We start from the raw sequence: 56,218 nt of genomic DNA, 5'->3' as shown, positions 1-56,218 counted from the left end.
CCGTGCCGTCGACGTCCTTCGTGCCGGCCCACAGGTCGACCACCTTGCGGCCGTCCCGGTACACGGCGACCGCCGCGCCCCGCTCGCCCAGCGTCTCGAAGTTCCGGACGAACGCCGCCCTGACCGGCTCGAAGCCCTCGGCCACCATGCCGTTCACGTCCACGTCCGTCTCCTCGTCCTGCCTTGTGCGGGTGCCCTTCTACCCAAGCAGGATGGTGACGTCGATGTTCCCCCGGGTCGCGTTGGAGTACGGGCAGATCTCGTGCGCGGCGTCCACCAGCTTGGCCGCGATGTCCGGGTCCAGCACCGGCAGCGAGACGCTGAGGGCGACCGCGAGGCCGTAGCCGCGGTGCTTGTTGGGGCCGATGCCGACCTTCGTGGCGACCGTGGATCCGGTGAGGTCGTAGCCCTCGCGGTTGCCGACGAGGATCAGCGCGTTGTGGAAGCAGGAGCTGTACCCGGCGGCGAAGAGCTGCTCGGGGTTGGTGCCGTTGCCGTCCCCGCCCAGTTCCGGAGGCATCGCGACCTTGAGGTCGATCTGGCCGTCCTGGCTGCTGACGAACCCGTCCCGGCCGCCGTGCGCGGTGGCCTCGGCGACGTACATGATCTTCGTCGGACGGGTGTCGACGGCGGTGTCCTCGGCGGTCATGATTGGCCCTCCCCCAGAAGCTGTATCCCTGCGCGGCTCAGCCGCGTGGGCGCACAATTACATCGTGCACAAGGTACCGGCCGGTAGGTGAGCATCGGTTACCAGGGGGTAGCGACCGCGAGTAACCCGACTTCAGCGGCTGGTACGGTCCGCCGCGGCCGCCGCCTTCCCCGCCAGCAGCCACAACTCCTCGCGCAACCGGGCCACCTCCGGCTCGCCGAGCCCCGTCGCCGCGAGCAGCGTGCCCGGCACGCACTCCGCCCGCTCCCGCAGCCGTTCGCCCTCCCCGGTGACCGCGACGAGCACCGACCGCTCGTCCCGCGCCGAGCGCTCACGGCGTACCAGCCCCGCCGCCTCCAGGCGCTTCAGCAGCGGAGAGACCGTGCCGTAGTCGAGCCGCAGGGCGGCCGCCAGCTCCTTCACCGTCGTCTCGCCGCGCTCCCAGAGGACCAGCAGGACCAGATACTGCGGGTAGGTGAGGCCGAGCTCGTCGAGAAGCGGACGGTACGCGGCCGTCACCGCGCGCTGGGCGGCGTACAGCGCGAAGCACAGCTGCTCGTCGAGCAACAGCGAGCCCTCGCTCGCCTTCCCGCCGTCCGCCGGTTCCTCGTTCGTCACGCGCCCTCCCCCACGCTCGAACCGGCTTCGCTCGGCTCGCGCGGGGGCACCCCCGTCACGGAGCGCGGGTCGAAGCCGAACGGCAGCTCCAGGCGGTGGGCGCGCATCAGCTCGTCGTCGGAGAGGAGTTCGCCGGTCTTGCCGTCCGCCGCGATCACGCCCTCGCTGAGGACGAGGGAGCGCGGGCACAGCTCCAGGGCGTACGGCAGGTCGTGCGTGACCATCAGGACCGTGACGTCCAACGAGCGCAGGATGTCGGCCAGTTCGCGGCGGGAGGCGGGGTCGAGGTTGGAGGACGGCTCGTCCAGGACGAGGATCTCCGGTTCCATCGCGAGGACGGTCGCCACCGCCACCCGGCGCCGCTGGCCGAAGGAGAGGTGGTGCGGGGGACGGTCCTTGAACTCGGCCATGCCGACCTGGGCCAGGGCCCGGTCGACGCGCTCCTCCAGGTCCGGGCCCTTCAGTCCGGCCGCCGCCGGTCCGAAGGCCACGTCCTCGCGGACCGTCGGCATGAACAACTGGTCGTCCGGGTCCTGGAACACGATCCCGACCCGGCGCCGGATCTCGGCCATGTGCTGCCGGCCGACGGGCAGCCCGGCGACCTTCACCGTGCCCGTGCCGCCGGTCAGGATGCCGTTGAGGTGCAGCACGAGGGTCGTCTTGCCGGCGCCGTTCGGCCCGAGCAGCGCGACCCGCTCGCCGCGCGCGATCGAGAAGTCCACGCCGAACAGGGCCTGGTGGCCGTCGGGGTACGCGAAGGCCAGGCCGGCCACTTCCAGCGAGGGCGAAGGCGTCACATCAGTCACAGCGACCATCCCAGCAGACAGACGACGAGGGCGGCGAAGGGGAGCGCGAGGGCGTACGACCACTGCGCCCGGGACGCGGTCACCTCGTCGATCACCGGCATCGAACCGGCGTACCCGCGGCTGACCATGGCCAGATGCACCCGCTCGCCGCGCTCGTAGGACCGGATGAACAGCGCCCCCGCGGACTTCCCGAGCACGCCCCAGTGCCGCAGGCCCCTCGCCTCGAAGCCGCGCGACTCGCGGGCGATGCGCATGCGCCGCATCTCGTCCGTGATGACATCGCCGTACCGGATCATGAAGGACGCGATCTGCACCAGGAGGGGCGGGAGCTTCAGCCGCTGCAGGCCCAGGAGCAGGGCGCGCAGCTCGGTCGTGGAGGCCAGGAGGACGGAGGCGGCGACACCCAGGGTGCCTTTCGCCAGTACGTTCCAGGCGCCCCACAGCCCGCTGACGCTCAGCGACATCCCCAGCACCTCGACCCGCTCGCCCTCCGCCACGAACGGCATCAGCACGGCGAACGCGACGAACGGCACCTCGATCAGCAGCCGCTTGAGCAGGAAGCCGGCGGGCACGCGCGCGACGCAGGCGACGACCGCGAGCAGTACGGCGTACAGGCCGAACGCCCACATCGCCTCCCGCGGTGTCGACACGACCACGATCACGAAGGCGAAGACCGCCGCGAGCTTGGTGTGCGGGGGCAGGGCGTGCACGGGCGAGTGCCCGTGCCGGTAGAGCTTGTGCGCGTGCCCTGCGCCCATCTCAGACGCTCGTGCTCGCGGGCGACGCGTCGGACACGTCCGTCCCCTCGGACGTACGGCGCTTGCGCACCGCCCAGAAGACGCCGGTGCCCGCGACCACGGTCACGCCGACGCCGATGACGCCCGCCAGCCCCCCGGACAGGCGGGCGTCATCGATGTCCTTGACGCCATAGTCGGCGAGCGGCGAGTCGGCGGCCGCGTGCTCCTCGACCTTCGCGTCGATGCCCTTGTCTGCGGCCACCTTCTCCAGGCCGTCCGGGTCGGCGGAGGCGTAGAAGCTGACGAACCCGGCGAGGACCAGGGAGGCGACCAGGCCGACCGCCCAGATCTTGCGCGGGGAACGGGCGGCGACCGGGACCGCCGGCTCGGCGGCGGGGGCGTCGACCAGCTCGCCGTTCACCCGCAGCTGCAGGCGTTGGCGCAGGTCGCGGGCGCCGTACACGAGGTCGGGGCGTACGGCGATGACGGCGCCGACGGTCAGCGCGGTGATCGCGGCCTCGCCGATGCCGATCAGGATGTGCACGCCGACCATGGCGGTGGCGACCTTGCCGATGGAGACGTCGGTGGTGCCGCCGACGGCGTACAGCGCCGTGAAGACGAGGGCCGAGGCCGGGACCGAGGCGATCGCGGCGACGAAGGAGGCGGCGGTCACGGAGCGGCGCGTGCGCGGCAGGATCTTGACCAGGCCGCGGAAGAGGCCGTACGCCACGACCACCGTGACGATGCCCATGCACGTGATGTTCACGCCGAGCGCGGTCAGGCCGCCGTCCGCGAAGAGGATGCCCTGCATGAGCAGGACGACGGAGATGACGAGCACGCCGGTGTAGGGGCCGACGAGTATCGCGGCCAGGGCGCCGCCGAGTAGATGTCCGCTGGTCCCGGCCGCCACCGGGAAGTTCAGCATCTGCACCGCGAAGATGAACGCGGCCACCAGGCCGGCCAGCGGCGCGGTGCGCTCGTCGAGCTCACGGCGGGCGCCGCGCAGGCTCACGGCGACGGCGGCAGCGGCGACCACGCCGGTCGCGACCGAGGTGGGGGCGTCTATGAATCCGTCAGGTACATGCACCGTTCGATGATAGTGGCTTAATGCGAACCACTTGCAAGAGCGAGGAGCTTGTGTATCGCGCATGTGATATACGCCCGCCTCAAGGGGCGCATTCGTGAAGATATGCGACATTGGAGGGGGAGTGAAGGCACAGCTTCCGCAAAGGTCACGCAGGGTAAGGGGCCGTCCGATGTCTGTAGTCGAGCAGTACGCGCGAGCCCATATCGTCACGGACGCGGACATCGTGGCGGAAGAACAGGACGCGGTGCCGGTCGTCCTGAAGTACGACCCCGAGACCGATCCGCGCTCGGTGCGCGTGCGGTTGCCCGGGCGTGAGGCCCATGAGTGGACGTTCTCGCGCTCCCTGCTGGAACAGGGGCTGCGCGCGCCGGCCGAGAGCGGCGAGATACGTGTGTGGCCGTGCGGGCGGGTGCAGGCCGTGGTGGAGTTCCACTCGGCTCACGGCGTTTCCGTGGTGCAGTTCGAGTCGAAGGCGTTGATGCGGTTCCTGCGGCGGACGTATCTGGCCGCCGCCGCACCCGCGCGACAACCCGAGTCCCAGCTGCGAGGCTGAGGCCCGGGTGCGGGGCTGAGGCTCAGCCGCCCGCCTTCAGCAGCGCCGCCACGATGGGCCCCGCCGTCTCGCCGCCGTGGCCGCCCGCCTGCACGACGCCCGCCGCCGCGAGGTCGTTCCGGTACGCGGTGAACCAGCCGTTGGGCTTCTTCTGGCCGTCGACCTCCGCCGAGCCCGTCTTCGCGCCGACGTCACCGGTGACCCCGGACATCGCCTCGGCCGCCGTGCCGTAGGCCGCCGTGTAGGCCATCAGCTCGCGCAGCTGCGAGAGCGTGGACGCCGACATGGTGCGGGAGGCGGTGGCGAGGGTGCGGTTGTCGACCGTCGGGGCCACCAGGTAGGGCTGCTTGAAGGTGCCCGTTTTGACCGTCGCCGAGACCGACGCCATGTTCAGCGGGTTCATCCGCACCCCGCCCTGGCCGATGAGCGAGGCCGCCATCTGCGCCTGGGACTGGACCGGGACGGCGCCGTCGAAGGTCGGGACGCCGACCGACCAGTTGTTCATCGACAGCCCGAAGACCTGCTGGGCCTGCTTGGTCAGGCTGTCGTCGTCCAGCTCGGGGGCCTGGCTGATGAAGGCCGTGTTGCAGGAGCGGGCGAAGCTCGCCTTGAAGGTGCCGCCCTTGATCTCGAACTTGTCGTCGTTCTGGAACTTCCAGTGGCCGTACGTGAAGTACTTCGGGCAGGGGTGCTGCTCGTCCGCCGACGCGAGGCCCTTCTCGATCAGCAGGGACGAGGTGATGACCTTCATCGTGGAGCCGGGGGCGAGGGAGCCCTGGAAGGCGGTGTTGAAACCCTTCGAGGAGTTCGCGACCGCCAGGATCTCACCGGTCGACGGGCGCAGGACGACCGCCGAGGCCTTCGGCTTCGCGGCGACCTGCTTCTCCGCGGCGGCCTGCAGCGCCGGGCTCAGCGTCGTCTTCACCGTGCCCGGCGTGCCCTTGCTCAGCTCCAGCAGGGTCTTGTCGGACAGTTCGGCCTTCTTGGACTCCTTGCCCCGGATCACCTGGAGCTCGACGCCCGCCTTGCCGCCGGCCTTCTCGCCGTACTTCTCGCGCAGCCCGTCGAGGACCGAGCCCAGCGACGGGTACTCCTTCTCCGTCAGCTCCCCGCCGTCCCGGTCGAGTGCCTTGACCGGCGGGGTGCCGGACTCGCCGGTGACGAGGGTGTCGCCGTCCTTGAGGTCGGGGTGGACGACCGCCGAGTGCCACTCGACCTGCGGCTCGCCGTCCTCGGCGCGGCGGACGACGGTGAGCGAAGTGTCGTACGTCAGCGGCTTGGTGGTGCCTTTGTACGACACCGTGGCCTTCACGGAGAAGGGGACCTTGGCGCCGGTGCGGGTGCCCTCGGTGAGGGTGACGTCCGTGATGTGGGCGTCCTTGGTGTAGCCGGTCAGCAAGGCCTTCGCGGCCGCCGTGTCGTCCGTGGCGGCGGCCGCCTCGGTCACCTTGCCCTGCTGCCAGGCGGTGAGGAAGGCCTCGGCCGCTGTGGTGACCTCCTTGGCCGACAGCGGGCCGGTCTTGACCTTCTTCGCGTTCTGGTCGCCGGCGGAGGACGCCGTCGGCGTACGGCTGTCGGCCGCCGCTCCGCCGCCGTACAGGGCGTAGACGCCGAACCCGGCGCCGCCGACGACCACGGCGATCATCCCGCCGAGTACCGCGGGGTTGGTCTTCCGTCGCTCGGCGACGCGCCTTCTGTTACCCACTGCCTTCAGTTCCCTCGCGTATTCCAGGGGCCCCCGCCGCCCCGCCGACCTCACGCATACCAACGACGCCGCCCACACTAGAGTCCCGTGCCGCGGGGGATAAGTTCAGCCGGACGCTCGTAGCACGGCTGCGACAATCGGCCCCGCCGCGTCGCCGCCGTGACCGCCCTGCTGGGACATGGCCGCGGCAGCCACATCATCACGGAAACCCGTGAACCAGCTGTCGGAGGTGGCCTTTCCGTCGACCTCGGCGGAACCGGTCTTGGCGCCGATGTCGCCGGGGATCCCGGACATGGCCCGCACGGCGGTGCCCGGGGCCCGGGTCGCGGTCATCCGCATCATCTGCTTCAGCTGGGCGGCGGTGCTCGCCCGCAGCCCCTCGGCGGTGGCCAGTTGCCGGCCGTCGAGCTCGGGCGAGACGAGATACGGCTGGCGGAACTCGCCGGTGATCGCGGTGGCCGTCACCGACGCCATGTTCAGCGGGTTCATCTGGACCTGGCCCTGGCCGATGGCGTTGGCCGCGCGATCCGGGCCGGTGGCGGCGGGGACGCTGCCGTCGAAGGACGTGATGCCGGTCTTCCAGTCGCCCCGGCCGAGCCCGAACCGCTCCTCGGCCTCCGCCGTCAGCGAGGCGTCCGTGAGCGGGTCCTCGTCGACGAGCTTGATGAAGGCGGTGTTGCAGGAGCGCATGAACCCGTTGGCCAGCGTGGCGTTCGCGCTCTCGTCGGGCTCCAGGCCCGTGAGGTTCTTGAAGGTCTGGCTCTGCCACATGGCCGTGGGCGGGCAGGGGGCCGGGCCGTTCATCGAGGTCACGCCGTTGTCGATGAGCATCGCCGCGGTGATGATCTTCATGGTGGAGCCCGGGGCGACCTTGCCCTCGAAGGCCGCGTTCCAGGCGTCGTCGCGGTGGTTCGCCACCGCCAGCACCTCACCGGTGCTCGGCTTGAGGGCCACCACCGAGGACTGGGCGTACTGCTTCACGGCCTTCTCGGCGGCCGCCTGCACGCTCGCGCTGAGCGTCGTCTCCAGCTTGCCGGCCCTGCCCTTGGCGAGGGTCAGCAGCGAGGTGTCCGGCGACTCGTCGGCGTGCCGGATCGACAGCTCGATGCCGGGCTCGCCGCCGGCCTCGTCCCCGTACTTCTCGCGCAGGGTGTCCAGGACCAGGCCGAGGGAGGGGTACTTCTCCTTCGTCAGCACGGTGCCGTTCCGGTCGACGGCCTCGATGGGCGGGCTCGCCGCCTCGCCGGTGACGAGGGTGTCGTCCCGCTTCAACTCCGGGTGGATCACGGTGGGTTGCCAGTCGACGAGGGCCTTGCCGGTGGTGAGCCCGCGGACGACGGTGAGTTCGGTCCGGTAGTCGAGCGCCTTGGACTTCCCGCCGTAGGACACCTTCGCCTTCACGCTGAAGGGCACGGTGGCGCCGCTCGTCCTGCCCGGCGTGATCTTCACGCCGGTGATGTGGGCTTCCTTGCCGTAGGACGTCAGCACCCGCTCGGCGGCCGCGTCGTTGTTCGTGTACGCCGCGGCCTGTGCCGCCTGCCCCTTCTCCCAGGCCGCGAAGAACTTCGCCGTGGTCTCCTCGACCTCCTCCGCACTGGGCGGCCCGGAGCGCGCCGGCGCCGGCCCCGCGGCCCCCGTCGCCCCGCCCCCGTTCAACGCGGACATGATGTTGTAGGCGCCGTACCCGGCCCCGCCCACCATCACCGCGAACACGCCGCCTATTGCGGCGACTTTGACCCCCTTGGACATGGTCCCCTCCCCGTTGGTCACCCGAACTGTAAGTGGTGTGGGGGAAACCTGTGGGAGGTGTTTTCTTTTGTTGGCCGTTTTGTGGCGGACATGGCTGAGCGCTGTGGTCGACCGGCCGGCCGACCACAGCGCTCTCAGTGGGAGGTGAACCTCAGGATCCTCAGAGGGCGCCGAAGGGATTGACGCCGAGGAGGGCGACCGCGGGAGCGGCGGCCGCCAGGGGGAGCACGCCCGGTGGGTAGGTGGCTGAGTACGGGTACACCAGGTTCACGCTCCGGGGCTGTGAGTCGGGGGTGTCCGCGTTGGCGAGGGTGGAGGCCGACATGACTGCCGCAGCAGCGAGGGCGATGACGGCAATTGTCCGTTTAGTCACGTTCATACCTAAGTGAACGATCATCGACTCCTCCTGTTACGCAGGCTAGACCCAGGTGTCCAGCCACATCCGCGACCGCCAGTCGTCCACCGGGATCGCCGTCCCCGTGTAGATCGGCCAGAAATAGATGAAGTTCCACGCGATCAGCAGCACCAGCACACCCGCCCCCGTCGCTCCCACCACCCGGCGGGTGTCGCCGGCACGCGGTGGGCCGATGATCGCGCCGAGCAGCATGGCCACGGCGAGGCAGAGGAAGGGAAGGAAGACGACGGCGTAGAAGAAGAAGATCGTGCGTTCCTGGTAGAGGAACCAGGGGAGGTAGCCCGCCACCACGCCGCAGGCGATCGCGCCGGCGCGCCAGTCGCGGCGGAAGGCCCAGCGCCACAGGACGTACAGGATCGCGAAGGCGGCCACCCACCACAGCAGCGGGGTGCCGATGGCCAGGACCTCGCGGGCGCACTTCTCGCCCGCGTCGACGGGGCAGCCGTCCTTGCCGGGCAGGGGGGACTCGTAGAAGTACGACACGGGGCGGCCGTCGACGATCCAGCTCCACGGGTTGGACTGGTAGGTGTGCGGCGACGACAGGCCGACGTGGAACTCGTACACCTGGTGCTCGTAGTGCCACAGGCTGAGCCACCAGTCGGGGAACAGCCACGACCAGCTGCTGCTGCGGCCGTTGGCGGACGCCCAGTCGCGGTAGTAGCCGCCGGTGCCGTCCGTCGGGGAGAGGATCCAGCCCGTCCACGACAGGATGTACGTGACGATCGCCACCGGGACCGTCGCCACGAAGGCGAGGCCCAGATCATGCTTGAGGACCGCCGTGTACGGGGCGTACGCACCGGCGACCTTGCGGGCACCGACGTCCCACAGCACGGTCATCAGACCGAACGCGACCAGGAAGTACAGGCCGTTCCACTTGGTGCCGATGGCCAGGCCCAGCATCAGGCCGGCCAGCCAGCGATAGGGGCGCAGGCCCAGGCTCAGGGTATGGGCGATGTACGCGTCGGGGCGGACCCGGCCGTCTGGGTCGGCCGGCAGCGCGGCGGCGAGTCTCGCGCGCGCCCGGTCCCGGTCGATGACGAGGCAGCCGAACGCCGCCAGCACGAAGAACATCAGCACCCCGTCGAGCAGCGAGGTGCGCGCCATCACGAAGGCCAGCCCGTCCACCGCCATCAGCGCGCCCGCGAGGCAGCCGAGGAAGGTCGAGCGGAAGATACGGCGGCCGATGCGGCACAGCATCAGGACGGCCAGGGTGCCCAGCACCGCCGTCATGAAGCGCCAACCGAAGGGGTTGAAGCCGAACATCAGCTCGCCGAGGCCGATGACGTACTTGCCGACCGGCGGATGCACGACGTACGCCGCGTCCGTGGGGAGGGGCACGTCGCCGTTGGTCGACAGGATCAGGTCGTTGGCCTTCTTGTCCCAGCTGAGCTCGAAGCCGCGGTTGACGATCGCCCACGCGTCCTTGGCGTAGTACGTCTCGTCGAATATCACCTTCTTCGGGCTGCCCAGGTTCCAGAACCGCAGCACCCCGGCGAGCAGGGTGACCAGCAGCGGACCGCCCCAGGCCGACCAGCGCACCATCCGCTCCGCGAGCGGCCGCGAGACGCCGAGGAACTGCCACAGCCGCGGGCTGGGCTGGACGTACGGGGGCACGAGCCGCTCGCGTACGTCGCTTCCGGGCGCCCCCGTGTAGCCGAATCGGCGCAGCCGCTGCTGCCACGACGGCCGCTGTTCGTGCGGTGCCTGGTCCTGCCGGGTGGCCGTGGAGTCCATGGACGACGCTGTACTGGTCACCGCGCCATCGTAGGGAACACGTCTGTGGGAGTCCCGTGGATGCGCCCTGCGAGGATGGAAACGTGACAGGAACCCTTGTTTTGGCAGGCACCCCCATCGGCGACGTCAAGGACGCCCCGCCCCGGCTCGCGGAGGAGCTGGCCGGCGCGGACGTGGTCGCCGCCGAGGACACCCGGCGGCTGCGGCGCCTCACCCAGGCGCTGGGCGTGCAGCCGGCCGGACGGGTCGTGTCGTACTTCGAGGGCAACGAGTCGGCGCGGACGCCCGAGCTGGTCGAGGCGCTGCTGGAGGGCTCGCGGGTGCTGCTGGTGACGGACGCGGGGATGCCGTCCGTGTCCGACCCGGGGTACCGGCTGGTCGCGGCGGCCGTGGAGAAGGACATCCGGGTCACCGCCGTACCGGGGCCGTCCGCCGTGCTCACCGCGCTCGCCCTGTCCGGGCTGCCCGTCGACCGGTTCTGCTTCGAGGGCTTCCTGCCGCGCAAGGCGGGGGAGCGGCTGGGGCGGCTGCGGGAGGTGGCCGAGGAGCGGCGCACGCTCGTCTACTTCGAGGCGCCGCACCGGCTCGACGACACGCTCGCCGCGATGGCCGAGGTGTTCGGCGCCGAGCGGCGGGCCGCCGTGTGCCGGGAGCTGACCAAGACGTACGAGGAGGTCAGGCGGGGCGGGCTGGGGGAGCTCGCGGAGTGGGCCGCCGAGGGCGTGCGCGGGGAGATCACCGTGGTGGTCGAGGGGGCGCCGGAGAAGGGTGCCGAGGAGGTCGACGCCGCGGAGCTCGTACGGCGCGTTCGCGTGCGCGAAGAGGCGGGGGAGCGGCGCAAGGAGGCCATCGCGGCGGTGGCGGCGGAGGCCGGGGTGCCGAAGCGGGAGGTTTTCGACGCCGTGGTGGCGGCGAAGAACGCGGGGGCGTGAAATGCCGTGTGAGCAGGGCGTATCTCGGCTGAGCGTGCGCCCCATGCGGGGGTAAAGGGACCCGGGCCTTTCGGCAAGGAACGCCCAAGTCGACGCCAACACTGGACAGATGGCGTGCGTTCGCTCCTGCGGGGGAGTCCACTGGGTCGTGGGACGCGAACCGTCCCACCCAGCGGACCACAGGAGCTGGCATGAGTGAGATCGCACAGCAGACCACGGGCCTTCGCAGCGCCGCGACCGCCGTCGTCCACGAGTCGTATTCGTTCGCCTGCATGCGCTGCGGGCACGGCTGGGAGCAGTCGTACGAGATAGAGCACCACATAGACGGTGACGGCCACGAGTTCGTGATGTACGTCGCGAACGGCCAGGTCGTGCCGTCGCCGCTGAGCCGGCCCACGTGCCAGAACTGCGACGGCCATGTCGTGCGGATCATGCGGCCCGGCCAGGTGTCCTCCGTGCAGAACTCCCTGCGCCGCCCCCGCCCCATTCCCCGGCAGGCGGATTCCTCGCAGCAGGACGCGGCGGCGGACGGGCAGCAGCCGGACCACCACTGGCATCTCGCCGATCTCCTGCACGTCTTCCACCGCAAGGCGAGCTGAGCCGAGCACCCGGCCGGCCGGGCGTGCCCCTTTCGTAGGATCGGGGCATGCCTTCGAACGCCGCCGACAAGCACGCCGCCCCGCCCCTCCCGGAACCGCTCCGGGTGCCGGTCGCCGACTCCCACACCCACCTCGACATGCAGTCGGGCACCGTGGAGGAGGGCCTGGCCAAGGCGGCGTCGGTCGGGGTGACCACGGTCGTGCAGGTGGGCTGCGACGTACGCGGCTCGCGGTGGGCGGCCGAGACGGCGGCGGCGTACGACGCCGTGCACGCGACCGTCGCCCTGCACCCCAACGAGGCGCCGCGCATCGTGCACGGGGACCCCGACGGCTGGTCCCGGCAGGGGGCGCGCGAGCCGGGTGGTGCGCGGGCGCTCGACGAGGCGCTCGCGGAGATCGACCGGCTGGCCGCACTCCCGCAGGTCAAGGGCGTCGGCGAGACCGGCCTCGACTACTTCCGCACCGGGCCCGAGGGCAAGGAGGCGCAGGAGGCGTCCTTCCGCGCCCACATCGAGATCGCCAAGCGGCACGGCAAGGCCCTGGTCATCCACGACCGCGAGGCGCACGCGGACGTGCTGCGGGTGCTGAAGGAGGAGGGCGCGCCCGAGCGCACCGTCTTCCACTGCTACTCCGGGGACGCCGAGATGGCGCAGGTGTGCGCCGCCGCCGGCTACTTCATGTCCTTCGCGGGCAACGTCACCTTCAAGAACGCCCAGAACCTGCGGGACTCGGTGGCGGTGGCCCCGCTGGAGCTGCTCCTCGTGGAGACCGACGCGCCCTTCCTCACACCGGCCCCGTACCGCGGACGGCCCAACGCTCCGTATCTCATTCCGATCACGGTGCGTGCCATGGCCGCCGTCCGGGGGATCGGCGAGGATGCGCTGGCGACGGCCCTGGGCGCGAACACGGCCCGCGCATTCGGCTACTGACCCATCCCCGCCGGGCGGCGCTCGTACGGATTTCCGCGGGGTCCCGTCGCCACTGTGCGTAGTCGAGTCGCTTTGGAGAGTCACCACCCCTCCGCTAGGTTCTGGGGGCCCGATCCGGAGTACTCCGCTGGAGCGTGTCGTCGTGAGCAACGCGCAGTTCGAGACGTATGGCCCGAGCCCGGCCGCCCACGAGCCCCCGGCGTACGGCGGCTTCGACCCGTACAGCGCCCAGACGCTGGGGTACGGGGTGCAGGGGGTGCATGGAGGCTATGGGACGCGTACGGAGAGTTACAGACCGGCGTACGAGATGTACGCGATGCACGGAGCCCACGGGACCCATGGGTCTCATGCGTCCCACGGTTCCCATCACGGGGCGCATGAGGCGCACGGGCTCCGTGAGCCGTACGGGAAGCACGCCGCGTACGACGCGTACGAGACCTACGAGGACACGTACAAGCCCGCGTACGAGGACCCCGAGCCCGAGCCCGAGCCGGTTGTGCGCCCAGGGCGCGGGCGGCGGGCCGCGCACCGCCGTAAGGCGCGCCCCGTCGAGCGGGGAGAGGGGTCCATGCGCCGGCTCGTGCCGCAGGCGCTGGTCGTCGCGTTCCTCGCGGGCGGGACGTCTGCCTTCGTCGCCAAGGACAAGGCGGTCGAGCTGAGGGTCGACGGCAAGCCGCGCACCCTGCACACCTTCGCGGACGACGTCACCGAACTGCTCACCGACGAGGGCGTGAAGGTGGGGGCGCACGATGTGGTGGCGCCCGCTCCCGACGCGGCCCTCACCAGCGGTGACGAGGTCGCGGTGCGCTACGGGCGGCCCGTGCGGCTCACGCTCGATGGTCAGCGGCGCGAGGTGTGGACGACGGCGCACACGGTGGAGGCGGCGCTCAAGCAGCTGGGGGTGCGTGCGGAAGGGGCGTATGTGTCGACCTCGCGCTCCCGGCGTATCGGACGCGAGGGGCTCGCGCTGGATGTGCGCACCGAGCGTGCGGTGACGGTCATGGCGGACGGCAGGGCGCGCACCATCCGCACGAACGCGGCGACCGTGCAGGAGGTCGTGGACCAGGCCGGCATCACGCTGCGCGGGCAGGACACCACGTCCGTCCCGCTCGACACCTTCCCGCGCGACGGGCAGACGGTCACGGTCCTGCGCATCACCGGCAGGAAGGAGATCCGCGACGAGGCGATCGCGTTCGCCGTGGAGCGGGTCGAGGATCCCTCGGTCTTCCGGGGCACGGAGGTCGTCGAGCGGGCGGGGGTGCCGGGGCTCAGGCGGATCACGTACTCGCTGCGCATGGTCAACGGCGTCCGGCAGAAGCCGCGGCGGATCCGGACCGAGGTGGTACGGGAGCCGCAGACGCAGGTCGTGAAGGTCGGGACGAAGCCGCTGCCGACGTCCGTGCGCGGTGCGGACCGGCTGGACTGGCAGGGGCTGGCGGCGTGCGAGTCCGGGGGGCGGCCGGACGCGGTGGACTCGTCGGGGACGTACGGCGGGCTGTACCAGTTCGACACGCAGACCTGGCGGAGCCTCGGGGGGAAGGGGCGGCCGCAGGATGCGCCGGCGGCGGAGCAGACGCTGCGGGCGAAGCAGCTCTATGTGCGGCAGGGGGCCAGTCCCTGGCCGCATTGCGGGGGTCGGTTGCACGGGTGAGGCCCGGCGGGGCCTCACCTGGACAGTCCCCGTCCTCGGCCCCCGTACCCTTGTCGGGTGAGCAGCCCCACCCCCGACGCCCTCCTGGGCCCCGCCGACATCCGTGAGCTGGCGGCAGCCCTCGGTGTGCGTCCCACCAAGCAGCGCGGCCAGAACTTCGTGATCGACGCGAACACGGTCCGCCGTATCGTCCGCACCGCGGAGGTCCGCCCCGACGACGTGGTGGTCGAGGTGGGGCCGGGGCTCGGCTCCCTCACGCTCGCCCTGCTGGAGGTGGCCGACCGCGTCACCGCCGTGGAGATCGACGACGTCCTGGCCGCCGCGCTCCCCGCCACCATCGCGGCCCGCATGCCGGAGCGCGCCGACCGTTTCGCGCTGGTGCACTCCGACGCGATGCACGTCGCCGAGCTGCCGGGCCCGCCGCCCACCGCGCTGGTCGCCAACCTCCCCTACAACGTGGCCGTCCCGGTCCTCCTCCACATGCTCGCCACCTTCCCGAGCATCGAACGCACCCTCGTGATGGTGCAGTCGGAGGTCGCCGACCGCCTGGCCGCCGCGCCCGGCTCCAAGGTGTACGGCGTGCCGTCCGTGAAGGCCAACTGGTACGCCGAGGTCAAGCGGGCCGGCGCCATCGGGCGCAACGTCTTCTGGCCCGCGCCGAACGTCGACAGCGGGCTGGTGGCCCTGACCCGGCGCTCCGAGCCGGTCAAGACCACCGCCTCCCAGAGCGAGGTCTTCGCCGTCATCGACGCGGCCTTCGCCCAGCGCCGCAAGACGCTGCGGGCCGCGCTCGCCGGGTGGGCGGGCTCGGCGGCGGCCGCAGAGGCGGCCCTCGTCGCGGCCGGCGTCTCGCCGCAGGCACGCGGAGAGGCGCTGACGGTCGAGGAGTTCGCCCGCATCGCCGAGCACAAGGAAGCCGCCCAGCACAAGGAGTCCGAGTAAGTGAGCGCGAGCGTCACCGTCCGGGTGCCCGCCAAGGTCAACGTCCAGCTCGCGGTCGGCGCCGCCCGCCCCGACGGCTTCCATGACCTGGCCAACGTCTTCCTGGCGGTCGGCCTGTACGACGAGGTCACCGTGACCCCCTCGCCGGACGGCCTGCGCGTCACCTGCGACGGCCCGGACGCGGACCAGGTGCCCCTCGACCGTACGAACCTCGCCGCCCGCGCGGCGGAGGCGCTGGCCGCGCGGTACGGCCGTACGCCCGATGTGCACCTGCACATCGCCAAGGACATCCCGGTCGCCGGCGGCATGGCGGGCGGCAGCGCGGACGGCGCGGGCGCGCTGCTCGCCTGCGACGCGCTCTGGGGCACGGGCGCCTCCCGCGAGGAACTCCTCGGCATCTGCGCCGAGTTGGGCAGCGACGTGCCGTTCAGCCTGGTCGGCGGGGCGGCTCTGGGCACCGGGCGGGGCGAGAAGCTCCGTACGCTCGATGTGGGCGGCACCTTCCACTGGGTGTTCGCGATGGCCGAGCGTGGGCTGTCCACGCCCGCGGTCTTCCGGGAGTTCGACCGGCTCGGCGAGGGCACGGACATCCCCGAGCCCGTCGCCTCCGAGCCGCTGCTCGACGCCCTCGCGAAGGGCGACCCGGACGCGCTTGCCGCGGCCGTCTCCAACGACCTTCAGCCCGCCGCCCTCTCCCTCTTCCCGGAGCTCGCCGCCACTCTCGCCGCCGGCCGTACCGCCGGTGCGCTCACGGCGCTCGTCTCCGGTTCGGGACCGACCACGGCGTTCCTCGCCCGTGACCCGGAGTCGGCGGAGAAGGTGGCCGAAACCCTACGGTCGTCGGGCACCTGTCGGGCGGTCCGTACGGCGTCCGGGCCCGCGCCGGGCGCCACCGTACTGTCTGCATAAAACCCTCACAACATCTCCACCTGGGCCCATACAGCCCCCCAATCTGCATAGGTATGCAGGTCAAGTGATGGCTATTTCACGGTAGTTGATTGTTTGACAATCGTCTCCATGGTCTCTTTCAGGTCACTCTGTGTCCTGGAAACGGCTGGCATGATCAGCCATCCCCGGTCCTCCTTCACCGGTGGTACCTCAGAGGAGTCCCCATGGGGCACATGGACCACTTCAGCGCCGGATGGGTCACGCCCGTCCTCTCCTACGCCATGGCCTGCGTCGGCTCGGCCCTCGGGCTGCGCTGCACCGTCAGGGCACTTGAGGCGGACGGCACCTCCAAACGGAACTGGCTGCTGCTCGCCTCTCTCGCCATCGGGTCCGGCATCTGGACCATGCACTTCATCGCCATGATGGGGTTCAGCGTCGATGGCTCCCCGATCCGCTTCGACGTCCCGATCACCGCGCTGAGCCTGCTGATGGCCGTCGGCGTGGTCGCGGCGGGCGTCTTCACCGCCGGATACGGGCGCTCGCGTGTGCTGTCCGTCATCCTCGGCGGACTCGGCGCCGGTCTCGGCGTCGCCGCCATGCACTACACCGGCATGGCCGCCCTCAACCTGCACGGCGAGGTCGACTACGACCCGATGCTCGTCATCGCCTCCGTCGCGATCGCGGTCGTCGCCGCGACCGCCGCGCTGACGCTCACGCTGGTGGTGCGCGGATCCGTGCTGGCCGCCGTCGCCGCGCTGGTCATGGGACTGGCGGTGAGCAGCATGCACTACACCGCGATGTACGCCGTGAGCATCTCCCTCGCGCCCAGCAGCTCGGAGCTGCCGGGGGCCACCGCCACGGAGTTCATCTTCCCGTTGGCCGTGGTGCTCGGGTCGTTCCTGTTCCTGGCCGCCGCGTATGTGGCACTCTCGCCGACCGGCAAGCGGCACGAGTCGGCGGCCGCGGCGGAGCTGCTGCGCGAGGTCGAGCTCACCACGGCGTAAGCGCGCCGCTGGAAGCGCAGCCGTAACGGCCGTCGGCGGCTCCGTCGTGGCCGGTCGCGCCCACGCGGCGGAGCCGTGAACCGATACAGCCCGGCGCCCCTTTCCGGGGCGCCGGCGCCGAACCATGCAGAAACGTCCCTCCCTGAACGAGGACCCACTTCATGCGCCTCCCTCGAACATCCGCCCGGCTGCGCCCCAGATCGGTGCGGGCGAAGATCGTCTCCCTGCTGATGCTGCCCATCGTGTCCCTCATGGCGCTGTGGGGCTACGCCGCCGTGACGACCGTGGCCGGCATCGGTGACACCGAGCGAGCCAAGGACGTCAACTCCGAACTCCTCACTCCCGTCGGCGACTTCGTCACCGCGCTGCAGGACGAGCGGGCCGCCGCGATGCGGTACTCGGCCGCCCCCGACGCCTTCACCGAGGCCCACAAGGCCACGGACAGGGCCGCCACCGCCCTGCTGGCCGGCATCAACGCCTCCAGCTCGGACGCCGGCCTCCTCGACGGGAGCCTGCCGGGGCGCATCGACCGCCTGGAGGCCGACGCCGGAGACCTGGCGCGGCTGCGCACCGAGGCCACCGCGAAGAAGGCGGGGGCGCCCTCGGCCGCGTACACCGCCTACTCGGCGATCGTCGAGCACGCCTTCGCCGTCACCGGGGCGCTCACCGACGACCGCGGCACCGACGCCTCCTCGGAGGCGCGCGTGGTGCTCGAACTCGCCCGCGCGCGCGAGGCGCTGGCGCGCGAGCAGGCGCTGCTGGGGGCCGCCGACGCGCGCGGGACGCTGGGCCGGGGCGAGTACGAGCTGTTCCTGGGTGCCGTCGCCACGCAGCGCGAGCTGCTGGAATCCTCGGTCGCCGACCTGAAGGCCGGGCACCGGGCGGCGTACGACGAGATCCTGGAGGGCGACGAGTACGCGCGCGTGCAGGACGTGGAGAACCGGGTGCGCGATGCCGGTCCCGGCGCGGCGGCCGTGACGGCCACGTCGCTCGTGGGCTGGGACTCGGCGGCGTCCGGTGTGCTGACGGAGCTGGCCGAGGCCGAGACGGCGGCCGGTACGGGCGCCACCGCGCAGGCCGACCCGTTCGGCTGGGACACCCTCGGCGCCTCGGGCGTGGCGGTGGTGCTCGGTCTGGTGGGTGTGCTGCTGTCGCTGCTGGTCTCCGTGCTGGTCGGGCGCGGGCTCATCGTCGAACTGCTCGACCTGCGCAACGACGCCCTCGAGGTGGCCGGGCGGCGCCTCCCGCAGGCCATGCGCAAACTGCACGCCGGGCAGGGCGTCGACATCGACGCCGAGGCGCCCATGCGACGCCTGGTCGGCGACGAACTGGCCCAGGTCGGCACGGCGCTCACCGCGGTGCAGCGCGCGGCGCTGAAGGCCGCGAGCGAGCGCGCCGAGCTGCTGAGCGGGATCTCCGGGGTGTACGTCAGCCTGGCGCGCCGCAGCCAGGTGCTGCTGCACCGTCAGCTGGACCTGCTGGAGGGCATGCAGCGACGTCAGCAGGACCCGGCGGAGCTGCAGGACCTGTACCGCGTCGACTACCTGGCGACCCGGATGCGCCGGCACTCCGAGAGCCTGCTGATCCTGTCCGGCATCGCGCCGGGGCGTGGCTGGCGGGACCCGATTCCGCTGGCGGACGTGTTGCGGGCGGCCGTCGCCGAGATCGAGAGCGCGCAGCGGGTGCAGATCTGGGCGGTGCCGAAGGTGTCGCTGGTGGGCGGCTCGGTCGCCGACGTCATCCATCTCCTCGCCGAACTGGTCGAGAACGCCACGGCGTTCTCCCCGCCCAGCACCAAGGTGCAGCTGCGCGCCGCGCGCATGCGTGAGGGGCTTCTCGTCGAGGTCGAGGACAGCGGTTTCGGCATGAACGAGGAGGCCTTCACCGAGGCCAACCGCAAGATCCAGTCCGAGAAGGTCGACCTCCTCGACGCCAAGCAGATCGGCCTGTTCGTGGTGAACCGGCTGCGCGAGCGGCAGGGGCTGCGCGTCGAGCTGCGCCCGTCGCCGAACGGCGGTGTCACGGCCGCCCTCCTCGTCCCCGAGGGCCTGCTGCGCGACGACATGCCGGTGGGCGAGGAGTCGGTGCGGGGGCGCGGACTCGCCCCGGCGGCGGCGCTGATCCCGCAGCAGCGGGCGGACGAGGGCGGAGCGTGACGCCGTACTCACAAGTAGGGCTTCTTTGCCCGATCTTCACACGAATGTACTGCGATCGGAGTACGCGTGGGGCGGGTGGGATGGTTAGGGTCGCTTGACGTTTCAAGCGTCGGCCTCCCCCCGCTCGACGCCGTCAACTGCACTTCTGGAAGGCGTACTTCCCCGTGTCCGAAACCCCCACCCCCACTCCCTCCACTCACCGTAGAAAGCGCTCGCTCTCCCGGCGCGGCATGATCGCCGCCGGTGGGGCGGTGGCCGCCGGTGCCGCGGTGACGCCGATGGTGTTCGCGTCCACCGATTCCGGCGAAACAGACAACTCAGCCGCCGGCTCCGGCGATTCCGGTACGACGCCGGAGAAGTTCCCCGCCACCCGGACCGAGGCCGCCTCGGGCACCGGCGAGGCGACCACCGCCTTCGCCGCCTCCTACGTCGGTGTGCGCTGGTCCGGTGCGAAGCAGGGCGCCGCCATCCGGCTCGCGGACGGCGACTGGCAGCCCCTGAAGAGCGGCTGCGCGATCGTCGAGGACGGCGGCACGGCCCTGGTCGCCGCCCAGAACGCCACCGCGTACGAGGTGAAGGCATCGAGTGACATCGACGGCGTGCACTCGCTGGCGATCGACACCACCGACGGCCCCGACCGCACCTTCCATGTGCCGAGCGAGCCCACGCGCGTGCGTGGCGTGCGCTACCTCTCGCGGCCGGCCTGGGGTGCCGACGAGTCCAAGCGGTTCAAGGCGGACGGCTCGGTCAACTCGCCCGAGAAGTACTACCCGCTCCAGATCATCACGGTCCACCACACGGCGACGCCGAACGACGATCCCGACCCGGCCGCGACGGTGCGTGCGATCTACGAGATGCACGCGATCACCAACGACTGGGGCGACATCGGCTACCACTTCCTCATCGACGAGGCCGGCAACGTCTACGAGGGCCGCTACTCCGGCGACGACGGCATCCCCGCCTTCAACCCGGACGGCGACCTCGTCACCGGCTTCCACTCCGTGGGCTACAACTCCGGCGCCCTCGGCATCGCCCTCCTCGGCACCCTCGGCCAGCAGCCTCCCACGGACGCGGCCAAGGCGTCCCTGATCCGGCTGATCAAGGTGATCTCCCGGTTCAAGGGCCTGGACCCGCAGGCGAGGGTGACGTACACCAACCCCGTCAACGGCACGAAGAAGGACACGAACACGGTCGGCGGTCACCGCGACTACTTCGCCACCGAGTGCCCCGGCCAGGTCATGTACGACCTCCTCGCCGAGGTCCGCGCGGCGGCGGCCCGCCGCTGACATCGGAGACAGTGATGCGCCCCGGGGAACTCGCCCCGGGGCGCACTGCTCTGCGGGCCCTCGGCCCTGTGTCCTCAGCCCTCGGCCCTGTGCCCTCAGCCGTCGGTCAGAAGGTCAGCTTCCAGCTGTTGATGTAGCCCGTGTCCGCGCTGTAGACGTCCTGGACCTTCAGCTGCCAGGTCCCGTTGACGGTCGTCTCGCTGGACGCGTCCACCGTGTACGTGGCGTCGACGTTGTCCGTCGAGTCGGAGGAGCTGCTGCTCTTCAGGCGGTACGTCGAGCCGTCCGGCGCGACCAGGTCGATGACCAGGTCGCCGCGGTAGGTGTGGACGATGTTGACGTACACCGACAGGTCGCTGGGCGCGCTGCCGGTCAGGCCGCTGACGGTGATCGGCGAGTAGACCGCCGAGCCCGCGTCCGGGATGGAGACGTCGGTGGCCGACTCGAAGCTGGAGCCGGTGTCGCCGCCGTCGCCGTCACCGGCCGGGGTGACCTGGAGCAGCAGGTTGGGGCTGCCGGTTCCCACGCTGGTGAGCGTGGAGGAGGACGCCGCCGAGGTCAGCGCCGAGGCGACCGCGGAGGGCGAGGCGCTCGGGTTCTCGCCGAGGTAGACGGCCGCCGCGCCGGCGACGTGCGGGGACGCCATCGACGTACCCGAGTAGGTCGCGGTGCCGGAGTCGGAGGCGTTGGACGCCGAGGTGATGCTCGATCCCGGCGCGAACAGGTCCAGCACGGACCCGTAGTTGGAGAACGACGACCGCGCGTCGGCGCTGGTCGAGGCGCCGACGGTGAGTGCCGCCGAGACGCGGGCCGGGGAGTTGGAGGATGCGTTGGTGTTGTCGTTGCCCGCCGCGACCGCGTAGGTGATGCCGGCCGCGATGGAGTTCTCGACCGCCTCGTCGAGCACCGAGTCGGCGTCGCCGCCCAGCGACATGTTGGCGACCGCCGGGAACTGCGCGTTCTCGGTCACCCAGTCGATGCCCGCGACCACGCCGTCGGTGGTGCCGGAGCCGTCGTCGTCGAGGACGCGCACGGCGACGATGTCCGCGTTCTTGGCGACGCCGTACGTCGATCCCGCGACGGTGCCGGCCACGTGCGTGCCGTGTCCGTTGCCGTCCTGCGCGGTGGAGTCGCCGTCGACCGCGTCGTAGCCGTAGGAGGCCCGGCCGCCGAAGTCGCTGTGGGTGATGCGGACTCCGGTGTCGATGATGTACGCCGTCACCCCGCTGCCCGCGCTGTCCGGGTAGGTGTACGACGAGGACAGCGGCAGGTCGGTCTGGTCGATGCGGTCCAGGCCCCAGGTCGGGTTGGTCTGGGTGCCGTTGACGTGGACGGTCTTGTTCTGGACGACCCGCTCGACGGCCGGGTCGGCGGCGAGCCGCTTGGCCTCGGCCTCCGTCATCTCGGTCGCGTAGCCGTTGAGGGCCTGCTTGTAGGTGCGTTCGACCTCGGCGCCGTACCGGGTGGCGAGCGCCTTGCCCTTGGCGGAGGCGGCGCGGAAGCCGGCGCTGTCCTTGAGGGTGACGATGTAGCTGTCCTTGATGGCACCCGGGGCGTCGGCGCCGAGGATGACGCCCTCGGCGGGGGTCGCGGACGCCGGGGCGGTCGACGCGGCGCCGACGGTGAGCAGGGCGGCGGCGGAGACGAGAGCGGCGAGCGCACCGCGTCTGCGGCGGCCGGGCGTCCGGGGTGTGGGGGAGTGCTGCACGAACATGGGGGTGGGACCCCTTCTGGGAAACGTGCACGGACGGGGCGGTGGGGGGTGGCCTTGTCCTGTGCGCACAAGGTGGCCGTTTTGAAGAGGTCACGTCAACTAGGGGAATCCCTACGTCCGAGTAGGGGCCCGGCGGGTTTGGGAGAGCCTCTGTGGAACCCCTGTGCGGCCCCTGTGAGCAGGCGTATTTGAAGGGGCGACGGCCCGCCCGACTACTCTGGAGGGTCGAGCGATCCCCCCTGTCAGGAGAAAAATGGCCGTCAACCTGGTCAATGTCGAGAACGTCAGCAAGGTGTACGGCACCCGTGCCCTGCTCGACGGTGTCTCGCTCGGCGTCTCCGAGGGCGATCGCATCGGCGTCGTGGGCCGCAACGGCGACGGCAAGACGACCCTGATCCGCATGCTGGCCAAGGTGGAGGAGGCCGACACCGGCCGGGTCACCCACTCCGGCGGGCTGCGCCTCGGCGTACTCACCCAGCACGACTCGCTCGACCCCGAGGCGACCGTCCGGCACGAGGTCATCCGGGACATGGCCGACCACGAGTGGGCCGGCAACGCCAAGATCCGCGATGTGCTCACCGGGCTGTTCGGCGGGCTCGACCTGCCCGGCTTCCCGCAGGGCCTCGACACCGTCATCGCCCCGCTCTCCGGCGGCGAGCGGCGGCGCATCGCGCTCGCCAAGCTGCTCATCGAGGAGCAGGACCTGATCGTCCTCGACGAGCCCACCAACCACCTCGACGTCGAGGGCATCTCCTGGCTCGCCCAGCACCTGCGCGAGCGCCGCTCGGCCCTCGTGTGCGTCACGCACGACCGCTGGTTCCTCGACCAGGTCTGCACCCGCATGTGGGACGTCCAGCGCGGCGACGTCTTCGAGTACGAGGGCGGCTACTCCGACTACGTGTTCGCCCGCGCCGAGCGCGAGCGCATCGCCGCCACCGAGGAGGTCAAGCGGCAGAACCTCGTCCGCAAGGAGCTGGCCTGGCTGCGCCGCGGCGCCCCCGCGCGTACCTCCAAGCCGCGCTTCCGGGTCGAGGCGGCCAACGAGCTCATCAAGGACGTACCGCCGCCCCGGGACAGCAGCGAGCTGATGAAGTTCGCCTCGTCCCGGCTCGGCAAGACGGTCTTCGACCTGGAGGACGTGACCGTCCAGGCCGGTCCCAAGATGCTGCTCAAGCATGTGACCTGGCAGCTCGGACCCGGCGACCGCATCGGTCTCGTCGGGGTCAACGGGGCCGGGAAGACATCGCTGCTGCGTGCCATGGCCGAGGCGGCGCGGACGGAGGGCGAGGCGCAGCCGGCCGGCGGGCGGATCGCGGTCGGCAAGACCGTCAAGCTCGCCTATCTGTCCCAGGAGGTCGCCGAGCTCGACCCGAACTGGCGTGTCCTGGAAGCCGTTCAGGCGGTGCGTGAGCGCGTGGACCTCGGCAAGGGCCGCGAGATGACCGCCGGGCAGCTGTGCGAGACGTTCGGCTTCGGCAAGGAGAAGCAGTGGACGCCGGTCGGGGACCTGTCCGGTGGTGAGCGTCGCCGCCTGCAGTTGCTGCGCCTGCTCATGGACGAGCCCAACGTCCTCTTCCTCGACGAGCCCACCAACGACCTGGACATCGAGACCCTGACCCAGCTGGAGGACGTCCTCGACGGCTGGCCGGGCTCGATGATCGTCATCTCCCACGACCGGTTCTTCGTCGAGCGCACCACGGACCGCGTCTTCGCCCTGCTCGGCGACGCCACCCTGCGGATGCTCCCGCGCGGCATCGACGAGTACCTGGAGCGCCGCCACCGCATGGAGGCCCAGGTCGCCGCCGCGGCGGCCCCCGCCCCGGCCGCCGACAAGGCCGTACCGGAGAGGAGCGCCGCCGACCAGCGAGCCGCCAAGAAGGAGCTGCAGAAGATCGAGCGGCAGCTCGACAAGCTCTCCGAGCGGGAGACCAAGCTGCACGCCCAGATCGCCGAGCACGCCACCGACTTCGCGAAGGTCGCCGAACTCGACGCCGAACTGCGCGACTTGGCAGGCCAGCGGGACGAACTGGAACTGCGCTGGCTGGAGCTCGCCGAGGACGCGTAGCAGCGGCGGCATCGGCCCGCCCGCCTCGGGAACCCGGGGTGGACGCGGTCCGGTGCGTCGTCCGCGCCGGGTGGTAGAAAGACTTGCTCGCCAACAGGCCGAGAACCGCTGGTGTGGCGGAAACACGACGGCGCAGGAGTGGCGGCACATCAGTTCGCGAGGGGAGAGCCGCGTATGACCCAGCCACCGCAGCAGGGTGGCTACGGTGCGCCCCCCACGCCGCCGAGGCCCTCCCTGCCGCCCGTGCTGCCTCCGCCGCCCTCCGGGTACGGCGGCCCCGGCGGTCAGCCCGGCCCGCTGCCCGGCTTGCAGCCCGGTCCGATGCCCGGCCCGCAGTCCGGTCCTTACGGCCGGCCGCAGGATCCGTACGACTGGAACTCCGGTTACGGCGCCCCGCAGGCGCCCCCGCCGTCGCACCCCCCGCTCGCCGGGCCCGGTGGCGGCGGGCGGAGGCCCAAGGGGTGGTGGGCCGTCGTCGTCGCGGCGGTCGTGGCGATCGCGCTGATCATCGGCGGTGGTGTCCTGTACGCGGGCTCCGGTGACGAGGCCGCCAAGGACGACACGGCGGGTGTCGGCGGCGGTACCGGCAGGGCGGCCGACGAGGGCGACGGCACGACGTCCCGGGGCAGCGAGAAGGTGCCCGCCAACCCCGCCGCGAGGGTCCTCTTCCAGGTCCCCTCGCCCAAGGCCGGGGGCGCGGGCGGCGCCGTCCCCGGCTCATGGCTGACCGGGAAGGCGTACGTCAAGACCGGCGTCGCCGAGATCACCGGCCACGACCCGGACAAGGGCACCGAGTTGTGGACGATCCCGCTGCCCGGCCCGGTGTGCGCGGTCACCGACCACACCACCGAGGACGGTCTGACGGCGGTCGTCCACGAGTCCGCGATGCCGACCAAGGCGAAGCCGACGCACGGCTGCACCCAGGTCTCCGCGATCGACCTCGACGCCGGCCGGAAGCTGTGGACCGGCTCCGCCCTGCGCGGCCGCCAACCGATCCGGTTCGACAACATCACCATCAGCGCGCACACCGTCGCCGCAGGCGGGGCCGCCGGGGGCGCCGCGTTCGACATCGCCTCCGGCGCGTCGCTGTGGACGCCGAAGGCAAGCGACACCTGCTACGACGCCGGGTACGGCGGCGGTCCGAAGCTGGTGGCGGTGCGCAAGTGCCGGGCGTCCGGTCGGCTCCAACTGCACATCCAGACCATCGACCCGGCGACCGGAAAGGTGATCTCGGCGTACCGGATGGCCGACGGCATCGAACAGGTCGGCATCGTCTCGACCGACCCGCTGGTCGTCGCCGCGAACGCCGGCGGCGGCGCGGGTGGCGGTGGCGGCATCTCGGACTACTTCTCCATCGACAACCGGACCGGCAAGCTGCGTACGCGGATCTTGGCGCCGGCCGAGCGGTATGCGGCCGCGTGCGACGTCATCCGCCGAATCGAGCAGTGCGCACAGTCGGCGGTCGGCAAGGACCGGCTGTACCTGCCGACGAAGGCACATGACGGCGGCGGTTCCGGGCAGACCAACGAGATCGTCGCGTTCGACCTCACCACCGGCAGACAGACCGGGCAGCGTACGGCCGCGGGCGACGGCTACGTGATCGCGCCGCTGCGGATGGACGGCGGCAATCTGCTCGCCTACAAGCGGTCGCCGAACGCCGCCCGGGGCGGTCAGGTCGTCAGCATCGACGGTGTCACCTTCGCGCAGACCGAGTTGCTGGAGAATCCGGCCACGCAGGCCGTGCGCGACGCCGAGGCCGGCCTGCCTCCGGAGCGCGCCGAGTACCTCTATGCGCAGGGGCGGCTGTACATCTCGGCGGTGCAGGCGACCGGATCGGCGAGCCCGGCCGCGAAGGAGTACCTGGTGATCGCGTTCGGCACGGATGCCTGAAGGGCGACTGACGGGCGACTGAAGGGCGACTGACGGCGCCCAAGGGGGGCGTGGGGGCGTACTGCCTGTCGTCCGCGAATGCGCGGAAAGCCAGAAATTCCGCCGTTCCGGGGCACTTCTCACCGGTAGGGGGAGCGCAATGTCGAACAAGCGTGTAGCTTCCGGGGGCATGAAAGGCGGGGGGAGCCGGGAGGGGGCTTCTGTCCGCGCGGACCAGTGGGCATCCATAGTGGGGCGTCCGGACCGGCGGCGCCGGTCCTGGGTATTGATGGAGATCCATTGGGGGGACTGGGGGGTTGCTCGATGGGAGTGCGGCTCATGGTGGTCGACGACCACCGATTGCTCGCCGAGGCGCTGGCCTCGGCACTGAAACTGAGGGGGCACCGGGTGCTGGCCGCGGCGGCGCCCGCCGCGGGGGCGGCGGAACTGGTGATCACGCGGGCGCCGGAGGTGTGCCTGCTGGGGACGGCGACACCGGCCGAGCCGGGCATATTCGATCCGGTGGTGAAGATCAAGCGGGAGCGTCCACAGGTGGCGGTGCTCGTCCTGGGCCCGGTGCCGAGCCCGCGCGGCATAGCGGCGGCGTTCGCGGCGGGCGCCTCCGGCTACGTACGGCACGACGAGCGCATAGAGGGCGTCGAACGGGCGATCATGAAGGCGCGGTCGGGCGAGGCGGCGGTGGCCCCACAGTTGCTGCAGGGCGCGTTCAGCGAACTCCTCAACCCGGCCGCCCAACCGGACGACGAGGGCCAGCGGCTGCTTCAGATGCTCACGCCGCGTGAGGTCGAGGTCCTGGTCCGGGTCGCCGACGGCGAGGACACCCGCCTGATCGCCGCGGGCATGGGCATCGCCCCCTCGACGGCCCGTACCCATGTCCAGCGGGTGCTGATGAAACTGGGGGTCGGTTCGAGACTGGAGGCGGCAGCGTTGGCGGCGCGGACTGGGTTGCTGGATCGGGCGGGGCCTGTGCCGCACTCGGCCCCGGACGCGGGCCCAGGGCTGGAGCCCTGACCGAAGAGCCCAGGTCCCTTCCAGGGGAGAATCACCCGCATGAAGAGCGATCTCCCCGTGCACCAGAGCGCCCCTCCCCCCACCGCCCCCCGTGCCGTCGACGACCCGCAGACCCAGTCCGTCCTCGTGGCGACATGGCGACGCGGGTTGGTTCGGCTGGTGACGTGGACGGTTGTGTGGGCCCTGCTGACCCTGGCCGTCATAGTCATTCGGGACCGGGACCTGGAGACGGTGCGGGCTGTCTTTCTGCTGCTGATGTTCGTCAGTCTTCGTCCCTTGGCGCTGGCCTCTCTCGCGATGCAGTGCGTGCGGGCGATCGACACGACGCTGGGAAACCACTCCTGGCAGTACTGCACCTCGGTGCGGAGGGTCCGGGGGACCAGGGTGCGCGGTGGAATCGCCGTGCAGGCGAAGGTCGGTGACGATGAGGGCGACTGGACGCCGGTGATGAAGGCGCGGGCTCCGTTCCGGTGGCGGCGCTGGACGGCGGAGCTGGAGAACGGCGCCTGGTTCGCGGGGGATGTGCGACGTGGTGGGGTTCTCGCCCTGCCCGGCGGGCGAGCTCTGACGCTGGTGACCGTCACTGATCGGTGAACGCGTACGGGGCCGGGGTCCCGGCGGACCTCGGCCCCGGCACGTCGGGTCGGCGCCCCGGCCGCTACTCGGTGGGCTTGCCTCCCGGCGCGGCACCCGCGTCGACGTCCGGCGGCGGAGGAGCCGTGGGCCTCAGCTTCAGCCATGCCAGGAAGAACAGGCCGAGCAGCAGCATGCCGAGGCCGGTCCAGAGGTTGATGTTGACGCCCTCGGCCTTGTCGATCGCGGCGTCGTCGTCGGTGAGGCCGACGATCGTGACGATCACGCCGTAGATCACGAAGAGGCCGCCGATGATGCGCCGGATGTCGAAGAGACGGGCGGCTGTCGCGGACTTCCCCTCCAGCTCGGTGACTTCCCGCTGGACGTCCTTCTCGGAGTACCCGTGGCGCGCGGAGTGCTCGGGGTGGTCCGGGTTCTCGGAGTGGTCGGAGTGGTCGGAGTTCTCTGTCATGGTCTCTCAACCTCCGGTCGTCAGAAGGAGAACGGGATGTAGCAGGCGGCCGCCAGCACGATCGCTCCCCAGCCCAGCAGCGCCGGCTTGCGGTACCAGGCCTCGTCGCCCGGTGCCGGCGGCTCGGCCATGCCGGGGGAGCGGGTGCCGTAGACCAGCCCCTGGAGTTCCTCCGTCGGCTTCGGTGCCGTGAAGAGGGAGACGGCCACCATGACGACTGCGCCGGCCACGAAGCCCGCGATCGCGGAGACGAAGTTCGCGCCCTGGTCGGAGGGGATGGAGATGATGTCCTGCTTGTAGAAGACGAAGTAGTTGATCATCGCCGCCGTCGTGCCGGCCAGCAGACCCCAGAAGCCCGACTTCATCGACGCGCGCTTCCAGAACATGCCGACGATGAAGACCACGAACATCGGCACGTTGAAGAAGGAGAACAGGGTCTGCAGGTAGCTCATGATGTTGGAGAAGGAGGAGGCGAGGAACGCCGTGCCGATCGAGGCCAGCACGCCGATGGCCGTGATCAGGCGGCCGAAGCGGACGTAGTAGGAGTCCTCGCGGTCCGTCACCACGTACTTCGCCCAGATGTCCGTGGTGAACACCGTGTTGAAGGACGACACGTTCGCCGCCATGCCCGCCATGAAGGCGGCCAGCAGGCCGGTCACCGCGATGCCCAGCACGCCGTTCGGCAGCAGCCCCTCCATCAGGTACGGGATGGCGTCGTTGTACTGGTAGCCCGACTCCTCCGTGCCGAAGCCCGGGATCAGGGCCGCGGCCGCCAGCCCAGGGATCATCACCAGGAACACGATGAAGATCTTCGGGAACGCCGCGATCAGCGGGGTGCGCTGGGCCGCCGAGAGGTTCTTCGCGGAGAGCGCGCGCTGGACCTCGGCGAAGTTCGTCGTCCAGTAGCCGAAGGACAGCACGAAGCCGAGGCCGAGCACGATCGTCAGCCAGTTCGCGCCCAGCGGGTTCGCCTCGCCGATGCCCGTGCCGCCCCAGGCCGTGACGAAGTCGTCGCCGTGGGACTTCGTGAGGGTGTCCGTCAGGCCGTCCCAGCCGCCCACCTTCTTCAGGGACAGCACGGTGATGGGGATGAGGGCCGCCAGGATCACGAAGAACTGCAGGACCTCGTTGTAGATCGCGGAGGACAGTCCGCCGAGGGTGATGTACGCGAGCACGAAGAAGCCCGCCACCACGATCGCCACCCACTGGGGCCAGCCCAGCAGGGCCTCCACCACGATCGCCAGGGCGTAGAGGTTCACACCGGCGATCAGGATCGCGGCGAAGGCGAACAGGATCGAACTGAGCAGGTGCGCCCCCTTGTCGAAGCGCAGGAGCAGGAACTCCGGGACCGAGCGGACCTTGCTGCCGTAGTAGAAGGGCATCATCACCAGGCCGAGGAAGACCATGGCCGGGATGGCGCCGATCCAGTACCAGTGGACGGTGTAGGCGCCGTACTGCGCGCTGTTCGCCGCCATGCCCAGGATCTCGGTGGCGGCCAGGTTGGCCGAGATGAAGGCGAGGCCCGTGACCCAGGCGGGCAGGGAGCGGCCCGAGAGGAAGAAGTCGAGGCTGGTCTTCACCGAGCGGCGGGCGGCGAAGCCGATGCCCAGCACGACGACGAAGTAGATACCGAGCAGCGTGTAGTCGAGCCAGTTCGTGGGGAGCCGTAGCTCGGCGGCGAGGACGGTGGGGGAGTATGTGGGGGTTTGTGTGGGGGTGTGCATATGTACTCGCTTCGTTTGGCGAACCGATACAGCGCGGAACCTACGCCCCTGCGTTCAGCAATTGAACACGTCGTGTGACGCTCTTTGTTTGATTGTGATGTTGACTGTCGTGGTGAGTTGTGTTTCTCTATGTTTAGTTCTGTTTGATGGAGGCTCGGAGAAGACTCGGTGAAGTCTCGAGAGTCTCGGAAGGCCTGAGTGGCTCGAATGGAGTCCGGCGTGAAGAAGACCTCGACCCGGCTGGCCGACGGTCGTGAGCTCATCTACTACGACCTGCGCGACGACACGGTGCGGGACGCGGCCGACCGCCGTCCCCTGGACCGGACTGTCACCACGTCCGAGGTCCGTCACGACGTACTGCTCGGCGACTCCGTCGCCATCGCCTCGCACCGGCAGGGGCGGACGTACCACCCGCCGGCCGACCAGTGCCCGCTGTGCCCCTCCGAGGGCGACCGCCTGAGCGAGATCCCGGACTCGTCGTACGACGCCGTCGTCTTCGAGAACCGCTTCCCCTCGCTCGCCGGCGACTCCGGGCGCTGCGAGGTCGTCTGCTTCACCTCCGACCACAACGCGTCCTTCGCCGACCTGACCGAGGAGCAGGCCCGGCTCGTCCTCGACGCATGGACCGACCGGACCTCCGAACTGTCGTCCCTGCCCTCCGTCGAGCAGGTGTTCTGCTTCGAGAACCGCGGCGCCGAGATCGGTGTCACCCTCGGCCATCCGCACGGGCAGATCTACGCCTACCCCTTCACCACCCCGCGCACCGCCCTGATGCTGCGCTCCCTCGCCGCGCACAAGGACGCCACCGGCGGGGAGAACCTCTTCGACGCCGTCGTGGAGCGTGAACTCGCCGACGAGCGGGTCGTCCTGGAGAGTGAACACTGGGTGGCCTTCGTGCCGTACGCCGCGCACTGGCCGTACGAGGTCCACCTGTACCCGAAGCGCCGCGTGCCCGATCTGCTCGCCCTCGACGAGGACGCGCGCACAGAGTTCCCCCAGGTGTATCTGGAACTCTTGAGGCGCTTCGACCGGATCTTCGACGAGGGGGATGGAGGGGAAGGCCCCGCAGGGGAGCCTCCGACGCCGTACATCGCCGCCTGGCACCAGGCGCCGTTCGGGCAGCTGGAGGACTTCGAGGGCGTCGTGCGTGAGGACTTCGCGCTTCACCTCGAGCTTTTCACCATCCGCCGCACTTCCGGCAAGCTGAAGTTCCTCGCGGGTTCCGAATCCGGCATGAGCGTGTTCATCAACGACGTGCCGCCGGAGCGCGCGGCCGAGCGACTGCGAGAGGTAGCGAGTACATGAGTGGGAAGTTTCTGGTCACCGGTGGCGCGGGCTACGTCGGCAGCGTGGTCGCGCAGCACCTGATCGAGGCCGGCGAGGAGGTCGTCGTCCTCGACAACCTCTCCACCGGCTTCCGTGAGGGTGTGCCGTCCGGGGCGTCCTTCATCGAGGGCGACATCCGCGACGCCGCCAAGTGGCTGGACTCCTCCTTCGACGCGGTGCTGCACTTCGCCGCGTTCTCGCAGGTCGGCGAGTCGGTCGTGAAGCCCGAGAAGTACTGGGACAACAACGTCGGCGGCACCATGGCCCTGCTCGGCGCCATGCGCGAGGCCGGCGTGCGCAAGCTCGTCTTCTCCTCCACGGCCGCCACGTACGGCGAGCCGAAGGAGGTGCCGATCGTCGAGTCCGCGCCGACGCAGCCCACGAACCCGTACGGCGCCTCGAAGCTCGCCGTCGACCACATGATCACCGGCGAGGCGGCGGCGCACGGCCTGGGCGCGGTCAGCCTGCGCTACTTCAACGTCGCGGGTGCCTACGGCGAGCAGGGCGAGCGCCACGACCCCGAGTCGCACCTCATCCCGCTCGTCCTGCAGGTCGCCCAGGGCAGGCGCGACGCGATCTCCGTCTTCGGCGACGACTACCCCACGGCGGACGGCACCTGCGTGCGCGACTACATCCACGTCGCCGACCTGGCCGACGCCCACCTGCTGGCGCTCAAGGCCGCCCGGCCCGGCGAGCACCTCATCTGCAACCTCGGCAACGGCAACGGCTTCTCCGTCCGCGAGGTCATCGAGACCGTCCGCCAGGTCACCGGGCACCCGATCCCCGAGGTCGTGGCCCCGCGCCGCGGCGGCGACCCGGCGGTCCTGGTCGCCTCCGCCGACACCGCCCGCGAGCGGCTCGGCTGGAACCCGTCCCGCGCGGACCTCGCGGGGATCGTCGCGGACGCGTGGGAGTTCGCGCAGCGGCGCGCAGGTTAAGTTCTACGACCGGCACGGCCGGCCGTAGGTTCTACGGCTGTGCGGCCGGTCAACTCACCGGCCGACAGGGCCGGTTCAGCACGGAAGGTCAGGGTCAGGGGATGAGCGTCGACACGGCAGCCGCGGTCGCCGAGCGGTTCAAGGAGCTGTACGGGGCCGAGCCGGAGGGGGTGTGGGCCGCGCCGGGCCGGGTCAACCTGATCGGCGAGCACACCGACTACAACGACGGCTTCGTCATGCCGTTCGCGCTGCCGCACACCGCGGTCGCGGCGGTCTCACGGCGCGCGGACGGCGTCCTGCGGCTGCACTCGGCGGACGTCGAGGGCGACGTCGTGGAACTGCGCCTCGACGACCTCGCGCCCGAGTCGGACCGGAACTGGACGGCGTACCCGTCGGGCGTCGTCTGGGCCCTGCGCCAGGCCGGCCACGCGGTGACCGGCGCCGACATCCACCTGGCCTCGACGGTCCCGGCGGGCGCGGGCCTGTCGTCGTCGGCGGCCCTGGAGGTCGTCGTCGCCCTCGCCCTGAACGACCTGTACGACCTCGGCCAGAAGGGCTGGCAGCTGGCCCGCCTGTGCCAGCGCGCCGAGAACGTGTACGTCGGCGCCCCGGTCGGCATCATGGACCAGACGGCGTCCGCCTGCTGCGAGGCCGGCCACGCCCTGTTCCTCGACACCCGCGACCTCTCCCAGAAGCAGATCCCCTTCGACCTGGCCGCGGAAGGCATGCGCCTGCTGGTCGTCGACACCCAGGTCAAGCACTCCCACAGCGAGGGCGAGTACGGCAAGCGCCGCGCGGGCTGCGAGAAGGGCGCCGCACTGCTGGGCGTCGACGCGCTCCGGGACATCGCCTACGCCGACCTGGACGCGGCGCTGGACCGGCTCGGCGACGACGAGGAGGTACGCCGCCTGGTGCGCCACGTCGTCACCGAGGACCAGCGCGTCGAGCGGGTCGTCTCCCTGCTGGAGTCGGGCGAGACGCGCGCGATCGGCCCCGTGCTGGTCGAGGGCCACGCCTCTCTGCGGGACGACTTCCGCATCTCCTGCCCCGAGCTCGACCTGGTCGTGGACACCGCGCTGGCAGCCGGCGCGCTCGGCGCCCGCATGACCGGCGGCGGCTTCGGCGGCTCGGCGATCGTGCTGGCGGAGGAGGCCGACGTCGAGACCATCACCAAGGCGGTCGAGGGCGCCTTCGCCTCCGCAGGGTTCACCGCGCCCCGCGTGTTCGAGGCGGTGCCGGCGGCGGGGGCGCGGCGGCTGAGCTAGCCCGGAGACTTCGAGGCGTGCGGGGCTGGGGCGGCGCCTTCAGTCCCGCGGCCCTTTCCACACTGCGACCCCTTCTTCAGAGCTCCGTACCGCCTGCGAAGCGGACGGGCGACACAAGAGCGATGCGAATCAGACCGGGTTCGGGCGGCGGGGCGTCGTAGACGTAGGTGACGGTGAGGGCAGGGCGTGCGTCTGTGCCTTAGAGGCGCGTTGTGTAGATCTTCATGTCTCCGACGGCGCTCCGGGCTGGTCGGCCGAGCATCGGGTTCTTCTCCAACTCGGCACGCAGCGCCTCGACGGCATCGAGAGCGCCCGAGCCGATGGCCCGGCAGCGGGCGCGGGCCATCGTCGGCATTCCGCGGGCCGCCCTGCACCGGGCGCTGCGCGCGGCACTCCCGCCCGAGTCGCTCGTGATCGGCACCGAAGCGACCGGCCTCGACCTCTCCGACCCCGCCCGCCCCCGCGTCACCCGCGACGGAGCCCCGCTCGAGGCCGACCTCGTGGTCGCGGCCGACGGCGTCAACAGCCGCCTGCGCGCCGCCCTCTTCCCCGGCCATCCCGGCCCCGCCTACTCCGGATCCACGGTCCTGCGCGCCATCACCGAGCACCCGGTCGAGCTGCGCACCGACTTCGAGCTGAGCTGGGGAAGAGGCGTGGAGTTCGGGCGCATCGCCTTCGCGGACGGGCGGGCCGAATGGCACGCGGTCGTCAAAACGGCGGCGGGTGTACGGCATTGCGATCCGCTCGGCGCCGTACGCCGCCGCTTCGGCGACTGGCACGACCCCGTTCCCGCCCTGCTCGCGGCCACCCGCCCCGCCGACGTCCTCCACCACGACGTCCACGAACTCGCCGTCCCGCTGCCGTCCTACACCGCCGGCCGCGTCGCCCTGCTCGGCGACGCCGCCCACGCCATGACCCCGAACCTCGGGCAGGGCGCCTGCCAGGCCTTGGAGGACGCGGTCGTGCTGGCCGCCGCGCTCGCGGCCGAGCCCACGCCCGAGGCCGCCCTCGCCCGCTACGACGCCGAGCGCCGCCCCCGCAGCCAGGCGGTCGCACGGGCCGCCCGCCGGGCCGGGCGCATGGGTCACCAGCTCACCGACCCGCTCGCCGTCGCCGTACGCGATCCGTCTGACCCCGTTCGGCCTGGCCAAGCACGCCGTCCTGCGCCACCACGTCTGGACGCCCCCGCGGCTCACCCCAGCCGCTTGGTGAGGGTGTACTCCGTGATCCCCGGCGGATAGTCCGGGATCACACACACCACGTCGTACCCCTGCCTCTTGTAGAACTGCGGCGCCTGGAAGTCCCAGGTCTCCAGGCGTACGGCGGTACAGCCCCGTTCGCCGTGGGCCATGCGCTCCGCGCGTGCGAGCAAATGCGAACCGAGACCGGCACCGCGGTGGCGTTCGTCGACCCAGAGGTAGGTGACATGGAGCCAAGTGGTCCAGGTGTGACCGACCAGCCCGCCCGCCACGGCCCCCGAGTCGTCCAACGCCCATACCTGGAGCGGAAGTTCGCGTTCACCAGGGGTTCCACGCAGGGCGCGCAGGATCGGGGAGGCCGCGGTGTTGGTGTCCCGCAGCCGCCGGCGGAGCAGATCCTGCCGTGATTTGTCGACTTCTGTCTCCAGACGAAACATGCGGCTCACCATAAACGCGTCGGCCAACCAGTTCTGCAAATTACCTTCCGCTCCTGCCACCCGGCCGTACTCTGATGAGCAGCACCGGTGGGGGCCGGTGCTGATCAGGGGGCGAGACAGGGCGGGTACGACGCCCGAAGTGGGGGTAGCAGTTCTTGCACGGCGGCGGCCGTGCGGCCATCCGCGCTTCGGGCGTCGTGCCCGCGACGGTGTTCGTCTCCCGGTGTCGTCCTTTGACGATGGGGTATCCCCTGCTCTTCGAGAGCTTGGGGAAGGGGGTTTCGTGGTTCGCATCCGAGTGCTGGTCGTCGACGACCATCGCATCTTCGCCGAGTCGCTCGCCGCCGCCCTGGCCGCCGAGCCCGACGTCGACGTCTCCGCCGCGGGCAGCGGTCCGGCCGCGCTGCGCAGTCTGGAGCGCGCGGCCGCCGAGGGGCGCCGGTTCGACGTGCTGCTCGTCGACGCCGACCTGGGCGGCAACGTGCCGGGCGTCCGGCCGGCCGTGCCCGTTCAGGAGGTGGGCGAGGACGGGCTGGTGGACGGCATCTCGCTGGTCGCCGGGGTCCGTTCCGGGCAGCCCGCCGTACGGATCGTCGTCCTCGCCGAGAAGGACGATCCGCGCCGGGCCGCGCTCGCCCTGCAGGCGGGGGCGTCCGGCTGGGTGGCCAAGGACTGCTCGCTGTCCCGGCTGCTCACCGTCATCCGCGGTGTCCTGCGCGACGAGACCCATCTGCCGCCCGCCCTGCTCACGGGCGTCCTGCGGGAGTTGACGGCCGCGCGCAAGCACCGCACCGAGAGCGAACGGCTCGTCGAGTCGCTGACGCCGAGGGAGCGGGAAGTCCTGCGGTGCATGGTGGCGGGGCTGGGGCGCAAGGCCGTCGCCGAGCGCCTGTATCTCTCCCCGCACACCGTCCGCACCCATATGCAGAACGTCCTGGGCAAGCTGGGCGTGCACTCGACACTGGCCGCGGTCGCGCTCGCGAGGCGGGCCGGGGTCGGCCCGGTCGACTTGGGCCCGGCCGACCGGATCATGCGGGAGGAGAGCAGCAGCGCCTGAGCGGCAACGCCCCAAAGGGGCGCGGGGAACTGCGCGACCAGCCACAACGGCGCCGCGGCCAATCGACGACGTATCACGGCTCTCCCCGCGGAGCGCCTAGCCAGGGATGTTGTCGAACGGCGCCGTCAGCTGCCGCAGCAACCCGGCCAGTTCTCCCCGCTGCGCACGCGACAGCTCCGCGAGGATCGCGCGCTCCTGGTCCAGCAGACCTGCGAGCGCCTGGTCCGCGCGGTCGCGGCCCTCGTCCGTGAGGCGGACCAGCACTCCGCGCCGGTCGCTGGGGTCGGGGAGGCGTTCCACCAGGCCCTTCTTGGCCAGGCGGTCGATGCGGTTCGTCATCGTGCCCGAGGTGACCAGGGTCTGTGTCAGCAGTTGCCCCGGGGAGAGCTGGTACGGCGTTCCCGCGCGCCTGAGCGCGGTCAGCACGTCGAACTCCCAGGGCTCCAGGCTGTGCTCGGAGAAGGCCAGCCGGCGTGCGCGGTCCAGATGCCGGGCGAGTCTGCTCACCCGGCTGAGCACCTCGAGCGGTTCCACGTCGAGGTCCGGGCGCTCCCGGCGCCACGCTGCGACCAGCCGATCGACCTCGTCCTCCATGACGATCAGTGTAGTGGTTGTGTCGACGTGAAGTCTCTTGATGTCAATTCTCTTGACGTCAAGATACTTCTGGGGGCAGGCTGGAGAGTGAGAGACAGGAGGCCCCCCGCCATGTCCGCTGCCGCCGCCCCCACCTGGGACCCCGCCCAGTACCTGCGCCACGCCGGCCACCGCGCCCGCCCCTTCGCCGACCTCCTCGCCCGCGTCCCCGACCTCCCCGCGAAACCGTCCGTGGGGCGCCCCCGCATCGCCGACCTCGGCTGCGGCCCCGGCAACGTCACCGCGCTGCTCGCCCAGCGCTGGCCCACCGCCCACATCACCGGCTACGACAACTCCGCCGAGATGCTCGACAAGGCCCACGTCGAGCACGAAGGCCCGACGGCGGGCGGCGGCCGCCTCGACTTCGCCCACGCCGACGTACGGACGTGGACGCCGGAGGAGCCGTACGACCTGATCGTCAGCAACGCCACGCTGCAATGGGTGCCGGGGCACGTGGACCGGTTCGGCGAGTGGGTGCAGGGCCTGCGCCCCGGCGGCACCTTCGCCTTCCAGGTTCCCGGTAACTTCGACGCCCCCAGCCACCGCCTGATGCGCGACCTCGCCCATCGGCACGGCCTCGCGGACACCCTGCGACACGAGGACGCCGTGCTCGCCACGCAGGACTATCTGGGCAGGCTGGCCGACCTGGGCTGTGTGGCCGACGTCTGGGAGACGACGTACGTCCATCTCCTGAGCGGTGAGGATCCGGTGCTGGACTGGGTGAAGGGGACCGGACTGCGCCCCGTCCTGACGGCCCTCGCCGACGCCCCGGACCAGCGCGAGACCTTCCTGAGCGACTACCGGGCCGCCCTGCGCGAGGCCTATCCGCCCGGCCCGCACGGCACGCCCTTCCCGTTCCGCCGGATCTTCGCGGTGGCCCGCAAGGAGGCGTGATGATCACCGCCGTCGACCACGTCCTGCTCGCGGCCCCGCCCGGCTCGGAGGAGCGGCTGCGGGCGTACTACGTGGGCGTCCTCGGCATGACCGAGATCCCCAAGCCGCCCGTACTCGCCGCGCGCGGCGGGTGCTGGTTCCAGGCGGGGCCGGTGCAACTGCACCTCGGCATGGAGGAGGACTTCCGGCCTGCGAAAAAGGCCCACCCCGGCCTGCGGGTCACCGCGATCGAGCGGTACGGGGCCCGGCTGGCGGCGCATGGGGCCAGGGTGGAGTGGGACGAGAACCTGCCGGGGTACAAACGGTTCTACTCGTACGACCCCGTGGGGAACCGGCTGGAGTTCCTGGAGCCGGTCGGCTGAGAATCCGCGGTCGGGCTCAAGGGGCTCAGCCCCAGCATGCGCCTGACCTCCTCGTGCGGGACGCCCTCTCCGAGCGTGCCCTCGGCCTTGCGGCGCCGGTAGTCGGCGACCGCCAGTGCGTCTTCAGTCTCGCGGCCGCCCGCAGGGTTCCACAAGGTTGCCCCTGCGCTACGGCTGGAGTTCCTGGAGCCCGTGACCGGGGAGTCGGTGACCCCTGTTTGAGCGCCACGGCGGAGGGTCACCCGCTGGAGTGACACCGACGTCCAACGTTTACGAGGAGTGAGAGACGTGGCGAAGGAAGAGAAGGCCAGGGCCAAGAAGGAACAGCTCAAGGGCAAGGCCAAGGAAACCATGGGCCGCGCCGTCGGCAACGAGCGGATGACCGCCGAAGGCAAGGCCGAGCAGAGGAAGGGCGACGCACGTCAGGCGAAGGAGAAAGGGAAGGACACCTTCAAGCACTGAGCGCGTCGGCACCGAGGCCCGCAGGGCCCGTCAGCTCTTGCGGCGCCCTATCAAATGCGGCTTCGCCTCCAGGCCGTCCAACCCGTGCCACGCCAGGTTCACCAGGTGGGCGGCGACCTCCGCCTTCTTCGGACGGCGGACGTCCAGCCACCACTGCCCGGTCAGCGCGACCATCCCGACCAGGGCCTGGGCGTACAGCGGGGCCAGCTTGGGGTCGAAGCCGCGGCTCTTGAACTCGCGGCCCAGGATGTCCTCCACCTGGGTCGCGATGTCCGAGATCAGCGAGGCGAAGGAACCCGTCGACTGGGGGATGGGCGAGTCACGGACCAGGATGCGGAAGCCGTCCGTGTACTCCTCGATGTAGTCCAGGAGGGCGAACGCGGCCTGCTCGCACAGCTCACGCGGATGGCCGGCCGTGAGGCTGCCCGTGACCATGTCCAGCAGCCGCCGCATCTCGCGGTCCACGACCACCGCGTACAGCCCCTCCTTGCCGCCGAAGTGCTCGTACACCACCGGCTTGGACACCCCGGCCTTCGCCGCGATCTCCTCCACCGACGTGCCCTCGAATCCCTTCGCGGCGAAGAGGGTGCGACCGATCTCCAGCAACTGCTGGCGGCGCTCCGCCCCGGTCATCCGGGTACGGCGCGTCCGCCGAGGCTTCTCGTTGCTGGGGGTACTGCTGGAGTCGGTCGCCACGCCGTCAATCATGCCGCCTTTACAGGCTCCTTCCGGCGCCCCGAGCCGCCTTCCTCGGTGTTCCGGCGCGAATCGATACGCGAGCGTGACGGCCAGCGCACATCAGAGGCCCAGCCGAGCATCTCGAACCAGCGGATGATCCGCGCCGAGGAGTCGATCTGCCCGCGCTCCACACCGTGCCGCGCGGACGTCGGGTCGGCGTGGTGCAGGTTGTGCCAGGACTCGCCGCACGACAACACCGCCAGCCACCACACGTTGCCCGAACGGTCACGCGACTTGAACGGCCGCTTGCCCACCGCGTGGCAGATCGAGTTGATCGACCACGTCACGTGGTGCAGCAGGGCCACGCGCACCAGCGACCCCCAGAAGAAGCCCGTGAACGCGCCCCACCAGGACATCGTCACCAGACCGCCGATCAGGGCGGGCAGGGCCAGCGACAGCATCGTCCAGTAGATGAACTGACGCGAGATCGCGCGGATCGCCGGGTCCTTGACCAGGTCCGGCGCGTACTTCTCCTGCGGCGTCTGCTCCTCGTCGAACATCCAGCCGATGTGCGCCCACCACAGGCCCTTCATCAGCGCCGGGAGGGTCTCGCCGAAACGCCACGGGGAGTGCGGGTCGCCCTCGGCGTCCGAGAACTTGTGGTGCTTGCGGTGGTCGGCCACCCAGCGCACGATCGGGCCCTCGACCGCCATGGAACCCGCGACGGCCAGCGCGATCCGCAGCGGACGCTTGGCCTTGAACGAGCCATGGGTGAAGTAGCGGTGGAAGCCGATCGTGATGCCGTGACAGCCCAGGAAGTAGAAGAAGACCATCAGGCCGAGGTCGAGCCAGCTCACACCCCAGCCCCAGGCCAGCGGCACGGCCGCGACCAGCGCCAGGAACGGGACGGTGATGAAGAGAAGCAGCGCGATCTGCTCGATCGACCGCTTCTTCTCCCCGCCCAGCGTGGCGGAGGCAGTCAGAGTGTCGTCGTTCGCCTTCGGGGCGTCTTCGATCACATCGGAGCTCGTGGTCATGGGCGTCCCCTGTGGGGTGTCGAGGGTTTGTGGCAGATGCCGGGGCTGCGGGAACTGTTCCCAGGTTCCGTTAAAACGGTGCCTACGGTTCCGTAACCTACGGCGTCGTAAGTATGGCAGTGCGTCGCCCGGCGGCAAGAGCCCGAGAGACTGCGCGTCCACATGGACACCTATCCTGGGAGTCGGTCGGACAGCGCGGTCCGCTCTGAAATTCTTCCCGGAACTCAGGAGCCGTATGCGGCACCCGCCGCGCGGCACCTGCGCCGGGTTCCCTCCCGGACGAGCTTCAACACTGCAAGGAGCCGCACCTGTGAGCAGTGCCGACGACCAGACCGTTGCCCAGGAGACCGCCAGCACTGAGCTGCGGGCCGACATCCGCCGACTGGGTGACCTCCTCGGCGAGACCCTCGTCCGGCAGGAGGGCCCCGAGCTCCTCGACCTCGTCGAGAAGGTCCGCCGCCTGACCCGCGAGGACGGCGACGCCGCCGCCGAGCTGCTGCGCGGCACCGAGCTGGACACCGCGGCCAAGCTGGTCCGCGCCTTCTCCACCTACTTCCACCTGGCCAACGTCACCGAGCAGGTCCACCGCGGCCGCGAGCTGCGCGCCAAGCGCGCCGCCGAGGGCGGCCTCCTCGCCCGCACGGCCGACCGCCTCAAGGACGCCGACCCCGAGCACCTGCGCCAGACGATCCAGCACCTCAACGTGCGCCCCGTCTTCACCGCCCACCCCACCGAGGCCGCCCGCCGCTCCGTCCTCAACAAGCTCCGGCGCATCGCCGCACTCCTGGAGACCCCGGTCCTCGAAGGCGACCGCCGCCGCCACGACACCCGACTGGCCGAGAACATCGACCTCGTCTGGCAGACCGACGAGCTCCGCGTCGTACGCCCCGAGCCCGCCGACGAGGCCCGCAACGCCATCTACTACCTCGACGAACTCCACGCCGGCGCCGTCGGCGACGTCCTGGAGGACCTCACCGCCGAACTGGAGCGCGTCGGCTACCAGCTCCCCGACGCCACCCGCCCCCTCACCTTCGGCACCTGGATCGGCGGCGACCGCGACGGCAACCCCAACGTCACCCCCCAGGTGACCTGGGACGTCCTCATCCTCCAGCACGAACACGGCATCAACGACGCCCTGGAGATGATCGACGAGCTGCGCGGCTTCCTGTCGAACTCCATCCGCTACACCGGCGCCACCGAGGAACTCCTGGAGTCCCTCAAGGCCGACCTCGAAGCCCTCCCCGAGATCAGCCCCCGCTACAAGCGCCTCAACGCCGAGGAGCCCTACCGGCTCAAGGCCACCTGCATCCGGCAGAAGCTGGAGAACACCAAGCAGCGCCTCGCCAAGGGCATCCCGCACGAGGCCGGCCGCGACTATCTCGGCACCGGCGAACTGCTGGCCGACCTGACGCTGATCCAGAGCTCGCTGCGCGAACACCGCGGCGCCCTGTTCGCCGACGGCCGCATGGACCGCACCATCCGCACCCTGTCGGCGTTCGGCCTCCAGCTCGCCACCATGGACGTCCGCGAACACGCCGACGCCCACCACCACGCCCTCGGCCAGCTCTTCGACCGCCTCGGCGAGGAATCCTGGCGCTACGCCGACATGCCCCGCGAGTACCGCGCCAAGCTGCTCGCCAAGGAACTCAGGTCCCGGCGCCCCCTCGCACCCACCCCCGCCCCCGTGGACGCGGCCGGCGAGAAGACCCTCGGCGTGTTCCAGACCGTCAAGCGGGCCCTGGAGGTCTTCGGGCCCGAGGTCATCGAGTCGTACATCATCTCGATGTGCCAGGGCGCCGACGACGTCTTCGCCGCGAGCGTCCTCGCCCGCGAGGCCGGCCTGATCGACCTGCATGCCGGCTGGGCCAAGATCGGCATCGTCCCGCTCCTGGAGACGACGGACGAGCTGAAGGCAGCCGACACGATCCTGGAGGACATGCTCTCCGACCCGTCCTACCGGCGCCTCGTCGCGCTCCGGGGCGACGTCCAGGAGGTCATGCTCGGCTACTCCGACTCCTCCAAGTTCGGCGGCATCACCACCAGCCAGTGGGAGATCCACCGCGCCCAGCGCCGACTGCGCGACGTCGCCCACCGCTACGGCGTGCGCCTGCGCCTCTTCCACGGCCGCGGCGGCACCGTCGGCCGCGGCGGCGGCCCCTCCCACGACGCCATCCTCGCCCAGCCCTGGGGCACCCTGGAGGGCGAGATCAAGGTCACCGAACAGGGCGAGGTCATCTCCGACAAGTACCTCGTGCCCTCCCTGGCCCGCGAGAACCTGGAACTGACCGTCGCCGCCACCCTGCAGGCCTCCGCCCTGCACACCGCCCCGCGCCAGTCGGTCGAAGCCCTCGCCCGCTGGGACGCCGCGATGGACGTGGTCTCGGACGCCGCCCACGCCGCCTACCGCCGCCTGGTCGAGGACCCCGACCTGCCCGCGTACTTCTTCGCCTCCACCCCCGTCGACCAGCTCGCCGACCTCCACCTCGGCTCCCGCCCCTCCCGGCGGCCCGACTCCGGCGCCGGCCTCGACGGACTGCGCGCCATCCCGTGGGTGTTCGGCTGGACCCAGTCCCGGCAGATCGTCCCCGGCTGGTTCGGCGTCGGCTCCGGCCTCAAGGCGCTGCGCGAGGCAGGCCTGGACACCGTGCTCGACGAGATGCACGAACAGTGGCACTTCTTCCAGAACTTCATCTCCAACGTCGAGATGACGCTCGCCAAGACCGACCTGCGCATCGCCGCGCACTACGTCGACACCCTCGTCCCGGACGAGCTCAAGCACGTCTTCGACACCATCCGCGCCGAGCACGAACTCACCGTCGCCGAGGTCCTGAAGATCACCGGCGAGCAGGAACTCCTCGACGCCGCGCCGGTCCTCAAGCAGACCTTCACCATCCGCGACGCCTACCTGGACCCCATCTCCTACCTCCAGGTCGCCCTGCTCAAGCGCCAGCGCGACGCCGCGGCAGCCGGCGCCGAAGCCGACCCGCTGCTCTCCCGCGCCCTGCTCCTCACCGTCAACGGCGTGGCGGCGGGCCTGCGCAACACCGGCTGACCAGCCCCAAAAGGCCGACCAGCCAAAAGAGGGGTGCCCCCGTGCTCGTACGAAGCACGGGGGCACCCCTTCTTACGTCCTACAGCCCTCAGGCCTTACGACGCCGGAACACCAGGTACCCACCCGCGCCCAGCAACGCCGCGGCAGCCGCGGACAGCAGGCCCACCGGAGCACCGTTCCCGGTCTCGGCGAGGTCGCCCTCCGCACCGCCCTGCGGCGACGGGGACGACGACGGGGTGGCCTCGGCAGGCGCGGACGGGCTCGCGGACGGCTCGGTCGTGGACTCGCCCGGCGTCTCGGACGCGGGAGTGGACGGCGTGGCCGTGCCACCGCCCTCCTCCTCGTCCTCGCACTCCGACCAGAACACCTTGTGCTTGGCCGAGCCGTTCTCGCCCTCGAAGTTCCAGAACAGCTTGTAGTGCCCGTCGGGCAGCGTCATGTCCTCCGTACGGCCATGACCCTCACCGTCCAGGGTGATGGCACCGGACTCCACCGTCTCGCCCTTGACGGCGGCGGTCGGCGCCCACGCCTCGATGTGCCAGTCGACCTTCTGCACGCTGTCGAAACCGAAAGCGTCCAGGTAGAACTCGCAGACGTGCGGCTCGTTCTTACGCAGCTCCTCGCCGGTGGCGGCGTCGTGAATCTTGACGGTGCCGTTGTCACCCGGAGCGGTGGCGTGGGCGGCGGCCGGTGCGGAGAAGACAGCGGCCGCGGCGACGGCGGACAGGGCGCCGACGCGGGTGAGGGTTCGCATGAGGCAGTAGTCCATCTTCGTGAAAGGAACGGGAAGATGTGGAGGGGGCGGCTCAGCATCCAGCCCGGACTGACCCCAGGTCAATCACGAACAGAGAACACTCAGATCCTCCACAGACATGGAGAACGGCGAAATCCTCAGATCGTCACGAAAGCTGCCGTGAGCAGCGCGATCCCCGACCCGGCCATCACCCACGCCGCCCGCGTCCGCCGCAGCCCACCTGCGACAACGACCGAAGCCAGCAACAGCGCACCACCCAGCGGAACCCAGGCGTAGAGAACACCCGCCGGCCCGGACCGCACGACATCGTCACTGCCCGGCTTCACCACAACCGTGTACGTCTGCCCCTTGCGCACCGCCACGTTCTTCTCGATGACGACCGACGCACGCGGCTGCGACCCCGCCGAGATCGGCGTGTACGGCCCACTGCACGTGTCCGCACCACACCCCGTCACCTCGATCGTGCCGCTCTCCCGCCCCTTCGTGAGCATCACATGATGAGCCGTGCCCCACGACGCCCACACACCCGCGATCAGAATCAGCACCGCGACCGTACCCATCGCCGCGGCGCGCCCGAACCGCAGCACGGACACGGCACCCTGACTGGAGACAACGGCAGAAGGCATGGCCGCGATCCTTGGCCATGCCCCTACAAGCGGTCAACCTCTGCCCGTTCGGCTGGGCGGACAAGTCACGAGTTGTACGTGCTTTGCGCCCGCTCCAACCCCTCGATCACCAAACACTCCACCGCGTCGGCCGCCCGATCCACGAAGTAGTCGAGCTCCTTGCGCTCCGCCGACGAGAAATCCTTCAACACAAAGTCCGCCACCGGCATACGGCCCGGAGGCCGCCCGATCCCGAACCGCACCCGGTGATACTCCGAACTCATCGCCTTAGTCATCGACTTCAGCCCGTTGTGCCCGTTGTCCCCACCACCGAGCTTCAGCCGCAGCGCACCGTAATCAATGTCCAACTCGTCATGAATCGCGACGATATTGCCCACCGGCACCTTGTAGAAGTCCCGCAACGCGTTCACCGGACCCCCGGACAGATTCATGAACGACATCGGCTTCACCAGGATCACCCGCCGGTTCAACGGCCCCGGCGGCCCGATCCGCCCCTCGACCACCTGCGCCTGAGCCTTACCGCCCCGCTTGAACTTCCCCCCGATCCGCTCGGCCAGCAGATCCGCCACCATGAACCCCACGTTGTGCCGGTTCATCGCGTACTCGGGCCCCGGATTGCCGAGGCCGGCGATCAGCCACGGGGCGCTCGGGTCGGTCGTCACGTCCATAACTCCTTGATACGCGCCAGCCGCTGCCCCCAGCGGGAACAGCGGCTGACGAACCGATGACAGAGCCGACGATCACGCCTCTGCCAGACCTGGGAATCAGGCCTCGGCGACCTCTTCGCCCTCGGCGGCCTCGCCCTCCGGGGCCTCCTCGGCCTGCGCGGCCAGCACCTGAAGGACCACCGCGTCCTCCTCGACGGCCAGCGTGGTGCCCTTCGGCAGCGTGATGTCCTTCGCCAGCACCGAAGCACCGGCCTCCAGGCCCTCCACGGACACCGTGACGGACTCCGGGATGTGCGTGGCCTCGGCCTCGACCGGCAGCGCGTTCAGCACGTGCTCCAGCAGGTTGCCACCCGCGGCCAGCTCGCCCTCGGTGTGCACCGGAATCTCGACCGTGACCTTCTCGCCACGCTTGACCAGCAGCAGGTCGACGTGCTCCAGGAAGCCCTTGATCGGGTCACGCTGCACCGACTTCGGGATCGCCAGCTCGTTGGCCTTGCCGTCGATCTCCAGGGAGATCAGAACGTTCGGCGTACGCAGCGCGAGCAGCAGGTCGTGACCCGGCAGGGTCAGGTGCAGCGGGTCAGCGCCGTGCCCGTACAGGACAACCGGAACCTTGCTGTCACGGCGGATACGACGCGCGGCACCCTTGCCGAACTCGGTGCGCGTCTCGGCGGTGAGCTTCACCTCGGACATACGGATCACTCCTCGTAGAACTAGGAACGGACGTGGTTACCCGGCCACGAACGGCCTGCTACGAAGAGCGCGTCGATAACGGACAGCCGACACCTGCACCAACAGGTACGGCCTCCCTCGCCGAGCAACTGAAGCAGTCTACTCGGACCAGGAGGCCGCACCCAAAAGGATCTACGCGAGATGCGTACTCAGCATCCCTACTGCTCGTCGAACAGGCTCGTCACCGAACCGTCCTCGAACACCTCACGCACCGCACTCGCGATCGTCGGCGCGATCGACAACACCGTCAGCTTGTCCAGATCCCGGCTCAGCTCACCCGGCGTCGGCAGCGTGTTCGTGAACACGAACTCACTCACCCGCGAGTTCTTCAACCGGTCCGCCGCAGGCCCGGACAACACACCGTGCGTCGCCGTCACGATCACGTCCTCCGCACCATGCGCGAACAGCGCGTCCGCAGCGGCACAGATCGTCCCACCCGTGTCGATCATGTCATCGACCAGCACACACACCCGGCCCCGGACCTCACCCACGACCTCGTGGACCGTCACCTGGTTCGCCACGTCCTTGTCACGCCGCTTGTGCACGATCGCCAGCGGCGCACCCAGCCGGTCACACCAACGGTCGGCCACCCGCACCCGCCCCGCGTCCGGCGACACGACCGTCAGCTTCTCCCGGTCGACCTTCCGGCCCACATAGTCCGCGAGAAGCGGAAGAGCGAAGAGATGGTCGACAGGACCGTCGAAAAAGCCCTGAATCTGGTCCGTGTGCAGATCCACCGTCAGGATCCGGTCCGCACCCGACGTCTTCATCAGATCCGCGATCAGACGCGCCGAAATCGGTTCACGCCCACGGTGCTTCTTGTCCTGCCGCGCGTAACCGTAGAACGGCACGATGACCGTGATGGAGCGCGCCGACGCACGCTTCAACGCGTCGATCATGATCAACTGCTCCATGATCCACTGATTGATCGGAGCCGTGTGGCTCTGGATCACAAAGCAGTCGGCGCCACGCGCCGACTCCTGATAACGCACATAGATCTCGCCGTTGGCGAAGTCGAAGGCCTTCGTCGGGACGACCCCGACCCCCAACTGCTGGGCGACCTCCTCGGCAAGCTCGGGGTGGGCGCGGCCGGAGAAGAACATCAACTTCTTCTCGCCGGTCGTCTTGATCCCGGTCACAGCACTGTCTCCTCAGAGGTGTCTCAGCTGGGTGTCGAGCTGGTGGCGTGCGGGTGTGCACTTATCACGGTACGCCGTGTTTGACGCACCCGTTTCCGGTCAGACTTCGCCCTCGACCTGCCGCGAAGCCGCCTCAGCCGCCTTCGCGGCCGCACTGCCCGGACGCTTACGAGCCACCCAACCCTCGATATTCCGCTGCTGACCACGGGCCACGGCCAGCGAACCGGGCGGCACATCCTTCGTGATCACGGACCCGGCAGCGGTGTACGCACCGTCCCCGACCGTGACAGGAGCCACAAACATGTTGTCCGAACCGGTACGGCAATGAGAGCCCACCGTCGTGTGGTGCTTGTCCTGCCCGTCGTAATTCACGAAGACACTCGCCGCACCGATGTTCGTGTACTCACCGATCGTCGCGTCACCGACATAGGACAGATGCGGCACCTTCGTACCCTCACCGATCGACGAGTTCTTCGTCTCCACGTACGTACCGATCTTGCCCTTCGCACCCAACCGGGTCCCCGGACGAAGATAGGCAAACGGCCCCACGCTCGCATGCGCCCCCACAGTGGCACCGTCCGCCACAGTGTTGTCCACCCGCGCCCCGGCACCGACCTTCGTGTCCTTCAGCCGGCAATTGGGCCCGACCTCCGCACCCTCACCGAGATGCGTGGCGCCCTGAAGCTGGGTGCCCGGGTGGACGAGCGCGTCCTGCTCGAACGTGACGGTCACGTCGACCCACGTCGTCGCCGGATCGACCACCGTGACACCGTCGAGCATGGCACGGTTCAGCAGCCGGTCGTTGAGGATCCGGCGGGCCTCCGAGAGCTGCACACGGTTGTTGATCCCCGCGATCTCACGGTGATCGACCGCGACGGACGCACCGACGCGGTGACCGGCCTCACGAAGGATGCCGAGAACGTCGGTCAGATACTCCTCGCCCTGACTGTTGTCCGTACGCACCTTCCCCAGGGCGTCGGCGAGCAGCTGCCCGTCGAAGGCGAAGACCCCGGAGTTGATCTCCCGGATCGCCCGCTGCGACTCGCTCGCGTCCTTGTGCTCCACGATCGCGGTCACGGCACCCGAGGCACCGTCCCGCACGATCCGGCCGTAGCCCGTCGCGTCCGGAACCTCGGCGGTCAGCACGGTCACGGCGTTGCCGTCGGCGGAGTGCGTGGCGGCGAGGCGGGTCAGGGTCTCGCCGGTGAGGAGGGGAGTGTCGCCGCAGACGACGACCACGGTCCCGTCCACCGAGCCGCCGAGCTCCTCGAGAGCCATCCGAACGGCATGCCCAGTGCCGTTCTGCTCCGCCTGCACGGCGGTACGGACGCCGGGGTCGGTCTCACCGAGATGCGCGGTGACCTTCTCCCGCGCGTGCCCCACGACCACGACGAGATGCTCGGGCTGCAACTCACGCGCGGCGGCGAGCACATGCCCCACGAGGCTGCGTCCGCAGATCTCGTGCAGGACCTTGGGTGTGGCCGACTTCATACGGGTGCCCTCACCCGCTGCGAGAACGACGACGGCTGCCGGGCGAATGGCGCTCACGGGATGCCCTTCGGCTGTGGAGGGGGTGGGGTGACATCCGCAGGATACCGGGGCGAATTGTGGGGGACATGGGAGCGGGCCCTGACTGAAGCTGATAGCAGTCAGGGCCCGAACCGAGCATGTGCTCCCCCGCCAGGACTCGAACCTGAAATACATCATCCAAAGTGACGTGTGTTGCCAATTACACCACGGGGGAATAATCCCGGCTAATCGGACATTCCGTCGACCGGCTGGGTGGCTCCCAACACTATGCCGTACCAAGAGCCCTCGATGCGACGGTACAAGTCCGCTCCCTTCAGGACTTTGATCACCAGACAGCCGCGGTATGTGTCGCCGACGTTCCTGCGAACCGTCTTGGGATTGTGCTTCTTGAGGGTTGTCTTGTTGAAAGCGGAGCGATCGGCGCCGACAAGGTCGGCCCAGTATCGCTCGGCGCCTACCGCGTCCGCGTTCTCGTGGATCATGACGCTGTACCGGAGGCGCTCACGCTCGACTTCGAGGAGATCCAGCCAGGCGAGGAAGACCTGGATCATGCCGGGGTCGCTGTTGATGAAGGCGACGTTCTCGCGGCGGTCGTACGGCTTGTCCTTGCCGCCCTCTGCCCAGTACAGGCTTACGCCCACGAGGAACAGTTCGCGTGGTGACAGCCGGCCGATCGCCCGCTTGGCTGCCTCCTTTGTGCGCTGCCGCTCCTCGTCTCGTACCGCCAGTTCGTGCTCCCAGCGCTTCCGGGCTGCCAGCTTCGCTTGTTCCGTCGGATCGCGGCGTTCCGGCTTCGGTAGGTCTCGCACCCACAGCGACACCGAGCTCTTGGAGCACCCCAGCTCCACCTGGATCTGGTCGTAGGTCCAGCCCTGGAGTCGGAGCTCCCTCGCCCTGTCCCTCAGGTCGTCCTTCGCGTTCGGGCGCTTTGTCCATTCCGGCGGCGGCTCGCCCTCCAGGAGCCGGTTGAGGATGTCGTTGTTGTCGACGTGCAGCCGGTCGCGGATCTGGCGTCGGCTGAGGCCTGCCCGCCGCAGCGCCACCGCCTGCTCCCGCAACCCCTCGAAGTCGGCGTATTTGCCGTGCGAATGTGCCATGGGCATACGGTCCGGGCGGAATGATCGGTTCCGCGGTCGAACGGTGTGCGATTCAGCAGTTCGAGGGATATCGGGCGGTTTCGCTTACGTTCGGTCACGGAGTGTGGTGTAGGCCAGTCGGGAAAACTCCCCGGAAATCGGCGCCCCACGGCCCTTAGGCTGGAGCCATGACCACGACGGGGGAAGACCACGCCGAGGCCCCGCCACCGGGGGCGGGGCCGTGGTGGTGGGGCAGGTTGCGCAGTGCCGTGCTGGACGTGAGCCTGGGTGTCGCGTCCGCGTTGGAGTGTGGGGTCGAGGGGGTTCGGTTCGCGGAGGATGCCGGGATTCCGGCGGCCGCGGGGGTGGTGTTCGGGGTTCTGGCCGGGTCGGTGCTGGTGCTGCGGCGTCGGTGGCCCATAGCCGTCGTGCTCGTGTCCATCGCCGTGATGCCCGCCCAGATGGGGTTCCTGATGGGCATCGTCGGGCTCTACACCCTCGCCGCCTCCGAGCTTCCGCGGCGGATCATCGCCTCACTGGCCGGCATGTCGTTCGTCGGCACACTGATCGTGACGTTCGTGTGGGTGCGGCAGGACGTGGCGCGGGGGAACCTGACCTTCGGGGACTGGGTGATTCCGTTCGCCTCCGTCACCACCGCTCTCGGCGTGACCGCGCCGCCGCTTCTGCTCGGGCTGTACGTGGGGGCCCGGCGGCGGTTGATGGAGAGTCTTCGGGAGCGGGCCGACAGTCTTGAGCGGGAGCTTCAGCTGCTCGCCGAGCGGGCGGAGGAGCGGGCCGAGTGGGCGCGGAACGAGGAGCGGACGCGGATCGCCCGGGAGATGCATGACGTTGTCGCCCACCGGGTGAGTCTGATGGTGGTGCATGCTGCCGCGTTGCAGGCCGTGGCCAGGAAGGATCCCGAGAAGGCGGTGAGGAACGCCGCGTTGGTGGGGGACATGGGGCGGCAGGCGTTGACCGAGTTGCGGGAGATGCTCGGGGTGCTGCGTAGCGGTGCTGGTGCCGGCGGTGCTGGTGTCGGCGGTGGTGGGGAGAGGGTTCGGCAGGCCGTCGTGCCGCTTGCCGCTGTGGGGGCCGCTGCCGCTGCCGCGGCTGATCGGGAGCGGGGCGGGGTGGACGAGGGGGTTGCCGAGGGGCCCTGTCTGTCCGAGTTGGACGAGTTGGTCGGGCAGTCGGCCGCCGCGGGGATGGTGGTGGATCTGTCCGTGGAGGGGGAGTCGCGGTCGTATGCGCGGGAGGTCGAGCAGACGGCGTTCCGGGTGGTGCAGGAGGCGTTGACGAACGTCCACAAGCATGCGGCGGGGGCGAAGACGCATGTGCGCCTGGCGCACCGGGTGTCGGAGATCGCGATGCAGGTGGAGAACGAGCCGCCGCCGGAGGTGGCGTCGGAGTCGTCGGCGCGGTTGCCGTCGGGTGGTAACGGCCTGGTGGGGATGAAGGAGCGGGTCGTCGCGTTGGGCGGGGTGTTCGTGTCCGGGCCGACGGATGCGGGGGGTTTTCGGGTGTCGGCGGTGATTCCGGCGGCGTAGCCGTGCAGTGTTTCGCCTTGCCGGGCGTCGGGTTCCGTTGCCGTGGTGGCTTTTTCGTGTGTCAGCCCGCTGTGAGTCGTACCGGTTCTATGCCTGCGACCAGTCCGGCGAGGGCTTGGTCGATGTCGGGGCCGAGGTACCAGTCGCCGGTGTGGTCGAGGGTGTAGACGCGGCCTTCGGTGTCGATGGCGAGGAGGGCCTGGGTGTCGGTTTCGGCGCCGAGGGGGCAGACCTCGGTGTCGAGGGCGAGGCCGAGGTCGCCGAGGGTGCGGGCCATGTGGAGGCCGTGGAGCGGGTCGAAGTGGACGGTGGCGGGGGCGATCTGGCGGCCGGGGCCGGTGGGTGTGAGGTGGAGGCCGCCGAATTCGGCCCAGGCTTCCACCGCGGCGGGGAAGACGGCGTGGCGGTGGCCGGCGGGTGAGACGTGTTCGCGGAGGGCGTCGGCCCAGATCTCGGCCTGCTTGATGTCCCAGCGTCCGGGTTGCCAGCCGGCGGCGCGCAGGGCGGCGTCGACGGGGACGGGGAAGCGGGTGGTGGAGGTGCGGTCGGTGTGCATCTGCCCTTCGTTCGTCGATACGCCGGGGTTGCGGCGGCCCGGCGGGGTGCCGTCTTGCTGGTGCCGTTTTTACTGGTGCTGTCTGGCTGATGCCGTCTTGCGGGTGTGGTCTGGCTGATGTGGTCTTGCGGGTGCCGTCTAGCTGATGCCGTCTTGCTGGTGGGGGTAGGGGGGGTCAGTCGTCTGCCGCTGTCGGGTCGACGATGCGGACGCCGAAGTGGGCGCTGAGCGCGGTGCAGGCGCGGCAGGGGGCGGCGAAGCTGCCGTGGAGGGGGTCGCCGTCCTCGCGGATGCGGCGGGCGGTGAGCTTGGCCTGTTTGAGGGCTTTGCGGGCTTCGCCGTTGGTCATGGGTTTGCGGGCGGCGCGTTTGCTGCGGGCTTCGTCGGCGGTGGCGAGGTGGCGGGAGATCAGGATCGTCTCGGCGCAGCGGCCGGTGAAGCGGTCGCGTTCGCCGCTGGTGAGGGTGTCGAGGAAGTCCTGGACGAGGTGGTGCAGGGAAGGGGCCTGGTCGCCGCGGGCGGCGGTGCCGGTGAGGGTGGCGCCGCGGACGGAGAGGGCGGCGGCGACGGTGGGGAGTATGCCGTCGCGGCGGTGGCGGAGGGCGGGCGCGTGGGGGGTTTCGGTGGCGCTCCAGCCGATGCGGGGGTCGCCGGACCTCGCCGCGTCGGGTCCCGTCTGCGTGGTGTTCATGATCGTCATCCCCTCCCGAGCATCCCCCGGGCATGCTCTCGGACGTCACAGAGTGCCAAACGGCGTGGCGGGTGCGGAAGCTGGGGCGGCGCGACACGCCCGGGTTTGGGCGGGCTGTCACGGCGGGGTGACGGCTGGTCACGGAAGCGGAGGGGGGCATGACCGGCGCCGGTGACCGGTCTCGTCGTACCGCATAGGCTGTCGGCACCGCTTTCCATGCGGTGACGTGTGGACGCAGACGAGACAGTCGATACGGGGCGTTGTGACCGTGTGTGGTCAGGGCGGGCCCGTATCAGAACGCCGCAGGGGGCAACCGCCATGACGACAGGTCGGCTCGGGCAGCAAGCCGCGCCGCCGAACGCGGCCTACGCCGGGCAGGTCGTGCATTTCCCGGATCCGGTACGGGCGTCCCGTCACCCGAGAGGAGTACGGGTCGACGAGCGTGGTTACCCCGACTTCTCGCCGTACGCGCGTGCGGCGGCGGAGATCGCGGAGCCGCCGGAGGGCTTCGGTGTCGACGAGTTGCGGCTGACGGACTATGTGTCGGCGAACGCGGCGCTGGCGGCGTCGGGGCACGATCTGTGGGACACGGTGCCGTCGGTGGCGACGCCGCACGGCTGGACGTGGCATCACGCGGTGGGTTCGCGGCGGCTGGAGTTGGTTCCGGTCGAGGTGAAGGCGTTGCTGCGGCATCACGGTGGGATCGCGACGTCGGCGGTGGATCAGAACAAGCGGGGGACGCGGCCGTTGCAGGACACGCGGCCGGCGCACTTCGGGCTGCCGAAGTCGGGTGTGGCGGTGACGGAGTCGCAGGTGCTGGGCGTCGAGGAGGATTTGGGGTATCGGCTGCCGGGTGCGTATCGGTCGTTCCTGAAGGCGGCGGGCGGGTGTGCCCCGGTGGGGACGGCTCTGGACGCGGAGTTGGGGCTGCTGGTCGATCAGCCGCTGTTCACCGTGCGGGACGAGGCTGCGATAAATGACCTGGTCTATGTCAACAAGTGCCTGCGGGACCATCTGACCAAGGACTACCTGGGTGTCGGGTTCGTGCAGGGCGGGTTGTTGGCCGTGAAGGTGAAGGGCGAGCGGCTCGGTTCGGTGTGGTTCTGCGCGTACGACGATGCGCGGGACGTGGATCCGGCGTGGCCGGCGGCCGAGCGGGTGGAGCGGTTGCTGGTGCCGTGCGGTGAGGACTTCGACGCGTTTCTGTCCCGACTGGCGGGTTCTCCGCCGGAGTTGGAGACGGTGGCGAATCTGATGGTGGACGGCGGGTTCGCGCGTGTGGTGCCCGTGGCTGCCGCGGCTGTGGGGGAGTGAGCTTCGCGATGGTGACGTTCGCACAGGCGCAGGAGCGCGCGGAAGAGTGGATCAACGGGGATGTGCCGTCGTACCAGCATCGTGAGGTGCGGGTGCGGGAGTTCGAGCTCGGGTTCGTGGTGTGGGCCGAGGACCGTGCGGGCGGGCCGAGTTCGGACGGGGGCGGTCAGCGGCTGGTGATCGCCCGGGACAGCGGGGAGGCCACGTTGTGGCCGTCGCTGCCGGTGGGTGAGGTGATTCGCCGGTACGAGGAGGAGTACGGCCGTGGCGGCGCGGCGGCGGAACCGGCGCCGGCGGCTCCGGCTCGGGTGGATCTGAATCAGACGTCGTTCCTGTTGACGCCGCCGGAGTGGTTGCAGGAGGCGGCGGACAAGTTGGGGATCTCGGATGCTCGGCGGGATGGCGGGGCTGGGGATTCGGGGGCCGGGACCGGTGCCGGGACGGGGGTCGGGACGAGGCCTGGTTCCGGCGGTTCTGACGGTTCTGTCGGTGGTACGTCCGGTGGTGGAGGGCTGCCTAGGACGCAGGGTGGGGTTCCTGCGGCTCCTGCGGCTCCTGCGCCTGGTGTGCCCGTAGGCGCGACTCCGTGGGCTGGGACGGACACCGGTGGCGATGCCGGTGAGGACCGTTCGGTGCCGTTGCCGGAGACGGTGTTCGCGCCGCCGCTGAGCGGTGACGACAGCGCGCTGCCGGATGCCAAGACGGCGCTGTTGTCGGGTGGCGGTCAGGTTCCGTCTCCGGTGGTGGGGGCGGGGTCCGGCGGTTCGGACGCGTCGAATGCGCCGGGTGCGCCGAGCGTGTCGAGTGCGTCGGGTTCGCAGGGTGGTGCGACGCCTCCGCCTCCGCCGCCTGGGCCGCCGGTGCCGGGTACGCCTCCGCCGGGTGCCACGCCGCCGCCTCCGCCTGGGCCGGGTGCGCCGTCGTACGGGTACCCGCAGGGCGGGCCTGCCGGTGGGGTGGGTGTGCCGCAGGCTCCTGGTGCTCCTGGTACGCCGGGGCGGCCGCTTGCGTCGAACGCCGGGGACATTGCCGATGCGGCGACCAGTAAGGCGGCGCCTCCGCCGCGTGCGCGGGGTGGGGCGGTGCCGCCGCCTCCGCCGCCGGGTGCGCCGGGGACGCCGGGGGTGCGGGCGGGGAGTGCGCCGCCTCCGCCGCCGTCTGCTCCGGGAGCGCCCGGGATGCCGGCGGGTGGGTACGTTCCGACGCAGCTTGTGTCCGCGTTGGGGCCGGATGGGCCTGAGGGTGCTCCGGGTGGCCCGGGCATGCCCGGCGCTCCGCAGCCGCCCGGCGCGCCGGGTGCGCCGGGTGCTCCTGGGGCTCCCGGTGGGCCTGGCGGACCGAATCCGCCCGGTACGCCTCCGGGTGCTGTGCACCATGCGGCGACTGTGCTGGCCGACCCGAGTCAGATGGGCGGTCCGCCGCAGCCGCCTGGTGCGCCTGGTGCGCCTGGTGCTCCGGGTGCGCAGAATCCGCCGGGCGTCCCCAACGCGCCCGGTGCTCCGGGTGCCCCGGGCATGCCCGGCGCTCCACAGCCTCCTGGCGTCCCCGGTGCCCCCGGTGCCCCCGGTGGGCAGGGCGGCCAGGGCTCCGCGGGCGGTGGTCGGGGTGCCGTTCACCATGCGGAGACCGTGCTGGCCGCGCCCCCGGTGGGCGGCCCCGGTGTCCCGTCGGCGCAGGCGCCCGGTGCTCCGGGCGTGCCCAACCCGCCTGGTGCTCCGGGTGCCCCGGGCATGCCTGGCGCTCCCGGCATGCCCCCTGCCCCCGGTGCGCCCGGCGCTCCACAACCTCCTGGCGCCCCCGGTATGGCAGGCGGCCCAGGTATGCCCGCGGCTCCCGGTATGCCCGGCGCCCCAGGCATGCCCCCGGCCACCCCCCAGCCCCCGATGCCGCCAGGTGCCGTACCGCCGCCCCCCGGCCGGCTCGGCCAACCAGGCCACCCGGCACCGGCCCCGGCGCAGTCCTCCGCCCCGGGCCAACCCCCGGCATACGGCTACCCCCAGCAGCCCACCGGTCAGCCGACCGTCGGCCCCGGCTACCAGGCCGTCCTTCGCTACCGCGCGCAGGACGGGTCGGAGCAGCAGCTGATCCGGCGTTCGGCGCCGGGTACGCCGCACCCGGAGTGGCAGATCTTCCATGAGCTGCGGGGCATGAACGTGCCGCCGGACCAGGTGCTGGAGCTGCACACGGAGTTGGAGTCGTGCGAGCTGCCGGGTGCGTACTGCGCTCGGATGATCCGGGAGCAGTGGCCGCAGGCGCGGATCACGTCGATCGCGCCGTACGGCACGGATCACGCGAGCCGGCAGCAGGGCATGGGGCAGCTGCTGGTGCACCAGGGCGAGTTGCACCAGGTGGCCGA

General features: G+C 70.6%; 51 protein-coding genes, 1 tRNA gene and 1 pseudogene (2 of these 53 only partly in view). 26 read left to right on the top strand and 27 right to left on the bottom strand.

What is annotated here, in order from left to right:
- From ABD932_RS33615 to ABD932_RS33590, 6 genes are all read right to left on the bottom strand, one after another.
- A protein-coding gene (locus tag ABD932_RS33615; RefSeq protein WP_345018660.1) for a serine hydrolase domain-containing protein crosses the window boundary here: on the bottom strand, nt 1-163 show its 5' end (the start). The gene continues 995 nt to the left of window position 1, outside the view; 163 of the gene's 1,158 nt are visible here — the first part of the coding sequence; the start codon lies at nt 161-163; its stop codon lies off the left edge, out of view.
- A 36-nt stretch (nt 164-199) separates the two neighbouring features.
- On the bottom strand, nt 200-649 hold the full coding sequence (locus ABD932_RS33610) for an organic hydroperoxide resistance protein (protein WP_345018658.1): 450 nt from the start codon (nt 647-649) through the stop codon (nt 200-202).
- Between the two features lie 132 nt (nt 650-781).
- Nucleotides 782-1,267: a MarR family winged helix-turn-helix transcriptional regulator gene (locus ABD932_RS33605; RefSeq protein WP_345018656.1), complete on the bottom strand. Its 486-nt coding sequence runs from the start codon at nt 1,265-1,267 to the stop codon at nt 782-784.
- Entirely contained in the window at nt 1,264-2,082 is an 819-nt protein-coding gene (locus ABD932_RS33600) for an energy-coupling factor ABC transporter ATP-binding protein (RefSeq protein WP_345018654.1), read from the bottom strand. The genes ABD932_RS33605 and ABD932_RS33600 overlap by 4 nt, the downstream gene beginning before the upstream one ends.
- On the bottom strand, nt 2,070-2,831 hold the full coding sequence (gene cbiQ, locus ABD932_RS33595) for a cobalt ECF transporter T component CbiQ (RefSeq protein ID WP_345018652.1): 762 nt from the start codon (nt 2,829-2,831) through the stop codon (nt 2,070-2,072). Before cbiQ ends, ABD932_RS33600 begins: the two co-directional genes overlap by 13 nt.
- Before the next feature lies 1 nt (nt 2,832).
- The gene (locus ABD932_RS33590; RefSeq protein WP_345018650.1) at nt 2,833-3,897 is read right to left on the bottom strand and encodes an energy-coupling factor ABC transporter permease; all 1,065 of its coding nucleotides are present in this window, start codon (nt 3,895-3,897) and stop codon (nt 2,833-2,835) included.
- A 169-nt stretch (nt 3,898-4,066) separates the two neighbouring features.
- Here ABD932_RS33590 and ABD932_RS33585 point away from each other — a divergent pair, with 169 nt between their 5' ends.
- Nucleotides 4,067-4,450, top strand: a complete 384-nt coding sequence (locus tag ABD932_RS33585) for an SsgA family sporulation/cell division regulator (RefSeq protein WP_345018648.1) — start codon at nt 4,067-4,069, stop codon at nt 4,448-4,450.
- Between the two features lie 22 nt (nt 4,451-4,472).
- Here the strand turns inward: ABD932_RS33585 and ABD932_RS33580 are convergent, their stop codons facing one another.
- From ABD932_RS33580 to ABD932_RS33565, 4 genes are all read right to left on the bottom strand, one after another.
- Nucleotides 4,473-6,155, bottom strand: a complete 1,683-nt coding sequence (locus tag ABD932_RS33580; protein ID WP_345018646.1) for a penicillin-binding transpeptidase domain-containing protein — start codon at nt 6,153-6,155, stop codon at nt 4,473-4,475.
- Nucleotides 6,156-6,260: 105 nt separating this feature from the next.
- The gene (locus tag ABD932_RS33575; protein ID WP_345018644.1) at nt 6,261-7,904 is read right to left on the bottom strand and encodes a penicillin-binding transpeptidase domain-containing protein; all 1,644 of its coding nucleotides are present in this window, start codon (nt 7,902-7,904) and stop codon (nt 6,261-6,263) included.
- Between the two features lie 160 nt (nt 7,905-8,064).
- Nucleotides 8,065-8,277 carry a hypothetical protein gene (locus ABD932_RS33570; protein ID WP_345018642.1) on the bottom strand — a complete coding sequence of 71 codons (213 nt, stop codon included), beginning with the start codon at nt 8,275-8,277 and terminating at the stop codon, nt 8,065-8,067.
- A 45-nt stretch (nt 8,278-8,322) separates the two neighbouring features.
- Complete coding sequence (locus ABD932_RS33565) at nt 8,323-10,074, bottom strand: dolichyl-phosphate-mannose--protein mannosyltransferase (RefSeq protein ID WP_345018640.1); 1,752 nt, start codon at nt 10,072-10,074, stop codon at nt 8,323-8,325.
- A gap of 62 nt (nt 10,075-10,136) precedes the next feature.
- On the opposite strand from ABD932_RS33565, the gene rsmI reads away from it, so the two are divergent.
- The 9 genes from rsmI (at nt 10,137) to ABD932_RS33520 (ending at nt 20,440) form a co-directional block, all read left to right on the top strand.
- Nucleotides 10,137-10,985, top strand: coding sequence for a 16S rRNA (cytidine(1402)-2'-O)-methyltransferase (gene rsmI / locus ABD932_RS33560; RefSeq protein ID WP_345018638.1), 849 nt, complete (start codon nt 10,137-10,139; stop codon nt 10,983-10,985).
- 191 nt (nt 10,986-11,176) lie between these two features.
- A complete protein-coding gene (locus tag ABD932_RS33555; RefSeq protein WP_345018636.1) occupies nt 11,177-11,584 on the top strand; it encodes a hypothetical protein in 408 nt (135 codons plus the stop codon).
- 47 nt (nt 11,585-11,631) lie between these two features.
- The gene (locus ABD932_RS33550; RefSeq protein ID WP_345018635.1) at nt 11,632-12,513 is read left to right on the top strand and encodes a TatD family hydrolase; all 882 of its coding nucleotides are present in this window, start codon (nt 11,632-11,634) and stop codon (nt 12,511-12,513) included.
- Between the two features lie 142 nt (nt 12,514-12,655).
- Nucleotides 12,656-14,164: a ubiquitin-like domain-containing protein gene (locus tag ABD932_RS33545; protein ID WP_345018633.1), complete on the top strand. Its 1,509-nt coding sequence runs from the start codon at nt 12,656-12,658 to the stop codon at nt 14,162-14,164.
- A gap of 57 nt (nt 14,165-14,221) precedes the next feature.
- A complete protein-coding gene (rsmA, locus tag ABD932_RS33540; RefSeq protein ID WP_345018631.1) occupies nt 14,222-15,106 on the top strand; it encodes a 16S rRNA (adenine(1518)-N(6)/adenine(1519)-N(6))-dimethyltransferase RsmA in 885 nt (294 codons plus the stop codon).
- On the top strand, nt 15,107-16,015 hold the full coding sequence (locus ABD932_RS33535; protein WP_345018629.1) for a 4-(cytidine 5'-diphospho)-2-C-methyl-D-erythritol kinase: 909 nt from the start codon (nt 15,107-15,109) through the stop codon (nt 16,013-16,015).
- Nucleotides 16,016-16,218: 203 nt separating this feature from the next.
- Nucleotides 16,219-16,998, top strand: coding sequence for an MHYT domain-containing protein (locus ABD932_RS33530; RefSeq protein ID WP_345018627.1), 780 nt, complete (start codon nt 16,219-16,221; stop codon nt 16,996-16,998).
- A 161-nt stretch (nt 16,999-17,159) separates the two neighbouring features.
- Nucleotides 17,160-19,154: a sensor histidine kinase gene (locus ABD932_RS33525; protein WP_345018625.1), complete on the top strand. Its 1,995-nt coding sequence runs from the start codon at nt 17,160-17,162 to the stop codon at nt 19,152-19,154.
- Between the two features lie 164 nt (nt 19,155-19,318).
- A complete protein-coding gene (locus tag ABD932_RS33520) occupies nt 19,319-20,440 on the top strand; it encodes a peptidoglycan recognition protein family protein (RefSeq protein ID WP_345018623.1) in 1,122 nt (373 codons plus the stop codon).
- 106 nt (nt 20,441-20,546) lie between these two features.
- Here the strand turns inward: ABD932_RS33520 and ABD932_RS33515 are convergent, their stop codons facing one another.
- Nucleotides 20,547-22,154, bottom strand: coding sequence for a S8 family peptidase (locus ABD932_RS33515; protein WP_345018621.1), 1,608 nt, complete (start codon nt 22,152-22,154; stop codon nt 20,547-20,549).
- Between the two features lie 253 nt (nt 22,155-22,407).
- Here ABD932_RS33515 and ABD932_RS33510 point away from each other — a divergent pair, with 253 nt between their 5' ends.
- The 4 genes from ABD932_RS33510 to ABD932_RS33495 all read left to right on the top strand — a co-directional run bounded on the left by ABD932_RS33510 (nt 22,408) and on the right by ABD932_RS33495 (nt 27,714).
- A complete protein-coding gene (locus ABD932_RS33510) occupies nt 22,408-24,219 on the top strand; it encodes an ABC-F family ATP-binding cassette domain-containing protein (protein ID WP_345018619.1) in 1,812 nt (603 codons plus the stop codon).
- Nucleotides 24,220-24,393: 174 nt separating this feature from the next.
- Nucleotides 24,394-26,109 carry an outer membrane protein assembly factor BamB family protein gene (locus ABD932_RS33505; protein WP_345018617.1) on the top strand — a complete coding sequence of 572 codons (1,716 nt, stop codon included), beginning with the start codon at nt 24,394-24,396 and terminating at the stop codon, nt 26,107-26,109.
- Between the two features lie 303 nt (nt 26,110-26,412).
- On the top strand, nt 26,413-27,120 hold the full coding sequence (locus tag ABD932_RS33500; RefSeq protein ID WP_345018615.1) for a helix-turn-helix transcriptional regulator: 708 nt from the start codon (nt 26,413-26,415) through the stop codon (nt 27,118-27,120).
- A 39-nt stretch (nt 27,121-27,159) separates the two neighbouring features.
- A complete protein-coding gene (locus ABD932_RS33495; protein WP_345018613.1) occupies nt 27,160-27,714 on the top strand; it encodes a PH domain-containing protein in 555 nt (184 codons plus the stop codon).
- A 64-nt stretch (nt 27,715-27,778) separates the two neighbouring features.
- On the opposite strand, the gene ABD932_RS33490 is transcribed toward ABD932_RS33495, so the two are convergent.
- Together ABD932_RS33490 and ABD932_RS33485 are read right to left on the bottom strand one after the other, a co-directional pair.
- Nucleotides 27,779-28,165 (bottom strand): hypothetical protein, encoded by a 387-nt coding sequence (locus ABD932_RS33490; RefSeq protein WP_345018611.1) that lies wholly within the window; start codon nt 28,163-28,165, stop codon nt 27,779-27,781.
- Between the two features lie 20 nt (nt 28,166-28,185).
- The gene (locus ABD932_RS33485) at nt 28,186-29,889 is read right to left on the bottom strand and encodes a sodium:solute symporter family protein (RefSeq protein ID WP_345018609.1); all 1,704 of its coding nucleotides are present in this window, start codon (nt 29,887-29,889) and stop codon (nt 28,186-28,188) included.
- Between the two features lie 219 nt (nt 29,890-30,108).
- Here ABD932_RS33485 and galT point away from each other — a divergent pair, with 219 nt between their 5' ends.
- The 4 genes and pseudogenes from galT to ABD932_RS33465 all read left to right on the top strand — a co-directional run.
- Complete coding sequence (gene galT, locus ABD932_RS33480; RefSeq protein WP_345018607.1) at nt 30,109-31,194, top strand: galactose-1-phosphate uridylyltransferase; 1,086 nt, start codon at nt 30,109-30,111, stop codon at nt 31,192-31,194.
- On the top strand, nt 31,191-32,153 hold the full coding sequence (gene galE, locus ABD932_RS33475) for a UDP-glucose 4-epimerase GalE (protein ID WP_345018605.1): 963 nt from the start codon (nt 31,191-31,193) through the stop codon (nt 32,151-32,153). The genes galT and galE overlap by 4 nt, the downstream gene beginning before the upstream one ends.
- A 101-nt stretch (nt 32,154-32,254) precedes the next feature.
- The gene (gene galK, locus ABD932_RS33470) at nt 32,255-33,418 is read left to right on the top strand and encodes a galactokinase (protein WP_345018603.1); all 1,164 of its coding nucleotides are present in this window, start codon (nt 32,255-32,257) and stop codon (nt 33,416-33,418) included.
- A gap of 344 nt (nt 33,419-33,762) precedes the next feature.
- Nucleotides 33,763-34,630 (top strand): annotated as a pseudogene (locus ABD932_RS33465) (FAD-dependent monooxygenase); the annotation flags it as partial.
- Here the strand turns inward: ABD932_RS33465 and ABD932_RS33460 are convergent.
- Nucleotides 34,611-35,066 (bottom strand): GNAT family N-acetyltransferase, encoded by a 456-nt coding sequence (locus tag ABD932_RS33460; protein ID WP_345018821.1) that lies wholly within the window; start codon nt 35,064-35,066, stop codon nt 34,611-34,613. The pseudogene ABD932_RS33465 and the gene ABD932_RS33460 overlap by 20 nt on opposite strands.
- 271 nt (nt 35,067-35,337) lie before the next feature.
- Between ABD932_RS33460 and ABD932_RS33455 the strand changes: the two genes are divergently transcribed.
- Nucleotides 35,338-36,111, top strand: coding sequence for a LuxR C-terminal-related transcriptional regulator (locus tag ABD932_RS33455; RefSeq protein WP_345018601.1), 774 nt, complete (start codon nt 35,338-35,340; stop codon nt 36,109-36,111).
- Nucleotides 36,112-36,207: 96 nt separating this feature from the next.
- Here the strand turns inward: ABD932_RS33455 and tamR are convergent, their stop codons facing one another.
- On the bottom strand, nt 36,208-36,705 hold the full coding sequence (gene tamR, locus ABD932_RS33450; RefSeq protein WP_059196100.1) for a MarR family transcriptional regulator TamR: 498 nt from the start codon (nt 36,703-36,705) through the stop codon (nt 36,208-36,210).
- 111 nt (nt 36,706-36,816) lie between these two features.
- Between tamR and ABD932_RS33445 the strand changes: the two genes are divergently transcribed.
- The 3 genes from ABD932_RS33445 (at nt 36,817) to ABD932_RS33430 (ending at nt 38,462) form a co-directional block, all read left to right on the top strand.
- Nucleotides 36,817-37,638, top strand: a complete 822-nt coding sequence (locus ABD932_RS33445) for a trans-aconitate 2-methyltransferase (protein WP_345018593.1) — start codon at nt 36,817-36,819, stop codon at nt 37,636-37,638.
- Nucleotides 37,638-38,000 (top strand): VOC family protein, encoded by a 363-nt coding sequence (locus tag ABD932_RS33440; protein ID WP_345018591.1) that lies wholly within the window; start codon nt 37,638-37,640, stop codon nt 37,998-38,000. The genes ABD932_RS33445 and ABD932_RS33440 overlap by 1 nt, the downstream gene beginning before the upstream one ends.
- Before the next feature lie 288 nt (nt 38,001-38,288).
- On the top strand, nt 38,289-38,462 hold the full coding sequence (locus tag ABD932_RS33430; protein ID WP_345018589.1) for a CsbD family protein: 174 nt from the start codon (nt 38,289-38,291) through the stop codon (nt 38,460-38,462).
- A gap of 30 nt (nt 38,463-38,492) precedes the next feature.
- Here ABD932_RS33430 and ABD932_RS33425 read toward each other — a convergent pair whose 3' ends face one another.
- Both ABD932_RS33425 and ABD932_RS33420 read right to left on the bottom strand, forming a co-directional pair.
- Complete coding sequence (locus ABD932_RS33425; protein ID WP_345018587.1) at nt 38,493-39,170, bottom strand: TetR family transcriptional regulator; 678 nt, start codon at nt 39,168-39,170, stop codon at nt 38,493-38,495.
- A complete protein-coding gene (locus ABD932_RS33420; RefSeq protein ID WP_345018585.1) occupies nt 39,167-40,177 on the bottom strand; it encodes an acyl-CoA desaturase in 1,011 nt (336 codons plus the stop codon). Before ABD932_RS33420 ends, ABD932_RS33425 begins: the two co-directional genes overlap by 4 nt.
- Nucleotides 40,178-40,487: 310 nt before the next feature.
- Here ABD932_RS33420 and ppc point away from each other — a divergent pair, with 310 nt between their 5' ends.
- Complete coding sequence (gene ppc, locus ABD932_RS33415; RefSeq protein ID WP_345018583.1) at nt 40,488-43,229, top strand: phosphoenolpyruvate carboxylase; 2,742 nt, start codon at nt 40,488-40,490, stop codon at nt 43,227-43,229.
- Nucleotides 43,230-43,317: 88 nt separating this feature from the next.
- Here ppc and ABD932_RS33410 read toward each other — a convergent pair whose 3' ends face one another.
- The 8 genes from ABD932_RS33410 to ABD932_RS33375 all read right to left on the bottom strand — a co-directional run bounded on the left by ABD932_RS33410 (nt 43,318) and on the right by ABD932_RS33375 (nt 49,775).
- Nucleotides 43,318-43,983 carry an LPXTG cell wall anchor domain-containing protein gene (locus ABD932_RS33410; protein WP_345018581.1) on the bottom strand — a complete coding sequence of 222 codons (666 nt, stop codon included), beginning with the start codon at nt 43,981-43,983 and terminating at the stop codon, nt 43,318-43,320.
- A 137-nt stretch (nt 43,984-44,120) separates the two neighbouring features.
- On the bottom strand, nt 44,121-44,609 hold the full coding sequence (locus ABD932_RS33405) for a hypothetical protein (protein ID WP_345018579.1): 489 nt from the start codon (nt 44,607-44,609) through the stop codon (nt 44,121-44,123).
- Between the two features lie 65 nt (nt 44,610-44,674).
- Nucleotides 44,675-45,277 (bottom strand): aminoacyl-tRNA hydrolase, encoded by a 603-nt coding sequence (gene pth / locus ABD932_RS33400; RefSeq protein WP_345018577.1) that lies wholly within the window; start codon nt 45,275-45,277, stop codon nt 44,675-44,677.
- 96 nt (nt 45,278-45,373) lie between these two features.
- Nucleotides 45,374-45,970 carry a 50S ribosomal protein L25/general stress protein Ctc gene (locus tag ABD932_RS33395; protein WP_345018575.1) on the bottom strand — a complete coding sequence of 199 codons (597 nt, stop codon included), beginning with the start codon at nt 45,968-45,970 and terminating at the stop codon, nt 45,374-45,376.
- 197 nt (nt 45,971-46,167) lie between these two features.
- Nucleotides 46,168-47,148 (bottom strand): ribose-phosphate diphosphokinase, encoded by a 981-nt coding sequence (locus ABD932_RS33390; RefSeq protein WP_345018573.1) that lies wholly within the window; start codon nt 47,146-47,148, stop codon nt 46,168-46,170.
- A gap of 99 nt (nt 47,149-47,247) precedes the next feature.
- Nucleotides 47,248-48,696 (bottom strand): bifunctional UDP-N-acetylglucosamine diphosphorylase/glucosamine-1-phosphate N-acetyltransferase GlmU, encoded by a 1,449-nt coding sequence (gene glmU, locus ABD932_RS33385; RefSeq protein ID WP_345018571.1) that lies wholly within the window; start codon nt 48,694-48,696, stop codon nt 47,248-47,250.
- A 124-nt stretch (nt 48,697-48,820) separates the two neighbouring features.
- Nucleotides 48,821-48,892 (bottom strand) — tRNA-Gln (locus ABD932_RS33380).
- Between the two features lie 10 nt (nt 48,893-48,902).
- The gene (locus ABD932_RS33375; protein WP_345018569.1) at nt 48,903-49,775 is read right to left on the bottom strand and encodes a hypothetical protein; all 873 of its coding nucleotides are present in this window, start codon (nt 49,773-49,775) and stop codon (nt 48,903-48,905) included.
- Nucleotides 49,776-49,942: 167 nt separating this feature from the next.
- Between ABD932_RS33375 and ABD932_RS33370 the strand changes: the two genes are divergently transcribed.
- Entirely contained in the window at nt 49,943-51,301 is a 1,359-nt protein-coding gene (locus tag ABD932_RS33370; RefSeq protein WP_345018567.1) for a sensor histidine kinase, read from the top strand.
- Nucleotides 51,302-51,362: 61 nt separating this feature from the next.
- On the opposite strand, the gene ABD932_RS33365 is transcribed toward ABD932_RS33370, so the two are convergent.
- On the bottom strand, nt 51,363-51,857 hold the full coding sequence (locus ABD932_RS33365) for an SUKH-3 domain-containing protein (protein ID WP_345018565.1): 495 nt from the start codon (nt 51,855-51,857) through the stop codon (nt 51,363-51,365).
- Nucleotides 51,858-52,032: 175 nt separating this feature from the next.
- Nucleotides 52,033-52,557, bottom strand: a complete 525-nt coding sequence (locus ABD932_RS33360) for a YwqJ-related putative deaminase (protein WP_345018563.1) — start codon at nt 52,555-52,557, stop codon at nt 52,033-52,035.
- 309 nt (nt 52,558-52,866) lie between these two features.
- Between ABD932_RS33360 and ABD932_RS33355 the strand changes: the two genes are divergently transcribed.
- Both ABD932_RS33355 and ABD932_RS33350 read left to right on the top strand, forming a co-directional pair.
- Nucleotides 52,867-53,862 (top strand): SMI1/KNR4 family protein, encoded by a 996-nt coding sequence (locus ABD932_RS33355; protein WP_345018561.1) that lies wholly within the window; start codon nt 52,867-52,869, stop codon nt 53,860-53,862.
- Nucleotides 53,863-53,870: 8 nt separating this feature from the next.
- Nucleotides 53,871-56,218, top strand: the 5' portion of a protein-coding gene (locus ABD932_RS33350; protein ID WP_345018560.1) for an SUKH-4 family immunity protein. The gene runs 631 nt beyond the window's last position; only the first 2,348 of its 2,979 coding nucleotides appear in the window; its start codon is at nt 53,871-53,873; its stop codon lies off the right edge, out of view.

The organism is Streptomyces shaanxiensis, from assembly GCF_039537145.1.
Lineage (GTDB): Bacteria > Actinomycetota > Actinomycetes > Streptomycetales > Streptomycetaceae > Streptomyces > Streptomyces shaanxiensis.
Note: the sequence above shows the minus strand (reverse complement) of the source record. Positions and strands in the feature narration are given on the sequence as shown.

Excerpts from the sequence above, each read along its gene's own strand:
- ABD932_RS33515 (WP_345018621.1), bottom strand. The coding sequence starts at position 22,154 with ATGTTCGTGCAGCACTCCCCCACACCCCGGACGCCCGGCCGCCGCAGA.
- pth (WP_345018577.1), bottom strand. The coding sequence starts at position 45,277 with ATGGACGTGACGACCGACCCGAGCGCCCCGTGGCTGATCGCCGGCCTC.
- ABD932_RS33550 (WP_345018635.1), top strand. The coding sequence starts at position 11,632 with ATGCCTTCGAACGCCGCCGACAAGCACGCCGCCCCGCCCCTCCCGGAA.
- ABD932_RS33355 (WP_345018561.1), top strand. The coding sequence starts at position 52,867 with ATGACGACAGGTCGGCTCGGGCAGCAAGCCGCGCCGCCGAACGCGGCC.
- ABD932_RS33420 (WP_345018585.1), bottom strand. The coding sequence starts at position 40,177 with ATGACCACGAGCTCCGATGTGATCGAAGACGCCCCGAAGGCGAACGAC.
- ABD932_RS33500 (WP_345018615.1), top strand. The coding sequence starts at position 26,413 with ATGGGAGTGCGGCTCATGGTGGTCGACGACCACCGATTGCTCGCCGAG.
- ABD932_RS33360 (WP_345018563.1), bottom strand. The coding sequence starts at position 52,557 with ATGACGATCATGAACACCACGCAGACGGGACCCGACGCGGCGAGGTCC.
- ABD932_RS33610 (WP_345018658.1), bottom strand. The coding sequence starts at position 649 with ATGACCGCCGAGGACACCGCCGTCGACACCCGTCCGACGAAGATCATG.
- ABD932_RS33365 (WP_345018565.1), bottom strand. The coding sequence starts at position 51,857 with ATGCACACCGACCGCACCTCCACCACCCGCTTCCCCGTCCCCGTCGAC.
- ABD932_RS33440 (WP_345018591.1), top strand. The coding sequence starts at position 37,638 with ATGATCACCGCCGTCGACCACGTCCTGCTCGCGGCCCCGCCCGGCTCG.
- ABD932_RS33370 (WP_345018567.1), top strand. The coding sequence starts at position 49,943 with ATGACCACGACGGGGGAAGACCACGCCGAGGCCCCGCCACCGGGGGCG.
- ABD932_RS33485 (WP_345018609.1), bottom strand. The coding sequence starts at position 29,889 with ATGCACACCCCCACACAAACCCCCACATACTCCCCCACCGTCCTCGCC.
- ABD932_RS33445 (WP_345018593.1), top strand. The coding sequence starts at position 36,817 with ATGTCCGCTGCCGCCGCCCCCACCTGGGACCCCGCCCAGTACCTGCGC.
- ABD932_RS33395 (WP_345018575.1), bottom strand. The coding sequence starts at position 45,970 with ATGTCCGAGGTGAAGCTCACCGCCGAGACGCGCACCGAGTTCGGCAAG.
- cbiQ (WP_345018652.1), bottom strand. The coding sequence starts at position 2,831 with ATGGGCGCAGGGCACGCGCACAAGCTCTACCGGCACGGGCACTCGCCC.
- galE (WP_345018605.1), top strand. The coding sequence starts at position 31,191 with ATGAGTGGGAAGTTTCTGGTCACCGGTGGCGCGGGCTACGTCGGCAGC.
- ABD932_RS33600 (WP_345018654.1), bottom strand. The coding sequence starts at position 2,082 with ATGGTCGCTGTGACTGATGTGACGCCTTCGCCCTCGCTGGAAGTGGCC.
- ABD932_RS33530 (WP_345018627.1), top strand. The coding sequence starts at position 16,219 with ATGGGGCACATGGACCACTTCAGCGCCGGATGGGTCACGCCCGTCCTC.
- ABD932_RS33405 (WP_345018579.1), bottom strand. The coding sequence starts at position 44,609 with ATGCCTTCTGCCGTTGTCTCCAGTCAGGGTGCCGTGTCCGTGCTGCGG.
- ABD932_RS33525 (WP_345018625.1), top strand. The coding sequence starts at position 17,160 with ATGCGCCTCCCTCGAACATCCGCCCGGCTGCGCCCCAGATCGGTGCGG.
- ABD932_RS33425 (WP_345018587.1), bottom strand. The coding sequence starts at position 39,170 with ATGATTGACGGCGTGGCGACCGACTCCAGCAGTACCCCCAGCAACGAG.
- ABD932_RS33460 (WP_345018821.1), bottom strand. The coding sequence starts at position 35,066 with ATGGTGAGCCGCATGTTTCGTCTGGAGACAGAAGTCGACAAATCACGG.
- ABD932_RS33495 (WP_345018613.1), top strand. The coding sequence starts at position 27,160 with ATGAAGAGCGATCTCCCCGTGCACCAGAGCGCCCCTCCCCCCACCGCC.
- ABD932_RS33585 (WP_345018648.1), top strand. The coding sequence starts at position 4,067 with ATGTCTGTAGTCGAGCAGTACGCGCGAGCCCATATCGTCACGGACGCG.
- ABD932_RS33410 (WP_345018581.1), bottom strand. The coding sequence starts at position 43,983 with ATGCGAACCCTCACCCGCGTCGGCGCCCTGTCCGCCGTCGCCGCGGCC.
- ABD932_RS33375 (WP_345018569.1), bottom strand. The coding sequence starts at position 49,775 with ATGGCACATTCGCACGGCAAATACGCCGACTTCGAGGGGTTGCGGGAG.
- galK (WP_345018603.1), top strand. The coding sequence starts at position 32,255 with ATGAGCGTCGACACGGCAGCCGCGGTCGCCGAGCGGTTCAAGGAGCTG.
- tamR (WP_059196100.1), bottom strand. The coding sequence starts at position 36,705 with ATGGAGGACGAGGTCGATCGGCTGGTCGCAGCGTGGCGCCGGGAGCGC.
- ABD932_RS33555 (WP_345018636.1), top strand. The coding sequence starts at position 11,177 with ATGAGTGAGATCGCACAGCAGACCACGGGCCTTCGCAGCGCCGCGACC.
- ABD932_RS33490 (WP_345018611.1), bottom strand. The coding sequence starts at position 28,165 with ATGACAGAGAACTCCGACCACTCCGACCACTCCGAGAACCCGGACCAC.
- ABD932_RS33505 (WP_345018617.1), top strand. The coding sequence starts at position 24,394 with ATGACCCAGCCACCGCAGCAGGGTGGCTACGGTGCGCCCCCCACGCCG.
- ABD932_RS33575 (WP_345018644.1), bottom strand. The coding sequence starts at position 7,904 with ATGTCCAAGGGGGTCAAAGTCGCCGCAATAGGCGGCGTGTTCGCGGTG.
- ABD932_RS33510 (WP_345018619.1), top strand. The coding sequence starts at position 22,408 with ATGGCCGTCAACCTGGTCAATGTCGAGAACGTCAGCAAGGTGTACGGC.